Origin of the sequence: Afipia sp. OHSU_II-C1 (assembly GCF_000497575.1) — a bacterium.
Lineage (GTDB): Bacteria > Pseudomonadota > Alphaproteobacteria > Rhizobiales > Xanthobacteraceae > Afipia.
In genome coordinates this window covers 114,973-171,336 of the sequence record NZ_APJI01000004.1, presented here as the reverse complement: position 1 = coordinate 171,336, position 56,364 = coordinate 114,973, and the positions used below count along the sequence as shown (strand labels likewise).

Annotated in this window: 54 protein-coding genes (1 of these 54 only partly in view); 19 read left to right on the top strand and 35 right to left on the bottom strand. The window is 61.3% G+C overall.

The window, feature by feature from the left end; translation table 11 throughout:
- The first annotated feature begins 47 nt into the window (after window positions 1-47).
- Together I554_RS0102860 and I554_RS0102855 are read left to right on the top strand one after the other, a co-directional pair.
- On the top strand, window positions 48-302 hold the full coding sequence (locus I554_RS0102860) for a hypothetical protein (RefSeq protein ID WP_024578031.1): 255 nt from the start codon (window positions 48-50) through the stop codon (window positions 300-302).
- A gap of 214 nt (window positions 303-516) precedes the next feature.
- Window positions 517-2,370 carry a KUP/HAK/KT family potassium transporter gene (locus I554_RS0102855; protein ID WP_152527611.1) on the top strand — a complete coding sequence of 618 codons (1,854 nt, stop codon included), beginning with the start codon at window positions 517-519 and terminating at the stop codon, window positions 2,368-2,370.
- A gap of 35 nt (window positions 2,371-2,405) precedes the next feature.
- On the opposite strand, the gene gyrA is transcribed toward I554_RS0102855, so the two are convergent.
- From gyrA to I554_RS0102840, 3 genes are all read right to left on the bottom strand, one after another.
- On the bottom strand, window positions 2,406-5,120 hold the full coding sequence (gene gyrA / locus I554_RS0102850) for a DNA gyrase subunit A (RefSeq protein WP_024578033.1): 2,715 nt from the start codon (window positions 5,118-5,120) through the stop codon (window positions 2,406-2,408).
- Window positions 5,121-5,299: 179 nt separating this feature from the next.
- Window positions 5,300-5,704 carry a DUF2306 domain-containing protein gene (locus tag I554_RS0102845; RefSeq protein ID WP_024578034.1) on the bottom strand — a complete coding sequence of 135 codons (405 nt, stop codon included), beginning with the start codon at window positions 5,702-5,704 and terminating at the stop codon, window positions 5,300-5,302.
- A gap of 252 nt (window positions 5,705-5,956) precedes the next feature.
- Window positions 5,957-6,442 carry a single-stranded DNA-binding protein gene (locus I554_RS0102840; protein WP_024578035.1) on the bottom strand — a complete coding sequence of 162 codons (486 nt, stop codon included), beginning with the start codon at window positions 6,440-6,442 and terminating at the stop codon, window positions 5,957-5,959.
- Window positions 6,443-6,932: 490 nt separating this feature from the next.
- On the opposite strand from I554_RS0102840, the gene I554_RS0102830 reads away from it, so the two are divergent.
- Both I554_RS0102830 and uvrA read left to right on the top strand, forming a co-directional pair.
- Window positions 6,933-7,652 carry an outer membrane beta-barrel protein gene (locus tag I554_RS0102830; RefSeq protein ID WP_024578157.1) on the top strand — a complete coding sequence of 240 codons (720 nt, stop codon included), beginning with the start codon at window positions 6,933-6,935 and terminating at the stop codon, window positions 7,650-7,652.
- Between the two features lie 265 nt (window positions 7,653-7,917).
- Window positions 7,918-10,896, top strand: coding sequence for an excinuclease ABC subunit UvrA (uvrA, locus tag I554_RS0102825; RefSeq protein WP_024577654.1), 2,979 nt, complete (start codon window positions 7,918-7,920; stop codon window positions 10,894-10,896).
- Between the two features lie 78 nt (window positions 10,897-10,974).
- Here uvrA and I554_RS0102820 read toward each other — a convergent pair whose 3' ends face one another.
- Window positions 10,975-11,382 carry an SPW repeat protein gene (locus tag I554_RS0102820; protein ID WP_024577655.1) on the bottom strand — a complete coding sequence of 136 codons (408 nt, stop codon included), beginning with the start codon at window positions 11,380-11,382 and terminating at the stop codon, window positions 10,975-10,977.
- Between the two features lie 247 nt (window positions 11,383-11,629).
- Between I554_RS0102820 and I554_RS0102815 the strand changes: the two genes are divergently transcribed.
- Together I554_RS0102815 and I554_RS0102810 are read left to right on the top strand one after the other, a co-directional pair.
- Window positions 11,630-11,905: a GNAT family N-acetyltransferase gene (locus I554_RS0102815; protein ID WP_024577656.1), complete on the top strand. Its 276-nt coding sequence runs from the start codon at window positions 11,630-11,632 to the stop codon at window positions 11,903-11,905.
- Window positions 11,906-11,942: 37 nt separating this feature from the next.
- The gene (locus I554_RS0102810; protein ID WP_029659791.1) at window positions 11,943-12,221 is read left to right on the top strand and encodes a GNAT family N-acetyltransferase; all 279 of its coding nucleotides are present in this window, start codon (window positions 11,943-11,945) and stop codon (window positions 12,219-12,221) included.
- A gap of 84 nt (window positions 12,222-12,305) precedes the next feature.
- On the opposite strand, the gene I554_RS0102805 is transcribed toward I554_RS0102810, so the two are convergent.
- Together I554_RS0102805 and I554_RS0102800 are read right to left on the bottom strand one after the other, a co-directional pair.
- Window positions 12,306-13,097: a fumarylacetoacetate hydrolase family protein gene (locus tag I554_RS0102805; protein WP_024577658.1), complete on the bottom strand. Its 792-nt coding sequence runs from the start codon at window positions 13,095-13,097 to the stop codon at window positions 12,306-12,308.
- A gap of 199 nt (window positions 13,098-13,296) precedes the next feature.
- Entirely contained in the window at window positions 13,297-13,662 is a 366-nt protein-coding gene (locus I554_RS0102800) for a DUF3597 domain-containing protein (RefSeq protein WP_024577659.1), read from the bottom strand.
- A 406-nt stretch (window positions 13,663-14,068) separates the two neighbouring features.
- Between I554_RS0102800 and I554_RS0102795 the strand changes: the two genes are divergently transcribed.
- From I554_RS0102795 to I554_RS0102785, 3 genes are all read left to right on the top strand, one after another.
- On the top strand, window positions 14,069-14,947 hold the full coding sequence (locus I554_RS0102795; RefSeq protein WP_029659790.1) for a DUF2189 domain-containing protein: 879 nt from the start codon (window positions 14,069-14,071) through the stop codon (window positions 14,945-14,947).
- Between the two features lie 84 nt (window positions 14,948-15,031).
- A complete protein-coding gene (locus I554_RS25390) occupies window positions 15,032-15,901 on the top strand; it encodes a patatin-like phospholipase family protein (protein WP_244432703.1) in 870 nt (289 codons plus the stop codon).
- Window positions 15,902-15,954: 53 nt separating this feature from the next.
- On the top strand, window positions 15,955-16,770 hold the full coding sequence (locus I554_RS0102785; protein ID WP_024577661.1) for a lytic murein transglycosylase: 816 nt from the start codon (window positions 15,955-15,957) through the stop codon (window positions 16,768-16,770).
- Between the two features lie 45 nt (window positions 16,771-16,815).
- Here the strand turns inward: I554_RS0102785 and I554_RS0102780 are convergent, their stop codons facing one another.
- Together I554_RS0102780 and I554_RS27150 are read right to left on the bottom strand one after the other, a co-directional pair.
- On the bottom strand, window positions 16,816-17,844 hold the full coding sequence (locus I554_RS0102780; protein WP_024577662.1) for a DUF1775 domain-containing protein: 1,029 nt from the start codon (window positions 17,842-17,844) through the stop codon (window positions 16,816-16,818).
- 43 nt (window positions 17,845-17,887) lie between these two features.
- On the bottom strand, window positions 17,888-18,304 hold the full coding sequence (locus I554_RS27150) for a hypothetical protein (RefSeq protein WP_024577663.1): 417 nt from the start codon (window positions 18,302-18,304) through the stop codon (window positions 17,888-17,890).
- 426 nt (window positions 18,305-18,730) lie between these two features.
- On the opposite strand from I554_RS27150, the gene I554_RS26185 reads away from it, so the two are divergent.
- From I554_RS26185 to I554_RS26735, 3 genes are all read left to right on the top strand, one after another.
- A complete protein-coding gene (locus I554_RS26185; RefSeq protein ID WP_002711692.1) occupies window positions 18,731-18,883 on the top strand; it encodes a DUF1127 domain-containing protein in 153 nt (50 codons plus the stop codon).
- A gap of 132 nt (window positions 18,884-19,015) precedes the next feature.
- Window positions 19,016-20,452, top strand: a complete 1,437-nt coding sequence (trmFO, locus tag I554_RS0102765) for a methylenetetrahydrofolate--tRNA-(uracil(54)-C(5))-methyltransferase (FADH(2)-oxidizing) TrmFO (protein WP_024577664.1) — start codon at window positions 19,016-19,018, stop codon at window positions 20,450-20,452.
- Window positions 20,453-20,587: 135 nt separating this feature from the next.
- Entirely contained in the window at window positions 20,588-20,938 is a 351-nt protein-coding gene (locus tag I554_RS26735) for a hypothetical protein (protein ID WP_152527640.1), read from the top strand.
- Window positions 20,939-20,991: 53 nt separating this feature from the next.
- On the opposite strand, the gene I554_RS0102755 is transcribed toward I554_RS26735, so the two are convergent.
- The 5 genes from I554_RS0102755 to yajC form a co-directional block, all read right to left on the bottom strand.
- Window positions 20,992-21,855, bottom strand: coding sequence for a squalene/phytoene synthase family protein (locus I554_RS0102755; protein WP_024578156.1), 864 nt, complete (start codon window positions 21,853-21,855; stop codon window positions 20,992-20,994).
- Window positions 21,852-22,238 (bottom strand): MTH938/NDUFAF3 family protein, encoded by a 387-nt coding sequence (locus tag I554_RS0102750; RefSeq protein WP_024575392.1) that lies wholly within the window; start codon window positions 22,236-22,238, stop codon window positions 21,852-21,854. The genes I554_RS0102755 and I554_RS0102750 overlap by 4 nt, the downstream gene beginning before the upstream one ends.
- 1 nt (window position 22,239) lies before the next feature.
- Window positions 22,240-23,241, bottom strand: coding sequence for a protein translocase subunit SecF (gene secF, locus I554_RS0102745; RefSeq protein ID WP_006020662.1), 1,002 nt, complete (start codon window positions 23,239-23,241; stop codon window positions 22,240-22,242).
- A gap of 14 nt (window positions 23,242-23,255) precedes the next feature.
- Window positions 23,256-24,854 carry a protein translocase subunit SecD gene (gene secD, locus I554_RS0102740; protein ID WP_024575391.1) on the bottom strand — a complete coding sequence of 533 codons (1,599 nt, stop codon included), beginning with the start codon at window positions 24,852-24,854 and terminating at the stop codon, window positions 23,256-23,258.
- A gap of 64 nt (window positions 24,855-24,918) precedes the next feature.
- The gene (gene yajC / locus I554_RS0102735) at window positions 24,919-25,272 is read right to left on the bottom strand and encodes a preprotein translocase subunit YajC (protein WP_024575390.1); all 354 of its coding nucleotides are present in this window, start codon (window positions 25,270-25,272) and stop codon (window positions 24,919-24,921) included.
- Between the two features lie 197 nt (window positions 25,273-25,469).
- On the opposite strand from yajC, the gene I554_RS0102730 reads away from it, so the two are divergent.
- Complete coding sequence (locus I554_RS0102730; protein ID WP_024575389.1) at window positions 25,470-26,432, top strand: ATP-binding protein; 963 nt, start codon at window positions 25,470-25,472, stop codon at window positions 26,430-26,432.
- Window positions 26,433-26,482: 50 nt separating this feature from the next.
- Here I554_RS0102730 and I554_RS0102725 read toward each other — a convergent pair whose 3' ends face one another.
- A complete protein-coding gene (locus tag I554_RS0102725; protein WP_024575388.1) occupies window positions 26,483-27,379 on the bottom strand; it encodes a LysR family transcriptional regulator in 897 nt (298 codons plus the stop codon).
- Between the two features lie 123 nt (window positions 27,380-27,502).
- On the opposite strand from I554_RS0102725, the gene I554_RS0102720 reads away from it, so the two are divergent.
- Entirely contained in the window at window positions 27,503-29,059 is a 1,557-nt protein-coding gene (locus I554_RS0102720; protein WP_024575387.1) for an MFS transporter, read from the top strand.
- 66 nt (window positions 29,060-29,125) lie between these two features.
- Here I554_RS0102720 and I554_RS0102715 read toward each other — a convergent pair whose 3' ends face one another.
- Both I554_RS0102715 and I554_RS0102710 read right to left on the bottom strand, forming a co-directional pair.
- The gene (locus I554_RS0102715; RefSeq protein WP_024575386.1) at window positions 29,126-30,496 is read right to left on the bottom strand and encodes a peptidoglycan DD-metalloendopeptidase family protein; all 1,371 of its coding nucleotides are present in this window, start codon (window positions 30,494-30,496) and stop codon (window positions 29,126-29,128) included.
- 105 nt (window positions 30,497-30,601) lie between these two features.
- Complete coding sequence (locus tag I554_RS0102710) at window positions 30,602-31,255, bottom strand: protein-L-isoaspartate(D-aspartate) O-methyltransferase (RefSeq protein WP_024575385.1); 654 nt, start codon at window positions 31,253-31,255, stop codon at window positions 30,602-30,604.
- A 142-nt stretch (window positions 31,256-31,397) separates the two neighbouring features.
- On the opposite strand from I554_RS0102710, the gene I554_RS0102705 reads away from it, so the two are divergent.
- A complete protein-coding gene (locus tag I554_RS0102705; protein ID WP_024575384.1) occupies window positions 31,398-31,868 on the top strand; it encodes a PaaI family thioesterase in 471 nt (156 codons plus the stop codon).
- Between the two features lie 123 nt (window positions 31,869-31,991).
- A complete protein-coding gene (locus I554_RS0102700; RefSeq protein WP_024575383.1) occupies window positions 31,992-32,375 on the top strand; it encodes a response regulator in 384 nt (127 codons plus the stop codon).
- Window positions 32,376-32,394: 19 nt separating this feature from the next.
- On the opposite strand, the gene surE is transcribed toward I554_RS0102700, so the two are convergent.
- The 9 genes from surE to I554_RS0102655 all read right to left on the bottom strand — a co-directional run bounded on the left by surE (window position 32,395) and on the right by I554_RS0102655 (window position 39,918).
- On the bottom strand, window positions 32,395-33,162 hold the full coding sequence (gene surE, locus I554_RS0102695; protein WP_024575382.1) for a 5'/3'-nucleotidase SurE: 768 nt from the start codon (window positions 33,160-33,162) through the stop codon (window positions 32,395-32,397).
- A gap of 4 nt (window positions 33,163-33,166) precedes the next feature.
- The gene (gene serS / locus I554_RS0102690; protein WP_024575381.1) at window positions 33,167-34,474 is read right to left on the bottom strand and encodes a serine--tRNA ligase; all 1,308 of its coding nucleotides are present in this window, start codon (window positions 34,472-34,474) and stop codon (window positions 33,167-33,169) included.
- A 280-nt stretch (window positions 34,475-34,754) separates the two neighbouring features.
- The gene (tatC, locus tag I554_RS0102685; protein WP_024575380.1) at window positions 34,755-35,582 is read right to left on the bottom strand and encodes a twin-arginine translocase subunit TatC; all 828 of its coding nucleotides are present in this window, start codon (window positions 35,580-35,582) and stop codon (window positions 34,755-34,757) included.
- On the bottom strand, window positions 35,579-35,989 hold the full coding sequence (gene tatB / locus I554_RS0102680) for a Sec-independent protein translocase protein TatB (RefSeq protein ID WP_024575379.1): 411 nt from the start codon (window positions 35,987-35,989) through the stop codon (window positions 35,579-35,581). The genes tatC and tatB overlap by 4 nt, the downstream gene beginning before the upstream one ends.
- A gap of 60 nt (window positions 35,990-36,049) precedes the next feature.
- Window positions 36,050-36,286 carry a twin-arginine translocase TatA/TatE family subunit gene (locus I554_RS0102675; protein ID WP_024575378.1) on the bottom strand — a complete coding sequence of 79 codons (237 nt, stop codon included), beginning with the start codon at window positions 36,284-36,286 and terminating at the stop codon, window positions 36,050-36,052.
- 178 nt (window positions 36,287-36,464) lie between these two features.
- On the bottom strand, window positions 36,465-37,223 hold the full coding sequence (scpB, locus tag I554_RS0102670) for an SMC-Scp complex subunit ScpB (protein WP_192817762.1): 759 nt from the start codon (window positions 37,221-37,223) through the stop codon (window positions 36,465-36,467).
- Between the two features lie 33 nt (window positions 37,224-37,256).
- Window positions 37,257-38,093 carry a ScpA family protein gene (locus tag I554_RS0102665; RefSeq protein WP_024575376.1) on the bottom strand — a complete coding sequence of 279 codons (837 nt, stop codon included), beginning with the start codon at window positions 38,091-38,093 and terminating at the stop codon, window positions 37,257-37,259.
- The gene (nagZ, locus tag I554_RS0102660) at window positions 38,090-39,118 is read right to left on the bottom strand and encodes a beta-N-acetylhexosaminidase (protein ID WP_024575375.1); all 1,029 of its coding nucleotides are present in this window, start codon (window positions 39,116-39,118) and stop codon (window positions 38,090-38,092) included. The genes I554_RS0102665 and nagZ overlap by 4 nt, the downstream gene beginning before the upstream one ends.
- A 143-nt stretch (window positions 39,119-39,261) precedes the next feature.
- Entirely contained in the window at window positions 39,262-39,918 is a 657-nt protein-coding gene (locus tag I554_RS0102655; RefSeq protein WP_024575374.1) for a glutathione S-transferase, read from the bottom strand.
- A 116-nt stretch (window positions 39,919-40,034) separates the two neighbouring features.
- Here I554_RS0102655 and I554_RS0102650 point away from each other — a divergent pair, with 116 nt between their 5' ends.
- Window positions 40,035-40,598, top strand: coding sequence for a TetR/AcrR family transcriptional regulator (locus I554_RS0102650; protein WP_024575373.1), 564 nt, complete (start codon window positions 40,035-40,037; stop codon window positions 40,596-40,598).
- A 60-nt stretch (window positions 40,599-40,658) separates the two neighbouring features.
- Here the strand turns inward: I554_RS0102650 and I554_RS0102645 are convergent, their stop codons facing one another.
- From I554_RS0102645 to I554_RS0102635, 3 genes are all read right to left on the bottom strand, one after another.
- Window positions 40,659-42,149, bottom strand: a complete 1,491-nt coding sequence (locus I554_RS0102645; RefSeq protein WP_024575372.1) for an SPOR domain-containing protein — start codon at window positions 42,147-42,149, stop codon at window positions 40,659-40,661.
- A 104-nt stretch (window positions 42,150-42,253) separates the two neighbouring features.
- Entirely contained in the window at window positions 42,254-44,047 is a 1,794-nt protein-coding gene (gene argS, locus I554_RS0102640) for an arginine--tRNA ligase (protein WP_024575371.1), read from the bottom strand.
- A gap of 47 nt (window positions 44,048-44,094) precedes the next feature.
- On the bottom strand, window positions 44,095-45,303 hold the full coding sequence (locus I554_RS0102635) for a deoxyguanosinetriphosphate triphosphohydrolase (protein ID WP_024575370.1): 1,209 nt from the start codon (window positions 45,301-45,303) through the stop codon (window positions 44,095-44,097).
- Between the two features lie 95 nt (window positions 45,304-45,398).
- Between I554_RS0102635 and erpA the strand changes: the two genes are divergently transcribed.
- Entirely contained in the window at window positions 45,399-45,749 is a 351-nt protein-coding gene (gene erpA / locus I554_RS0102630) for an iron-sulfur cluster insertion protein ErpA (protein ID WP_024575369.1), read from the top strand.
- Between the two features lie 217 nt (window positions 45,750-45,966).
- On the opposite strand, the gene I554_RS0102625 is transcribed toward erpA, so the two are convergent.
- The 3 genes from I554_RS0102625 to I554_RS0102615 all read right to left on the bottom strand — a co-directional run bounded on the left by I554_RS0102625 (window position 45,967) and on the right by I554_RS0102615 (window position 51,256).
- Window positions 45,967-46,815: an amidohydrolase family protein gene (locus I554_RS0102625; protein ID WP_024575368.1), complete on the bottom strand. Its 849-nt coding sequence runs from the start codon at window positions 46,813-46,815 to the stop codon at window positions 45,967-45,969.
- Between the two features lie 8 nt (window positions 46,816-46,823).
- A complete protein-coding gene (locus tag I554_RS0102620) occupies window positions 46,824-49,952 on the bottom strand; it encodes an efflux RND transporter permease subunit (protein ID WP_024575367.1) in 3,129 nt (1,042 codons plus the stop codon).
- Between the two features lie 167 nt (window positions 49,953-50,119).
- Window positions 50,120-51,256 (bottom strand): efflux RND transporter periplasmic adaptor subunit, encoded by a 1,137-nt coding sequence (locus tag I554_RS0102615; RefSeq protein ID WP_024575366.1) that lies wholly within the window; start codon window positions 51,254-51,256, stop codon window positions 50,120-50,122.
- A 182-nt stretch (window positions 51,257-51,438) separates the two neighbouring features.
- Here I554_RS0102615 and xth point away from each other — a divergent pair, with 182 nt between their 5' ends.
- On the top strand, window positions 51,439-52,224 hold the full coding sequence (gene xth / locus I554_RS0102610) for an exodeoxyribonuclease III (protein ID WP_024575365.1): 786 nt from the start codon (window positions 51,439-51,441) through the stop codon (window positions 52,222-52,224).
- 28 nt (window positions 52,225-52,252) lie between these two features.
- Here xth and I554_RS0102605 read toward each other — a convergent pair whose 3' ends face one another.
- The 4 genes from I554_RS0102605 to I554_RS0102590 all read right to left on the bottom strand — a co-directional run.
- Window positions 52,253-53,077 (bottom strand): tetratricopeptide repeat protein, encoded by an 825-nt coding sequence (locus I554_RS0102605; protein WP_024575364.1) that lies wholly within the window; start codon window positions 53,075-53,077, stop codon window positions 52,253-52,255.
- Window positions 53,064-54,788 (bottom strand): dihydroxy-acid dehydratase, encoded by a 1,725-nt coding sequence (ilvD, locus tag I554_RS0102600; protein WP_024575363.1) that lies wholly within the window; start codon window positions 54,786-54,788, stop codon window positions 53,064-53,066. The genes I554_RS0102605 and ilvD overlap by 14 nt, the downstream gene beginning before the upstream one ends.
- A gap of 263 nt (window positions 54,789-55,051) precedes the next feature.
- A complete protein-coding gene (locus I554_RS0102595; RefSeq protein ID WP_024575362.1) occupies window positions 55,052-55,327 on the bottom strand; it encodes a GlsB/YeaQ/YmgE family stress response membrane protein in 276 nt (91 codons plus the stop codon).
- 78 nt (window positions 55,328-55,405) lie between these two features.
- On the bottom strand, window positions 55,406-56,364 hold the 3' portion of the coding sequence (locus tag I554_RS0102590; RefSeq protein WP_024575361.1) for a bifunctional serine/threonine-protein kinase/universal stress protein. It continues 472 nt past the right edge of the window; the window shows 959 of its 1,431 coding nt (coding positions 473-1,431); its start codon lies beyond the right edge, outside the window — the gene reads right to left on this strand; the stop codon is at window positions 55,406-55,408.

Below are 56,364 nucleotides of genomic sequence, written 5' to 3'. Positions count from 1 at the left end.
CATCCCTTCGAACGGCCCGCCAAGGCCGGCATCACAGGGGACGGACCATGGTCAAGGCACTCTCAGCAGTGACGATCGCGGCTTTCGTTGCAGCCGCCATGACAATCCTGCCAAGCTTCGCGCCTCCGGTGGAGGCGAGCGTGCCGCAGGCGCTCGCAAAGGCGGACCGGCTCCCGATCCGGACGGTCAGCGTGCCTTGCGCCGCACAGCACTGGCCGACCATGGACGCAGCATGCCTGCATCGCAGCAATTGGAAAAGCGGTGTCCAGCCGGTCCGGGTCGTGACAACAGACCGCAAGTAATCCCCCGCGTTATCCCCCCATTCACCTTCGCCTAGGGCGCGGCGTTGCTGCGCCCACCAACAAAATCCGCTCGGCGGCCATGGCAATTTCCCTCTCGCGGTAGCAGACTACGGACATGCGTCCGTTCGGGATGCTCACGAGGCGACGGGGGTAGCAAGTGACTGCCGTACATGCCGCAGCTTCAGTCCGCAGCCCCGGACTTCCAGTAACCGCGATGGTCGGAGCTCTCGGTGTCGTCTATGGCGATATCGGGACCAGCCCGCTTTATGCCCTGAAGGAAGCCGCGAAGGCGGCAACTCATAACGGCGGCGTCCTCACCAACGAAGCGATCCTCGGCGTGGTCTCGCTGATCTTCTGGGCACTGATCCTCATCATCTCGTTCAAATACGCCATGCTGATCATGCGGGCAGACAATCGCGGCGAAGGCGGCATCGTCGCGCTTCTGGCGCTTCTTCATGCCCGCAACGCGCAATCCGGAACATGGCGTGCGAATTTGCTCATCATCGGATTGATCGGCGCGGCGCTGTTGTATGGAGACGGCGCCATTACGCCCGCAATCTCGGTTCTTAGCGCGGTGGAGGGATTGAAGGTCGACGCACCATCGCTCGCCCACGCCGTGGTGCCGATCACCGTCGCGATCCTGATCGGTGTTTTCCTGATGCAGCGCAAGGGCACGGGATTCATCGGCGGGATATTCGGGCCGTTCATGCTGATCTGGTTCATCGTCCTTGCATTGCTCGGCATTCACGGCATCGCCAAAAATCCCGACGTCCTGGCAGCCCTGAGTCCGACATACGCGGTGACGTTTCTGCTCAGTCAGAATTTCCACATCTCGTTTGCGATCCTTGGCGCGGCGTTTCTCGCCGTGACAGGCGGCGAGGCCATGTATGCCGATATGGGTCACTTCGGCCGCTCGCCGATCCGGTTCGCGTGGTTCACGATTGCGCTGCCGGCGCTGGTCCTCAACTACTTCGGCCAGGCGGCGCTGCTCATCACCGATCGCGGGGCACTTGAAAACCCGTTCTACCAGCTCGCCCCCGACTGGGCGCATTATCCGCTTGTGGCGTTCGCCACCCTCGCCACGGTGATTGCATCTCAGGCGATCATCACAGGTGTATTCTCCCTGACCCAGCAAGCCATTCAACTGGGATTCCTGCCCCGTATGCATATCCAGCATACGGCGAGCGATGAAAAAGGCCAGATCTACGTTCCGCTGATCAACTGGCTTCTCGCCGCAGGAACGCTCGGAGCCGTCATCGGCTTCGGCACGTCGGATGCTCTCGCGGGCGCCTACGGCGTCGCCGTGTCGCTTCTGATGGCGATTACAACGCTGCTGGCAGCGCTTGTCGCCCTTCAATGGGGTTATCCGCCGGTGGTTGTCATCGCGGTCAACGGATTCTTCCTCGTGATCGACTGCATCTTCTTCGCCGCGAACTTTGCCAAACTTTTAGACGGCGGCTGGTTCCCGCTGCTGATAGCGGCCGTCATCGCGTTCCTGATGCTGACATGGCGTAGTGGCGTGAAGCTCGTCGAGGCCGCACGAGGCGCGCTGCGCCAGCCCGAAGAGGACCTGATCGAAACCGCGGTGAGCAAATGCCACGCGCGGCTTCCGGGAACCGCGGTGTTTCTAGCCTCAGCCCCGAAAGGTGTCCCGCTCGCGCTGACGCAGTTCGTGAAACACAATCACGTGCTGCATCAACGCGTCCTCCTCGTGACCGTCCTGATTGCGGAAGCGCCGCGCATCCCTGACGACGACAGGGTCGAAGTGATCGAGATCATCGAAGGCATCACGCGGGTGATTCTGCATTTCGGATTCATGCAGTACCCGGTCATCCTGGAGGGACTTCAGCTCGCCTGTGCCCAGGGCAAGCTTCCAGGTATCGATCTCAACAACATCACCTATTATATCGGCCGCGAGACCATCATCCCCAGCGAGAAAATTGCAGGCATGTGGGTGTGGCGGGAGACGGTGTTCGCATTTCTCCAGCGGAATGCGGAACGCACGGCGGCGTTCTTCGGCGTTCCCACCAAGCAGGTCGTCGAGTTCGGAACCGAGATCGAGATTTAGGTCACAATCCCGGCCCGATGGGCCGGGATCAGACTCTAACCGCCGTTCTCGGACTCGTCCTCGGTGATGTGCTCAACCGACACCACGTGTTCGTCCTCGGCGGTATCGAACACGATCACACCCTGCGTCGAACGTCCGGCGACGCGGATCCCCTCGACCGGGCAGCGGATAAGCTGTCCGGCGTCTGTCACCAGCATGATCTGGTCGCTGTCCTCGACCGGGAAGGACGCCACAAGCTTGCCATTGCGGTTGTTGACGGACATCGCGACGATGCCCTTTCCACCGCGGCCCGTGGTCCGATACTCGAACGACGAACTGCGCTTGCCGTAGCCGTTCTCGCTGATGGTCAGGACGAACTGTTCGGCAGCGGACATCTGCGCATATCGATCCTGGCTGAGCTGCACCGCCGCCGATGTTTCTTCGGTATCGGTCTCGCCATTTTCTTCGGCCGCCGTTTCGCCCGCGACAGCCCGACGCATCTTCAGGTATGCGGCCCGCTCGTCGGCGTTAACGTCCATATGACGCAAGATCGTGAGAGAGATCAGCTTGTCGCCGTCGCCAAGGGCGATGCCGCGCACACCCATCGAAGTGCGGCCGCTGAACACGCGCACATCCGTCACCGGGAAGCGGATGCACTGCCCGCCGGCCGCCGTCAGCAGCACGTCATCGTTTTCGGTCGCAATCTGAACGTCGACGATGGCCTCGCCCTCGTCGAGCTTCATGGCGATGATGCCCGAGCGGCGCACATCGACGAAGTCGGACAGCTTGTTGCGCCGGACATTGCCGCCGGTGGTGGCGAACATCACGTCGAGGTTGCCCCACGACGACTCATCTTCCGGCAGCGGCATGATGGTCGTGATGCGTTCGCCCTGCTCCAGCGGCAGGATGTTGATCAGCGCCTTGCCGCGCGAATTCGGCGCGGCCATCGGCAGACGCCAGACCTTCTCCTTGTAGACCTGCCCACGGGACGAGAAGAACAGCACCGGCGTATGCGTCGAGGCAATGAACAGCCGGCTGACGAAATCCTCGTCGCGCGTCTGCATTCCCGAGCGGCCCTTGCCGCCGCGCTTTTGCGCGCGATAGGTCGACAGCGGCACGCGCTTGACGTAGCCCGCGTGCGAGACGGTCACGACCATATCCTCGCGCTGGATCAGGTCCTCGTCCTCGACTTCGCCTTCCTGATCGATGATCTTCGTCCGGCGCGGGGTGGCGAACTCATCCTTCACCGCGGTGAGTTCGTCCTTGATGATAGATTGAATCCGCGCGCGAGAGCGCAGGATGTCGAGATAGTCGGCAATCTCTGTCGCGAGTTTGTTCAGCTCTTCGGAGATTTCCTCGCGGCCAAGTGCCGTCAGACGCTGCAGACGCAGATCGAGGATCGCTTTTGCCTGTTCCAGCGACAGGCGCGCAGTGCCGTCTTCAGACACGCGATGGCGCGGATCGTCGATCAGCGTGATCATCGTCGCCATATCCTTGGCCGGCCAGTCGCGCGACATCAGGGTTTCGCGCGCCGTATTCGGATCGGGAGACGTGCGGATGACGCGGATGACTTCGTCGATATTGGCAACAGCGATGGCCAAGCCGACCAGGATGTGAGCGCGGTCGCGTGCCTTGCCAAGCAGGAATTTGGTACGCCGTGAAACCACGCTCTCGCGGAACGCGATGAAAACAGTCAACAGGTCCTTCAGGTTCATCACCTGCGGACGTCCGCCATCCAGAGCCACCATGTTGGCTCCGAAGTTGGTCTGCAACGGTGTGAACTTGTAGAGCTGGTTTAGCACCACCTCCGGCACCGCATCGCGCTTCAGCTCGACGACCACGCGGTAACCGTCGCGGTCGGATTCGTCACGCAGATCGGCGATGCCTTCAATCTTCTTTTCGCGCACCAGTTCGGCGATACGCTCGACCATGCCCGCCTTGTTCACCTGATACGGGATTTCCGAAACGACAATCGCCTGACGGTCCTTGCGGACATCTTCGATTTCGACCTTGCCGCGCATCACGATGGAGCCGCGTCCGAGATGGTACGCGGCGCGAATGCCCTGGCGGCCAAGAATAATGCCGCCGGTCGGGAAATCCGGTCCGGGAACGATATTGATCAAATCGTCGATACCGAGTGCGGGATCGTTGATCAGCGCGATACACGCATCGATCACTTCGCCGAGATTGTGCGGTGGAATGTTGGTCGCCATGCCGACCGCGATGCCGCCGGCGCCGTTGACGAGCAGATTTGGAAATTTGGCCGGCAGAACACGCGGCTCGCGCTCGGAGCTGTCGTAGTTCGGCTGAAAATCGACAGTATCCTTGTCGATATCATCGAGCAGCGAATGCGCAACCTTCTGCAGACGCGCTTCGGTGTAACGCATCGCGGCCGCCATATCGCCGTCGACCGAGCCGAAGTTGCCCTGTCCGTCTATCAGCGGCACGCGCATGGAAAAGTCCTGCGCCATGCGCACCATTGCGTCGTAGACCGACTGGTCGCCGTGCGGGTGGTACTTACCGATCACGTCACCGACGGTTCGCGCCGATTTGCGGTACGGCTTATTCCACTCGAAACCATTCTCGTACATCGCGTAGAGAATGCGCCGGTGCACCGGCTTCAGACCGTCACGCGCATCCGGCAGCGCACGCGCTACGATCACGCTCATCGCGTAATCGAGGTAAGAGCGCTTCATTTCATCCGTGATCGAAACGGGACGGATATCGGCCGTCTCGGGTGGGCCGGACGGCGGATCTTCTTGGTCAGCCAACGTGCGAATCCTGAGTGTGAAATACTCGTTTTATATAGGCGAATTCGCACCGCAACGCCAACCGCATTCGCCGTTAAAAATGACGCCAAAACAGTTGGAATTACAATGCCTTACAGTCGCCCAAAAACTCGTGTGAATTCCCGATTCTCAGCGCCTGAGATTGGACGTTTCGGCAGCCGCTACTGACCGAATGCGACCGCGTGCATGATACGTCCGGGGACGAATGTGAACAGCCCGGCGATAACGAGTCCGCCGGTGAAAATCGAGATCATGGTGATCCGGTGCCCCCTCACACGGTGCCTGTGAGCGAACCAGATTCCGAGCGGAAGCATGATCAGGCTGAAGATTGACAGCAGATGAATTGGGCTCCACGGCTCGCCCAGCTTGATCTGTTTGCCATGTATCCAGAACGAACTGATCGCAACAGTCACCATCAATGCGACCCAGATCCATCCCATCGTACGATGAGGCTGGGTGCCTTTCGGAAGCGAGAACTGAACGAGGCCCAGCACAAGCGCGCCGATCGCGGCGAACGCATGCAATTGAATGACCAGAGGCGCATTGAGTAACGGCGCGAAGCCCATCCTTGCCCCCACGACACGAGTTGATCCGACCGAATGGGTTTCGCGGCCACTCGACCAAATGTTAATACCATTAACATAAGTCCGAGACAATGTCATGCGCGGCCGTCGGCGCGAGGGATCGCCGGCTATTTCTTACATCGATTGCTTGACGACGCCGCCGCGCTCCTGCACGGCGTTGATCCAGCGCGGATTCACACAATCGCGGAGACGGTGATTTGAGCACCGGCTCCGCGAGCTTGGCAGCGTTTCGGCTCAGAACGGAATGTCGTCGTTCATGTCGTCGTTGCGGCCACCGCCGGCAGCCACGCGGCGCGGAGGAGAAGAAGAACGCGAAGGTCCCGACGATCCGAAATCGCCCTCGTCGGCTCCAAACGAACCGCCGCTGCTCTTGCCGTCGAGCATCGTCAGCGTCGAGTTGAAGTTCTGAAGCACGACCTCCGTCGAGTAACGATCCTTGCCGTCCTTGTCCTGCCATTTACGGGTCTGGAGCTGGCCCTCAATGTAAACCTTCGAGCCCTTCTTCAGATACTGCTCGGCAATCTTGCAGAGACCTTCACTGAAGATCACGACTCGATGCCACTCGGTCTTTTCCTTCCGCTCGCCGGAGTTTTTGTCGCGCCAGGTATCGGAGGTCGCGACGCTGAGATTGGCGATCGGGCGACCGTCCTGTGTGCGCTTGATTTCAGGGTCGGCGCCGAGATTTCCAACCAGAATGACTTTATTGACGCTTCCCGCCATTACCGTTCTCCACTTTAGCGCACCGATAGGGCGCGCCGAATCTGTCAGGATTTATGTACGCGGGACGACAATCCCCACCCTTGGGAAAGCCCGCTCTGCAAATGACCCTATACTCTCCCGCTCCCGGGATGCGGCCACCACGCCGGTTATCCACACGCAACCGGTATTGTCGCATAGACATAATACGTACTCTTTTTGTTCTTATGCAAGTGGTCCCGCAAAAGCAACCCTTTGTAGGACAAAACATTCTGGCCTTGGGTTCCGCACAATGTGACGAAAACGTGATCAAATCGTGGAACCTGGAGGCCGAATATCCCAAACAATTCCTTACGTTAGAAGCTTTCACTTCCCGTCCGACTGTTGCATTTCGGAGACGGCTTTTTTGGGAGAAGCCGGTATATTCCGTCCACGAAATCGAAATCCCATTGCGTTCGCGCCTTGGAAAACTGCTTCGAAAAATCGAGGCGGACTTAAAACTGGAGAAGATGAGATGAAGAAGTTCTTGCTCGGCACCGTGGCACTCGTTGCCCTCGGTACTGCTTCGGCGGTTGCCGCTGACCTGCCGGCCCGCACCTACACCAAGGCACCGGTTTACGCCGCGCCGATCTACAACTGGACCGGCATCTACGTCGGTGCGCACATCGGCGCCGCTTTCGGTGGTGACGACGGGTTCGCAACCAACATCGTCGGCCTGACTGGTTCGAGCCGCGACGCTGCGTTCCTCGGCGGTGGCCAGATCGGCGCTGACTACCAGTTCGCTCCGAACTGGGTTGTCGGTATCGAAGGCCAGATCTCGGGCCTGTCGAACAGCGACCGCAACTTCACCGTCGGCGCTGATTCGATCCGTGATCGTTCCGACTGGCTCGCTTCGGTTACCGGCCGCCTCGGCTACACCTGGGGTCCGGGCCTGATCTACGCCAAGGGCGGTGTCGCGTTCCGTGACGACAGCGGCCTGGCTGCAACCGCTGGCTTCCTGCCGGCTGTGACCGATCGCAACTCGACCGGCTACACCGTTGGTGGCGGTCTCGAATACATGTTCGCCCCGGCCTGGTCGGCGAAGGTTGAGTACCAGTACTACAACTTCGACACCACCAACGTTGTCACCAACGCTGGCCTCGGCGCGCTGTCCTACAAGGACGACCTCCACACTGTGAAGGTTGGCGTCAACTACCACTTCAACTGGGGTGGCCCGGTCGTCGCGAAGTACTAAGCTTCGCTTCACCTGAGTCTCTCGGGAATACGGAAAGGCCGGCTTTTGAGCCGGCCTTTTTGTTTGCCAATCACGCCCCATATCTCTGAAGTCCCAAGCAGACATCAAACAGTTGATGGATCGCGAACAGGGCTGGAAATCCAGCCGCGTTCTCACTATGTTCTGCGGGCAGGAATCTAATCGAGAATGAGAAACCGGCGAACGGTCATCGCGTTTTCCGGAGACAGCGCTCTAGCTGCGCACCACGCGCACCGGAATTCCCCCTATGGATGAAGTCATCAAGGCAAACCGCAAATCGACCGGATCGAACTCGCGGGCCATCACGATTCGCGGCGCACGCGAGCACAATCTCAAGAACATTGACCTCGCGATTCCGCGCGACAAGCTGGTCGTCTTCACCGGCCTGTCAGGGTCCGGGAAATCGTCCCTCGCCTTCGACACCATCTATGCCGAAGGTCAGCGCCGCTACGTCGAATCGCTGTCGGCCTATGCCCGCCAATTTCTGGAAATGATGCAGAAGCCGGACGTCGATCAGATCGACGGTCTGTCGCCAGCCATTTCAATTGAACAGAAAACCACCTCCAAGAATCCGCGATCGACCGTGGGTACGGTTACGGAGATCTACGACTACATGCGCCTGCTGTGGGCGCGTGTCGGCGTTCCTTATTCGCCAGCGACGGGACTTCCGATCGAAAGCCAGACCGTGTCGCAGATGGTGGATCGCGTACTCGCGCTGCCCGAAGGCACCCGGCTCTACCTGCTGGCGCCGGTCGTTCAGGGCCGCAAGGGCGAGTATCGCAAGGAATTTGCCGAATATCTCAAGAAGGGATTTCAGCGGATCAAGGTCGACGGCAAGTTTTATGAGTTGGCGGACGCGCCGACGCTCGACAAGAAGTTTCCCCACGACATCGACGTTGTGGTCGACCGCATTGTCGTGCGGCCCGACATAGCACAGCGGCTCGCCGAATCGTTCGAGACCGCGCTGAAACTCGCCGAAGGCCTTGCCGTCGTCGAGTTCGCCGATGCGCCTGCAGGCGAGCCAGCGTCCGAAAAGAAGGCGGAAAAGAAGACCGCAAAGATTCACGACAAGAGCGGGCCGGAGCGGATTCTGTTCTCGGAGAAGTTCGCCTGCCCCGTCTCCGGATTCACGATCCCTGAAATCGAGCCTCGGCTGTTCTCATTCAACAATCCTTACGGTGCCTGCCCGAAATGTGGCGGCCTTGGTGTCGAACAGCATATCGACGCCGAACTGGTGATCCCGGACAAGGAACTGACGCTGCGCAAGGGTGCGATCGCACCATGGGCGAAGTCCTCGTCACCTTATTATGTCCAGACACTGCAAGCCCTGGGCAAGTTCTACAAGTTCACACTCGACACCAAGTGGAAGGACCTGCCGAAGAAGACGAAAGATGCGATTCTGTTCGGCTCCGGCGATGACGAGATCAAGTTCTCGTATGAAGATGGCGTTCGGTCCTACGACACCAAAAAGCCGTTCGAGGGCGTGGTCACCAATATCGAGCGCCGCTTCCGCGAAACCGAAAGCGAGTGGGCGCGCGAGGAACTCGGAAAATACTTCAGCGACGTTCCGTGCGAAGCTTGCCACGGTCATCGCCTGAAGCCGGAAGCGCTTTGCGTCAAGATCGGCGGCAAGCATATCGGCGAAGTCGCCGAGCTTTCGGTTCTGCGCGCCGGGGAATGGTTCGAGAACGTTCCCAAGCAGTTGAACAAGCAGCAGAACGAGATCGCGACGCGCGTGCTCAAGGAAATCCGCGAGCGGCTATCGTTCCTGCTCGACGTCGGCCTGAACTACCTTACACTGTCGCGATCATCCGGGACCCTGTCGGGCGGCGAAAGCCAGCGTATCCGCCTCGCCTCGCAGATCGGCTCCGGCCTGACCGGCGTGCTCTACGTGCTGGACGAGCCATCGATCGGGCTGCACCAGCGCGATAACGCGCGCTTGCTCGACACGTTGCGTCGGCTGCGCGATCTCGGCAACACGGTCATTGTCGTTGAGCACGATGAGGATGCCATCGAAACCGCGGACTATGTGGTGGACGTCGGCCCCGGCGCCGGCATGCATGGCGGCAACATCGTCGCCCAGGGCACGCCGCAGCAGGTGAAGAGCAATCCGAAATCGATGACCGGAAAGTATCTCACCGGCGAAATGTACGTGCCGATACCCGAGCGCCGGCCGCCCAATCACCGCCGGACCATCAAGGTCATTAACGCACGCGGCAACAATCTGAAGAACGTGTCGGCGGAAATTCCGCTCGGGCTGTTCACCTGCGTCACCGGTGTCTCGGGCGGCGGCAAATCCACTCTGCTGATCGACACACTTTACAAGTCCATCGCCCGCAAGCTCAACAATGCCTCGGAAGGTCCTGCTCCGCATGACCGCATCGAAGGTCTCGAACATATCGACAAGATCATCGATATCGACCAGTCACCGATCGGGCGGACGCCGCGTTCAAATCCGGCGACCTACACCGGCGCCTTCACACCGATCCGCGAATGGTTCGCCGGATTGCCGGAATCAAAGGCACGCGGCTACGAGCCGGGTCGCTTCTCATTCAACGTGAAAGGCGGCCGTTGCGAGGCCTGTCAGGGCGACGGCGTCATCAAGATCGAGATGCACTTCCTGCCGGATGTCTACGTCACTTGCGATACCTGCAAGGGCAAGCGCTACAACCGCGAAACCCTTGAAGTCCTGTTCAAGGGTAAGTCGATCGCCGACGTGCTGGATATGACGGTGGAAGAAGCCGCCGAGTTCTTCAAGGCGGTACCACGGGTGCGCGAGACGTTCAAAACCCTGCATCGCGTCGGTCTGGATTACATCCATGTCGGCCAGCAAGCGACCACGCTTTCAGGCGGCGAGGCGCAACGCGTCAAACTCGCCAAGGAGCTCAGCAAGCGCGCGACTGGGCGGACGCTCTATATCCTCGACGAGCCGACGACCGGACTGCATTTCCATGACGTCGCAAAGCTGCTGGAAGTGCTTCACGAACTGGTCGCTCAAGGCAATACGGTGGTCGTCATCGAGCACAATCTCGAGGTCATCAAGACCGCGGACTGGGTGATCGATCTTGGCCCGGAGGGCGGTGACGGCGGCGGAGAAATCGTCGCTTGGGGACCGCCGGAGGACATCGTCAAGGCACCGCGCAGTTACACCGGGAAATTCCTCGCGCCAGTTTTAAAAAAGGGCCGCGCCGGAAAGATTCACGATACCGGTGAGGCGGCGGAGTAAGCGGCGCACGGATCACTCCGCGCGCCGTTCAGTCAGCGAATGGGCCGCGTTATCCTGACACGAACGCGTCAGGCAGCATCATTGCCCGTGCCTGGCGAGTTCCTGGTCCGTCAGATCCCAATCCTGCCAGAGCTTCAGAGCCGCCAGCAGGAACACAACGGCGCCAATACCGGTGTGCCAGAACCTGAGCACGCCGTCGCTCGAATAGCCGAGCAGATACGGTGCCGCGATCAGCCAGAGACCGAGCACCATCTCACCCGCTTCCTCCCAGCGCTGGAGCGCGATGTACTCCATCTGGGCCAGGCCAAACACGAGAACGCCGGCCAGCACCGTGCACAGGATTGCGAATCCGGGCTCCGACAACGTCCCAAACCCGTAGTTTGCCTGTCCCGTGAGCCAGGGCGACAGCACGATCAGCAGGCCCAACAGCATGCCGAACCAATCTTCCCATTTGCGATGAGTGTTGAAAAACCGAAAGCCAGACATGTAGACCTCCATTAAAAGAGGCATACGTCGGCGGCCTGGCGTCGTCACATTCCGACTCGAAGACGACCATTCGGCCGCATCGGAGTATGTCCAATTCTAAACGTATGAAACCCGCCGGTCCTTGCAAGGTCCCGGCGACGGATTTTGTTACCCGCTGGTGACGACTGTGCGATGCGGCGGACGGCTCGCCTTGGCATGAAATGTTGATAGACTCTCCGACGCTGACACCTGAAACGGAAACAGACAAATGACCGATGCCGTGCGGAATAACCCCGCCAAAAAGCGCTATGAACTCGATGTCGAAGGACATATCGCGGCGACCTACTACGAACTGTCCAATGGCGTAATCACCTTCGTCCATACCGAAGTACCGGAGGCGCTTGGCGGCCGAGGCATCGGATCGCAGCTCATCAAAGGTGCGCTCGATCAGGTACGCGCCGACGGGCTGAAAGTCGTCGCCCAATGCCCCTTCGTGAAGGCCTACATCGGCAAGCATCAGGAATATGCCGACCTCCTGAAGTAAATTCCCGCGACACACTCAACAACAGAACGCAGGCTCCATGGACCAAGGCATCGTCCGCAACAACACTGCCCTCAGCCGCTACGAACTCGACGCAGATGGCGCCACAGCATTTGCCGACTACCGGCTTGCACCGGGGAAAGTGATCATCACCCACACCGAAACACCTCGGACTTTGCGCGGTCGTGGCATTGCGTCGAAGCTCGTGCAGGGCGCGCTGGAACAGATTCGCGCCGATGGCTTAAAGGCCGTCGCAGGCTGCAGTTTCGTAGTGGATTATCTGGAGAAGCATCCCGAGTTCGCGGACGTTGTGGCTTAACCCACTCCTACGCTCCCAGCAAAAGCCCGCCAGCCGGCGGGCTTTTGCTGCGCTCAACGGACAACCGCGCCAGTCAGGCGAACGTCAGACAATCTTGATCGACATATCCGGCAAGCCCTCCAGCTTGCAGAGGATGACGTCGCCCTTCACCACCGGTCCGACATTCTCCGGCGTGCCGGAATAGACGATGTCGCCTGCTTTCAGCTCGCAGGCTTCCGACAGCTTCGATATCTGCTCCGCGACGCTCCAGATCATGTTGCTGAGATCGGAGCTTTGCTTCACCGTTCCGTTCACCGCGAGCGAGATCGCGCCCTTGGTGAAATGACCGGTCTTGGTCACCGGATGGATCGGCCCAAGCACGGCGGAATTATCGAAGCTCTTGCCGATCTCCCACGGTTTTTTCTGGTCACCCATCGCGCGCTGCAGATCGCGGCGCGTCATGTCGAGGCCCAGGGCATAACCGTAAACGCAGTCGAGCGCCTTCTCCGGCGAGATGTTGGACCCGCCCGACTTCAATGCAGCCACCAGTTCGACTTCATAGTGATAGTTCTTGGTCAGCGGCGGATACGGATGGTCTCCAACCGCTCCGATCGCGACGTTCTGGATCGCGTCTGTCGGCTTCTGGAAAAAGAACGGCGGCTCACGAGTCGGATCCGATCCCATCTCGCGCGCATGCGCCGCGTAATTGCGGCCGATGCAATAGATGCGGCGGACCGGGAAAACTTCCTTCAGGCCGACGATGGGAATTGTCGCCTGTGCGACAGGGAACACTGCCTTCAGGCCAATCTCGGCATTTGCGGTCTCGCCAAGTGCTGCCGTCCCGGCAATGGCGGCAGCTCCGCCAGCCAGGATGTTTCTGCGGTTGAATTCGGTCATGGTCGTTTCCTGCTTTTCGTTGTTGGCATTGGCGCAGCCGCCATCCGTTCGTTCAGGCTTGCGGACAACGACTTGAGCGCTGGTATTTTGTATGCCGACGACATCTATTTGAACAGAGCCCACGCATCTGACGTCTGTGTGCGTCGGAACGAAAAAGGCCCGCCAAAGGCGGGCCTTTCAGATCCGGCTCAAGGCCGAATTAGTGCTTCAGATCGTCCGGCAGCTTGCCGCCGTTCGCAGCAAGCTTGGTCATGACCTGCTTGTGCAGCCAGATGTTCATCTTGGCCGAGTCGCTGGTGTCGCCGTCGTACTTCAATTCCTTGGCGAGTTCCTTGCGGGCGGTAAGGCTTGAATCGATATCGAGAGCCTTCATCAGGTCGACGATCGACGTGCGCCACTCGAGCTTTTCGCCCTTGGCAGCAACGGCTTTGTCGAGAATCGGCGCGACATCGACCATCGGCACGCTGGCACCGCCGCCCGCAGCCGATCCCGCACCGCCGGCAGGCTCCGCCGCTTCGGCCTTGGTGCCGAAAATAGCGCCCATGATCTTTCCAAAAATGCTCATCTGTAAACTCCCGATAACCCGTCGATTGACTGGTGGATCTGATTGGCGCTTCCCCTCTCCGGCAGCACCGCACCGGTATCACGCAAGAGTGTAGACGCCCGGTCACGGCTTGCCAATGCAGCACCTCAACATTGCGTTGCGGCGAATTGAGTCAAAAACGTCAAAAAGACGCCACAATGACTGTGGTGTGACGACACCAATCGTTTGGAGGCAAAATCCATCTCGTTCATTTGCAGAACCTTGCTGCATCCGCGCGTTTATACATTGCAAGCAATCGTGATGCTTTCGCGGATGCCCTTTGAAGCGATCATGATAGGCTTGAGGTTCGCACGGTGCCCCCTATGAGCAATCACAGCATTCAGCGCTGTGTGACAAGGAGACAGCCACCATGAGCGTTTCCACCAACATGAAAGCATTTCCGGCTGCGACAGAGCCGGCGAAATACGCGATCCAGACAATCACGACGGCTGATCTCAAGGACGCGCTTCGCCTGGGATGGGAGGACTTCAAGGCCGTTCCCACTCATGCGTTCCTCCTGGCGTTGATCTATCCCGTGCTCGGACTGATGCTCGCACGCACTGTCCTTGGCTATTCAATCCTGCCCCTGCTGTTTCCACTGGCTGCCGGCTTCGCGTTGCTCGGGCCGTTCGCAGCGCTTGGATTTTACGATCTCAGCCGCCGGCGTGAACAGGGCGAAACGCCAACAGCCTCTCATGCCTTGGGGGTGCTGCGCTCGCCGTCCATCGGAGCCATGCTGTTTTTCGGTGTCGCCCTCCTTGTGCTGTTCCTGGTGTGGCTCGCAGCCGCGCAGTCCATCTACACGGCGACATTCGGCTATGCACCGGCTTCAAGCTTTCCGGACTTCTTCCAGCGGGTGCTGACAACCTCAGAAGGGCACAGGCTGATCGTGCTGGGCTGCGGCATCGGGTTTCTGTTTGCACTCGTTGCACTCTGCGTCAGCGTTGTCTCCTTCCCGTTGATGCTCGACCGTCATGCGGGCGCCATGGATGCGATGCTGACGTCGGTACGTGCGGTCGTACAAAATCCTGTTCCGATGGCTGCGTGGGGTCTGATTGTTGCGGTCCTGCTGGTGGCCGGAACCATCCCGTTCTTCCTCGGACTCACCGTCGTGATCCCTGTGCTTGGTCATGCGACCTGGCACCTCTATCGAAAGGTGATCAAACCCGCTGCAACATCATATGAACCGCCGCCACAACAGAAGGCGCGGCGCTACGCGGCGGATTTCCCCGCCAGTCTGTTTTCATGGGGGCGTAGGGACCGCTAGCCGGACGTCAGCACTGTACCGTTGCCTGTCGCACTGCGGTTTGGCATGGATGCACACCTGATGGTGTGCATCCGAAGATAGTTCATGTTCGACGCAGTGGTTTTCGCAGGCGGTGGCAACCGCTGTTACTGGCAGGGCGGTTTCTATGAAGCCGCCGCAACGCGTCTTGGTCTGTCGCCCAAGCTGGTGGTCGGCGCCAGCGCGGGCGCGTTTGCGGCAGCGTATTCGCTGCTCAAGGCCGGACCGACGACCCGGGCTCGCGTGATCGCCGCCTGCGATCCCAAACTGAGGAATTTTGATTTCGCCGCTTGGCGTGCGGGTAAACCGCTCTGCCCCGTCGGCCCTATGTTCTGCGAACTGCTTGACCAGACCATCGACGCGGACGCCTTCAGGCGGCTGCAGGACATGACCGATTTTCAGATCGCCGTCTCGCGATTGCCGCGCGGACTGTCCCCGCGGATTGGCGCAGCGATCGGCATCGGCGCATATCAACTGGAGAAGAAACTCTTTCATCCGGTGCATCCGCGTTTCGGGCGCGCGCTGGGTTTCCGGTCCGAATTCGTCGCAGTCGGCTCCCTGAACGATCCGCAGCAGTTTCGCGAGGCATTGATGGCCAGCAGCGGTGTTCCGCCATTCATGCCGGTCACCGAAATCGCGGGACGGCCAGCCTTCGATGGCGGGCTCGTTGACAACGTTCCGGTTGAGCCGCTGGTACCGATTGAAGCTGCCGGCGGCCGTTCGCTTGTGCTGCTGACCCGCCTCTACAAAACAATCCCGCAGGTGAAGGGGCGCACCTACGTACAGCCCTCCCGGGAAGATCGGCGTCGGGCAATTCGATATCCGAAACCCGGATGGCATCCGGGACGCTTACGAACTCGGCCTCGAGGACGGCGACGCATTTGCTGCTTCGCTCAATCGATGAGCACTCTGACCGTCAAGGGCGACACGTTTTAGCCGCGGTTCCACGCGAGATTCTCGATGGGCTCATGTTCGCAGCAGGCATTCAGATGACCGTTGCTTTGCTCTCACGCGCAACTTCCGCCGCCTTTATTTTCCTTGTGGCTGCTTCGCAGGCATCCGCTGCGACGTGCGGCACCGGCAGCTTCGAGAGCTGGCTAGACAATTTCAGGAAGGAAGCTGCGGCGGAGGGTATCTCCCAACAGGCGATCTCGCAGGGGCTGAACGGCATCACACTCGACAGTTCTGTCCTTTCACGCGACCGGTCGCAGCATGTCTTCCGTCAGAGTTTCGAGGAGTTTTCCGGCCGGATGGTGCCGCCGCGGTTGGCAGCGGGTGCCAACAAGATGAAACAGTTCGGGTCGGTCTTGTCCCGCATCGAGCAGCGTTATGGCGTCCCCGGCGCTGTTCTTGTCGCGATCTGGGGGCTTGAAACAGACTACGGCGTCAATATCGGAAAATTCCCGACCATCCGCTCGGTCGCAACGCTGGCTTACGACTGCCGGCGCTCCGAAATGTTTCGTGCGGAGTTGAAAGATGCCCTGCGCATTGTGGATCAGGGCGATCTGTCGCCCGCAGACATGCGCGGCGCCTGGGCCGGTGAAATTGGGCAAACACAGTTCATGCCGTCGTCGTACATCAAATTCGCCGTCGACTTCGACGGCAACGGGCGGCGCGACCTGTTGCGAAGCGCACCCGACGTGCTGGCATCGACCGCGAACTTCCTCGCCAGTCATGGCTGGAAGCGTGGACAACCATGGGACCCCGGCAGCGAGAACTTTGCGGTGATCCAGCAATGGAACAAAAGCGAAGTCTATTCGAAGACGATTGCCTATTTTGCCAGCCAGCTCGATCGCGCGCCTTGAGCGATGATGCGGCCGCGCTCGGCCGCATCATCTCATCAATCGATTTTAGTGCTTATGCGCAGGCTCGCTGGTTGCTCCCATCGCATTGACGTCGAAAGTGACATCGAGCTTGCCCGCCTTTTCGAACGTCAGCGTGGCCTTCAGCTTGTCGCCCTGCTTCAGCGGCTGCTTGATGTCCATGAACATTATGTGGAAGCCGCCTGGCTTCAGTTCGACGGTCTCGCCGGGCTTGATGGTCAAGCCGTCAGTCAGCGGCCGCATCTTCATCACCCCGTCGGTCATCGACATCTCGTGAATTTCCACGCGGTCGGCACCAGCCGAGGTCGCGCTGAGAAGACGGTCGGCAGACTTGCCGTTGTTGGTGATCTTGAGATAGCCGCCGGCAATCTTGGCGCCGCCCGGCGTTGCGCGAGTCCACGGCGCGGCGACGATCAAATCACCGGCCTTCAAGGTGTCACTGCCTGACTTGGGCGCGGCCATCTTCCCGTGGTCCATCTGGCTGTGATCCATTTGCGCCTGCGCAACCGTGGTGGTGTCGGCAACGATCCGCAGCACCGGAGCCGGCGACTTCAGGCTGTGCGGATTCTGCCCCTCCGATGCGATCTGATCCCAGCGAACCTCGCCCTTGGCGCACTGCTGAACTGTCGGAAAGGAAATCGCCTGCCCCGAAGGAAAATCAGTGACGAAACTGGAGAAGACGAATTCATCATAGTTGTCGTCGGCCAACGATCCGCCCGACCACACGATTTCCTTGGGTCCCTCGGTCACGGTCTTGCCGTGGCTCTGGTACGACTTGGCGTAAGCGCCACGCGTGATGCTAAGGGTCCATCCCGCCTTAGGCATCGGCTTTACGCCGATGACACCTTCCGGAATCTGGATGCGGACGGCTTGGGTCGCCGCGCCATCGCAGCCGTGGGGCACCTGGAACACGGCCTTGTAATAGGTATTGGCGCGGGCCTCTCCGGCCGCAAGCGTCACGTGGGCGAATACAGGCGAATGCAAAGCAATGACAGCCGCCGCCGTCAGGCCAGTGCCTGCCAGCAGCCGCTGAAGGCTGCAGAAGTTGATGATCATGTTGTCCTCGAATGATGCTGAAAGAGAATTTCGAAAGAGGGTCTCAGGTCAGCCGCCGCGGTGGAGCCCTCGCGGAAAAGGCCAGTTGCCGGTAAATTTCCGGCAACGCCATCTGCCGGGAAGCCGACATCCGTGCATAGGCAGTGGCATACGGCAGGAGCATCATACGATCGGGCGGTGCCGCCACTTGCGCGGCAACGCAGGCATTGAAGCAATCGCGAGGTGTGCCGGGCTGGGCAGGTTCGGTTCCGCCAGCGGCCCCACCCGGAAGTATCGTGCCCGAGCAGATGGGAGCGCTGATACCGCTCAGTGCCCCGGCCGCAGCCTGTGTGCTGCTCCAGGCCACCAGGAGAGCCTGAATCACCATTGCCTGCGACAGCACAATTATCAGGAGCAGCCGGCGGACTGAATGGCGATCTGGCATCCAGCGGCTATGCCACGCCTCGGCCTGAACGTCCACGATTTGGCACCAAGCTCCTGCACCCAACTTGATCGGCGGGCATAGAGTGAACTATTGTTCGCTATTAGTTGATGATTGGCACTATACGTGGGGTAGCGGTACGGAACCTCGGGGCCACTCCACGAGGACATGGCTTAGCGTGACCGCGCATTCCATTACCGTTGATACGGGCAGCGTGGAATTTGTGTCCCCTTTGCGTCAACCTGATGAAATATTAGCCTAAATCGTGCATCAGATGCGAAAATCCGGCCTGTCCTTATGGGAAATCTTAGCTGAAAGATTAATCACTTCTTACGTAAGATATGCGTATTTTGCTTAGCTGCATCGCAACATTCGCGGTGTTGCAGCGCAGAATCGTCCCCTATATTCAGTTCCAACGATGACGCTACTCCAAGAGCTGAATCGGGATTACGAAGGAGACTACCAATGCTGCTCTCATTTATCCGCGCTATCCAGGCGTTCCGTGACTATCAGCGCAATGTCGCTGAGCTGTCCCAGTTGAGCGATCGGGAACTGGCCGATATCGGGCTTGACCGCTCCGACATCCAGCGGGTCGCAGCCGGTGCTTACAACGGCTAACCGTTGCGATAGCTGACTGACGAACGATTGCGCCCGCCCTGTGCGGGCGTTGTCGTATCTGGCGCACGACACAGGCATTCGCACCCGGCATCAAGCGTTGCGTCCGGGTCTTGCGAGCTTTAGTTGTGAGCCATGACAACGCACAAAGATCAGCAAGCAGATTCTGTTCACGTCATCGGCGGCGGACTGGCCGGTTCGGAAGCCGCGTGGCAGATCGCCAATGCCGGCGTCAACGTCGTGCTGCACGAGATGCGTCCGGTCAGAACGACGGATGCCCACCGCACCGACAGCCTCGCCGAACTCGTCTGCTCCAATTCGTTCCGCTCCGATGACGCGGCCAATAACGCCGTCGGTCTGCTGCACGCGGAACTGCGCAAGCTCAACTCCCTCATCATGCGCAGCGCCGACGCCAATCAGGTGCCGGCCGGCGGCGCGCTTGCGGTGGACCGCGACGGCTTTTCGGCAGCCGTCAGCGCAGCGCTCACCGCTCATCCGAAAATCGAAATTCGCCGCGAGGAAATCGCGGGACTGCCGCCGGCGGACTGGAAGAACGTCATCGTCGCGACCGGACCGCTGACATCGCCTGCGCTCGCCGATGCAATCCGGGGGCTATCCGGCGAAGATGCCCTCGCCTTCTTCGATGCCATCGCGCCCATCGTTCATCGCGACAGCATCAACATGGACGTTGCGTGGTTTCAGTCCCGCTACGACAAGGTGGGCCCCGGCGGCAATGGCGCCGACTATCTCAACTGTCCGATGACCCGTGAGCAGTACGACGCCTTTGTCGATGCGCTTATCGCGGGGGAAAAAACCGATTTCAAGGAGTGGGAAACCAACACGCCTTACTTCGACGGCTGCCTGCCGATCGAGGTAATGGCTGCGCGCGGCCGCGAAACGCTGCGCCACGGGCCGATGAAGCCGGTTGGACTGACCAATCCACGCGATCCCACGGTCAAGCCCTATGCGATTGTGCAACTTCGCCAGGACAACAAGCTCGGCACGCTCTACAACATGGTTGGCTTTCAGACCAAGCTGAAGCATGGCGCACAGACGCATGTGCTCCGCTCCATTCCGGGCCTTGAGAACGCGGAGTTCGCGCGCCTCGGCGGCCTGCACCGCAACACCTTCCTGAATTCTCCCAAGCTGCTCGACCCGCAATTGCGCCTGCACGCGCAGCCGCGCCTGCGATTTGCCGGACAGATGACCGGGTGCGAGGGTTACGTCGAATCCGCCGGCGTCGGTTTGCTCGCCGGCCTGTTCGCTGCGGCCGATGCGCGCCGCCACGCGATCATGCCGCCCCCGCCAACAACCGCGCTCGGCGCGCTGCTTGGGCACATCACCGGCGGACATATCGAAACCATCGATGCCGGGCCGCGCTCGTTCCAGCCGATGAACATCAACTTCGGACTGTTTCCACCGCTGGCTTCGCCGCCGACCAGGAAGCCGGACGGCACGCGGCTGCGCGGCAATGAAAAGACGATCGCGAAGAAGCAGGCGATCAGCGCGCGGGCGCTGTCGGATCTTGATCGCTGGATCGCAGATACGCTGCATGTGGCTGACGCAGCGTAACGGCAAAACAGCGGCAAACTTCTCCGCAAAAGGCGAAGTGGTGACTGAATGATGTCGCTCAGACGGATCGGGATTCAGTGCACGCAAAGGAGCGGAATTAACTTGACTGCCCCCGCCTGAACGCAGCTTCACGCCTTGAATGACCTCGCACTTACCGCGCGCGGCCATGTAAGCGTTGCACATCTCCGTAGCCGCTTAGTCAATCGACTTCAAATTCTCGAATATGCGGCTTCTATCAGGTTTCGATGGTGCGGCATTTTCAACGCGAACAGCCAGCGCAAGCATTCCGAGAGTCATGAATATGATCAGTGCTATCGCCGTCCAATGAAGCTTACCAACCGGCTCGACCTGCTCGTCCTTGTTCAATTCCGCCATGTCATCACCTCGAAATTCGATGTCTCGAATTTGCGAAGAATCGTGACAGACGCCGCCACCGCTCACCATGTGGAAGTTACGTTGGCAGCCTTCGGTAAAGCCGAAGGCTGACCGCGGAGAATCCGCCGCCCGCGTGAGGCGCGGCAACTATGCCGGCTTTGTGCTTATCCTCTGAACGGCTCCGCACCGCTCGCGTGCCACGTCGTCCAGAGAATGCCAAGCCGCGACGGCAACGGCGGCGCGAACGGATCGGACGTCTCCAGCCGAGACAGTATCTTTCCGATCACCGCAAGCGGCAGAAACGACGGGCGCGCGGCGGATGGGGCACTCTCAAGCATTAGCAGCGCCTGCTTCATCTGCTTATCCGCCTCGCGGCGCAGATGCGCCAGCGCGTCCTTGAGCGGCGGGCCCGCCCGCCGCAGAAAAAACTCTTCGGCAATCACACCGTGAAGATTCATGAGGTCGCCCGGCAGGTAAAGCTGCCGCCGCGCAGCATGACGCGGCAACGCCAGCATAACGTCTGTCAGTCCCTCCGCGATGCCGGCATGCTCTGCGATACGCGCGACATCGGGTGAAGTCACCCCGAGCACCTTTGCACGCAAGGCATAGAGCGCTGCGGCCGTATCCCGGCAATGGGCTTCCAGCGCTGCCATGTCCGGCATGGGGTCGTCATAGACATCGAACACATGCGCATCGATCAGGCGGACAAGCGCCTCAATGGGAAGATCGTGCCAGGCGATCGCACGCAGCAATTCCGCCGCGACCGGATTGGCCTCGGCTTCGCCGCGAGAGCCCTGCCCCTCGCCGGTCAGAACATCCCGCCACCATTGCAGCCGGATTTCACCCGGCAGCGGCTGGCTGACATGATCGCGAACGTGAGCAACCTCGGCGTTGAACGCCGCCAGCGCAAGCCACGCCCGCCGCGCTTCCGGCGATACGAACAGGCTTGCGGCATAGGTTCTGAAATCCCGTGCGCGCACCAGGTCGGAGCAGAACGCCGCGGCGTCATTGCTAGCTGCGCCGCTCATGGAACAGCGATCAGCGCTGCCGCAACGCGCCGCCGCTCGCCCATCATGACGTTGTAGGTCCGGATCGCCGGTCCCGTCTGCATGGTGTCAAGCACCACATGGACCTGGCGGAGAGCATTGCGCAGCGGCGCAGGTGCGATCCAGACACCACTACCCGTGCCGATCAGCAGCGTATCGATCTCATTGGCGTGCTCGAACACGCGTTCCAGCGAATAACGGTCGATGTCCTTGGGGTCGTTGACCGGCCACGCCCAGATCGCATCCGGCAGGCAGAGCAGCGAGCCGCGATGCGACATATCTGCGAACCGGAAGCCGCCGTTGCCGTAGGCATCGATCGGCGCGGACCGTGGAAGGTGCAATCCTTCGGGCAGTGCGCCCGCCATGTTACGGCTTCGACGGCTTGTCCTCGCCGCCCCGGTTTTCGCCCACGCCGAGATAGATCAGGATCGGCGCCGCGATAAAGATCGACGTGTAGGTGCCGACCAGCACGACGCCGAAGGTCATCGTCGCCGCGAAGGAATGGATCGCCTTGCCGCCGAACAGCAGCAGCGCGAGCAGTGCCAGCGTCACCGTGACGTGGGTGATGATCGAGCGCGACAGCGTCGAGTTGATCGACGTGTTGAGCAGTTCCGGCATCGGCATTTTCTTGTACCGCCGCAGCATTTCACGAATGCGGTCATAGATGACGACCGTGTCATTCAGCGAGTAGCCGAGAATGGTGAGCAGCGCGGCGATGCTGGTCAGGTCGAATTCGATCTGGGTGATCGACATGAATCCCAGCGTCAGCACGATATCGTGGACGTTGGCGATCATCGCGCCGAGCGAGAACTGCCATTCGAACCGGAACCAGAGATAGATGAAGATGCCCGCGATCGCGAGCATCAATCCGACCGTGCCATAGGCGAGCAGTTCGCTCGACACGCGCGGACCAACGACTTCGACACGACGATACTCGACGCTGTCGCCGAACAGCTGGCGAACCTTCTGCACCGCAGCCTGCTGTGCCTGATCGCCGCCGGGTTGTTCTGCGATGCGGATCAGAACGTCGGAGGGACCACCGAACTGCTGGAGCTGGACGTCGCCGAAATTCAACGTCGTAAGCTGCGCGCGCAACGCCGCGATGTCGGCGGGGCCGGACTTGGTCTGGATTTCAAGCAGCGTGCCACCCTTGAAGTCGATGCCGAAATTCAGTCCGTGGACGAAATAGAGACCGATGGCGAGCAGCGACAACAGCGCCGAGATCGGAAAGCTGATGCGGCGGAAGCGCATGAAGTCGAACTTCGTATCGTCCGGGACGATGCGAAGCGCGGGGATCACGCCATAGATACTGAGGCCTGTCAGAACGACGATGAAGATGGCGAGTGCGACGATGATGGTATGAGTCACGGCTTATACAATCCTCAAATCGGCACGGTCTTGGGCCGCTTCCACGCCACCCACATCGCAACAATCAGCCGCGTCACGGTGAACGCCGTGAAGACGGTGGTCAGAATGCCGATGCCGAGGGTCACGGCGAAGCCGCGCACCGGTCCGGTGCCGATGTAGAACAGCACTGCCGCCGCGATGAAGGTGGTGATGTTGGAGTCCAGAATGGTCGCGAGAGCGCGGGTAAATCCTGCGTCGATCGCCGAAATCGCGGTGCGCCCGGCGCGCAATTCCTCGCGGATACGCTCATAGATCAGCACGTTCGAGTCGACCGCGATGCCTACGGTCAGCACAATGCCGGCGATGCCGGGCAGCGTCAGCGTCGCATTGAGCAGCGAGAGGACGCCGAAGATCATGGCGACGTTGATCGCGACCGCGACGTTGGCGAAGAAGCCGAACAGCCGGTAGGTCAGCAGCATGAACACAATGACCAGCACCGAGCCGACATAGGACGCCAGTTCGCCGGCGGCGATGGAGTCCTGACCGAGGCCCGGTCCGACCGTGCGCTCTTCGATGATGGTCAACGGCGCAGGCAATGCGCCCGCGCGCAGCAGGATCGCCAGATCGTTGGCGCCCTGCACGGTGAAGCTGCCGGAAATCTGGCCGGAGCCGCCGGTGATCGGTTCGCGGATCACAGGAGCGGAAATCACTTCGTTGTCGAGCACGATGGCGAACGGCTGGCCGACGTTCTCAAGTGTCGCCGTCGCGAACTTGCGCGCGCCCGACGTATTGAAACGGAAGCTGACGATCGGCTCACCAGAACGCTGGTCGAAGCCGGGCTGCGCGTCGGTCAGGTCGCCGCCCGAGACCAGCACCTGCTTCTTGATGACATAAGGCACCTTCGGCGAGGACGCGCTCATGAGGACTTCGGAGTCCGGCGGCACCCGCCCCTGCTGCGCCTGATCGGCGGGGACGGTGGTATCCACCATGCGGAAATCGAGCTTCGCGGTCTTGCCGAGCAGTTCCTTGAGGCGGGTCGGATCCTGCAGACCCGGCACCTGCACCAGAATGCGGTCGATGCCCTGACGCTGGATCAGCGGCTCCACGGTGCCGAGTTCGTTGATGCGGCGTTCGACGATCTGGATCGACTGTTCGACCGACTGGCGAACGCGCTCCGTGATCGCGGCCGGAGGTACGGTCAGGCGGATCAACCCGCCGCCGGCGTCGCTGACTTCGACACTGCGCTGGCCGCTCGAACCGAGCAATCCGCCGAGCGGCTGCGAGAGTTCGCGCAGCTTGGCGAGCGCGGCCGTCAGGTCGGTATCCTTGACGCGGACTTCGACGCTCTCGCCGCGAACCGCCAGACCGGTGTAGCCGATCTTGGCGTCACGCAGCGTGCGGCGAACGTCATCGCGAACCTGATCGAGTTTGTCCTTCTTGACCGAGTTTGAATCGACCTCGAGCAGGATGTGCGAGCCGCCCTGCAAATCGAGGCCGAGCACGACATGACGCTGGGCCCACTTCGGCCAGGTCTTGACCACGTGATCCGGGAAGAAGTTCGGAACCGCGCAAAGGCAAACGATCAAGGCGGTCATGATGACCGCCAGCGCCTTCCACCGCGTGAAATACAACATCGAGATAACCCGTCAGACGGTTGAGATCGGCAAAGCCAGTATCAGGCAGAGCCGTTGCGCTGCGTTAGCTCGCGGCTGTTTCTTCCTTGGTATCCTTGGCAGGCTCACCCTTGGTGCGAACGCCGGAAATCATCTGGCGCATCTGACGAATGCGCACGCCGTCGGCGATTTCGACTTCGATCTGGTCGTCATCGACCACCTTGGTGACCTTGCCGACAAGGCCGCCATTGGTGACGACGGTATCGCCGCGGCGGATGTTCTTCACCAGTTCCTGATGGTCCTTCAGCTTCTTCTGCTGCGGCTTGAGGATCAGGAAGTACATGATGACGAAGATCAGCGCGAACGGCAGCAGCGACATCAGCATGCTGTTGGTGTCGGCAGCGCCGGCGGCCTGAGCGAAGGCAGGGGTAATGAACATACGAAAAGTCCTCGGGAAGGCGCCCGCCACCGGGCGAAACGCATAGCGTTGTGGCCGTTTTGGCCGAATTTGCGCGGACTATAACGGCCAGCGTCCCAATTGCAACGGGACCAGCCATCCCGATTTTGCCATGCATTTGTGGCGCTTGCGGGCATTCACGGGCCTCGCTATGGGTGCCTCGCAAGGGGGCTGAATTCATGTCCAAAAAACCCAATAAAAAGGCCTCCAGGGCCACCGCGAAGGCACGTCCTGCCAGGGCGATCAAATCCGCGACAAAACGCCCTGCCACAGCGGCGGATACCGAGACCGGGCGCATCGCACAGGCTCTGGAGAGCATTGCGGCGAGCCTGAATGCATCCGCGGCCAAACCGTCCAGCGCTGATTCTCTCAAAAGCGCCGATGCGTTCGTCTGGCAGCCCAATGGCCGTCTGGTGCCGGTTCCGAAGGTGAACCGCGTGGACCTCGGCCTGCTCCGGGGCATCGACCGGATGCGCGACATCCTGATCGAGAACACCGAGCGCTTCGCCAAGGGTCTTCCCGCCAACAACGCCCTGCTCTGGGGCGCGCGCGGCATGGGCAAGTCGTCGCTGGTCAAGGCGGCACATGCCAGCGTGAACGCCATGGTGCATGGCCGGCTGAAGCTGATTGAAATTCACCGCGAGGACATCGAGAGCCTGCCGCTGCTGATGTCGCTGCTGCGCGAGTCGGATTTCCATTTCATCGTGTTCTGCGACGACCTGTCGTTCGACGGCAACGACGCGTCCTACAAGTCGCTCAAGGCGGTGTTAGAGGGCGGCATCGAGGGCCGGCCCGAGAACGTCATTCTCTATGCGACCTCGAACCGCCGCCATCTGCTGGCGCGCGACATGATCGAGAACGAGCGCTCGACGGCGATCAACCCCGGCGAAGCTGTCGAGGAAAAGGTTTCGCTGTCGGACCGTTTCGGCCTGTGGCTCGGCTTCCACAAGTGCAGCCAGGACGAATATCTCGATATGGTGCGCGGCTACTGCAAGCACTTCGGCGTCAAGATGCCCGACGATCAGCTTGAGCGCGAGGCGCTCGAATGGTCCACCACACGCGGATCGCGCTCGGGCCGCGTGGCGTGGCAGTTCACGCAGGAAATCGCGGGACGGATGGGCGTGAAACTCGCGACGGCCTAGAAGGCAACACGTCTTCTAAAACTGTGCAGCGGCCCGGTTGGGTGCGGCGACTACGCCGACCTCAAGCGGGCCCGCTCCGAACCTCCCGATGCGCTCGGCCACAAGCTCGCCTCGTCCACAATCAACCGGCCAAGCTCGGCAGTACATGGCATCTGCTCGCCCTGTTTGCCGATCAGGACATACTTTGCCTCCGGCAAGGGCGGCAGGCCGTCGCTTTCATCGAGAACGACCATCCACGGCTCGATTTCTTCCTTCGCGAAGATCGACACCGCCAGTCCCGCCTTCACGGCCGCCTTCAAACCATGCTGGTTCGCCGACGTGAATCCGACGTGCCAGTCAATGCCAGAGGCCGCCAAAGCGTCCACAGCTATCGCACGCAAGGCGCAGGGCGGCGGCGAGAACGCGAATGGCAACGATGAATTCTGCGGCCGTTTGAACGTGTCGGCGACCGCCCAGACGAATTGCGTCTGACGGAGAACTATTCCATCCACGTCGCCCGATCCCGTAATCGCCACTGCAAGGTCAAGATCGCCGGCATCGACTTTGGCCCTCAGGTCGAGACAGACACTGACCGAAACCTCGAGCCGGACCGCAGGATATTGGCGGGCGAACCGGCCAAGCAGCTGCGGGAGCCGATCACCGATGAAATTTTCCGGAACACCCAGACGGATGGAGCCTGAAGCCGTAGAAGACTGAAAGCGGCGTGTCAGCGCTTCCTGGCTTTGCAAAATCTGCTCCGCGTGGCGCAGGAAATCCTCACCATCTTCGGTGAGGGTCAGCTTCCGTGTAGTCCTGTATAGAAGCGGCCTGCCAACCTGCTCTTCCAGACGCCGGATCTGATGACTGACCGCGGATTGGGTCAGATGAAGCCGCTCAGCCGCGCGGGTAAAGCCGCCGGTCTCGCAGACGGCAACGAAGGCGCGGAGCAATGTGGGTTCAAAGTCCATGAACCAAATATATGACAGAAAACACTGAAAGCAATAAAATTAATTCATTTCCATCATGAAATGATAGCGCCCATATCCGTCAGCCCGTGCCGCGACGCCCGCGCCGGGTTGAAAGGAATTCGCATGAGCGTCTCGCCTACCACCAGAAACACCGCCGCACTGATCGGCGTCTGCCTCGCATCACTGATGTTCGGCCTCGAAATATCCAGCGTCCCCGTCATCCTGCCAAGTCTGGAGACGGCGCTGCCTGCGAACTTCAAAGACCTGCAGTGGATCATGAACGCCTACACCATCGCCTGCACCACGGTGCTGATGGCGACCGGCACCTTCGCTGACCGGTACGGCCGCAAGCGCGTTTTCATCACGTGCACAGTCGCCTTCGGCATCACGTCGCTGATGTGCGGGCTGGCGCAGAGCGCATCGGTGCTGATCGTCGCCCGTTTTCTACAGGGCCTCGCCGGCGGCGCCATGCTCACCTGCTCCATCGCCATCATCTCGCATCAGTATCAGGACGAAAAACAACGCGGCCGGGCGTTTACCGCCTGGGGCATCATCAGCGGCATCGGCCTCGGCTTCGGCCCGATTATCGGCAGCACGATCACCGCAGTCTCGAGCTGGCATTGGGTGTTCCTGGTCCATGTCCCGCTGACGGTGATCGCCCTCGTTCCGGCTCTGATGGGAATTCGCGAATCCCGCGATCCGCATGCCAAGCGACTGGACGGCTGGGGCATCGTGACACTGACGATTGCCGTGTTCGGCCTGACCTACGTCATCACGCAGGGCGCAGACCTTGGCAGAACCACTGCGATCGGGCTCGCGGCCATCGCCATCGCAAGCTTCGCCGCGTTCGTGCTCGTGGAACGCAACACCGCGCAGCCGATGTTCGACTTCTCGGTATTCCGAATCCGGAAGTTCAGCGGCGCGATCATCGGCTGTATCGGCATGAACTTCTGCTACTGGCCGTTCATGATCTATCTGCCGATCTACTTCGAGGGCGGCCTGACCCTCGACAGCAGGACAGCGAGCCTGTTGCTCCTCGCCTATACAATTCCGTTTCTGGTGATGCCTCCCATTGCCGACCACCTGCTCCGGCGTCACGGCGCACGCATCGTGATCCCCTTGGGCATGGCCATCATGGGGAGCGGCTTTCTCGCCATGCGTTTCGGTGGCGGTATCGAACAGGCGAGCTGGCTCAGCGTATTCCCCGGCGCACTGCTGGCCGGGATCGGACTGGGTCTGACAAATACATCCGTGACCAACACGACAACCGGCTCGGTGCCCAGTAACCGTGCGGGCATGGCGTCCGGCATCGATATCAGCGCACGGCTGATCTCGCTGGCCATCAACATCGCGGTGATGGGGCTGATCCTGCTGGAAGCGATCCAGCGGTCCCTTCCGGACACGCTTGCCGCCGCACTCGGCGACCAGCAGATGCGAGCGTTGGCCTCGACCGTTGCCACCGGAAATCTCGCGTCACTGCATCAGGCGTATCCGGTGTTATCCGTGCAGGACCCGACCGGCGCCATTGTTCACGCAGCGCTGGTCAAAGGCTTCGGCTGGGTGATGCTGTACGGCGGCATCGGCGCCTGGATTCTCGCCGCGAGCAGCTTCCTGACCTTCGGCTTCAAAGGGGCCCCTGCGAAATCCGATCTGGGCTGCGTCGCCGACGCAGCCGAGTGAATTGCCCACAAAGAAAATCCCCCGGCTTTGAGGCCGGGGGATAGAGGTGCATCTGAACGTATCGGCTTACGCGCCGTTCAGGAATTGAAGCGGGTCGACGGCTGAAGATCCCTTGCGAATCTCGAAGTGAAGCTGCGGCGACCCCACCTCCCCCGTCTGACCCGATTTGGCAATGATCTGGCCGCGCTTGATCGTATCCCCGCGCTTCACCATCAGTTCACTCGCGTGGGCATACGCGGTGACGTAACCGTTGGAGTGCCGCACCAGGATCAGATTGCCATATCCCTTGAGTTCGTTGCCCGAGTAAGCAACCACGCCATCCTCAGCGGCTTTCACCGGCGTGCCTTCAGGAACGGCGACATTAATACCGTCGTTCTGTTTGCCATTGGTCTTCGCACCGTAAGCCGTGATGACCCGTCCGCGCACCGGCCAGCGGAACGTCGGCAATGCGTTGGTGGCATCGGCCGCTTTCACGGGCGACTGTGCTTCGGGCAGGTCGGCGGCTGGAGCCTCGGCCGCAACGCGTGCTTTCTGCTGAGGCTCAACCGACGCGACGGTCACAGGCTTTGCGGCGGGTGCAGGCGCGGCAACCGCAGGTTTCGGTGCTTCCGCGACAACCTGCGGCGCCGGTGCTGCCGAGACGGCCTTGCCGCCCGGAATGTTGATCTTGCTGCCGATCTTGAGCTGCGTCGTGACCGGAATATTGTTGGCAGCGGCCAGCTGAGCCGGCGCGATGTTGTGACGGCGAGACAGATTCATCAGCGTGTCGCCGGACTTGACGACATGAACGCTTGCCGGAAGTGCTGCAGCGACCTTCGTTCCCGGCGCAGTCGACAGCGCCGGTGGAGCTGCCTGAGCCGTGCGGCGCGGAATAACAAGCTGCTGGCCCGGCTGAAGAACGCGCGGTCCGCCGTAGCCGTTCGCCTTCAGGATTTCAGACGACGGAACGTTGTAACGCTTCGAGATGATATCGAGCGTATCCGCGGTGCCGACGATGATCGTGGTGCCGCCGTCCCGGCTGTAGCCGGAGTTCGCAGCGACCGAGCGCGGCGCAACGGATGCCGTGGTCTCGATCGGCGAAGATGACGGAGGCGCATAGGACGCCATGCCTCTGCCGCCGCCCGATGTGGCGACAGGCGCGGACAGCGGCGCGGAGATAACCGGAGGATTGTGCGGACGCGCATACTGCGGAAGTTCGCGAGGCTGCTGCTGATAGGATTGCTGCTGCGGCTGCTGCTGATAAGGCGCGCCGCGATAATTGCTCGGCACCGAGCCGGTCGCGTCTGCGCTGCGCGACGCAAACGGATTGGAAAACGACGTATCGGAGAACCGTGTCGAGGTATCGGCGCTACATCCGCCAAATCCGACCGAGACGAGCGCCAGAACCACGAAATGCGGCGCGTGACGCGAGCTTATCAACTCGACAAAGCGGGACATGGTTACTCACTCGTACGCAACTAACACAAATTTGAGTAAACACAGTCCGAGTAAATAACTCTTTAAGGCTCCAAATCCGCCGCAATTCCTAATGCGTTACGGCGTTCACAGCTCGCGCGCGATGCCAGGCAGCGCCGGCACGAAACGCACCGCGACAAGCTCTTCCCGATCGAAGCCGGTGGCGGTCCGAACCACGCGGACCAGCATCTGCCTGTCGTCCACTGGCCCAACGGGAGCGATCAGGATGCCGCCCGGCTCCAGCCGACCGAGCAGCGCGTCGGGAATTTCCTCCATCGCCGCGGTCACGATGATCCGGTCGAACGTGCCGAGCGTTTCCGGCAGGTCAAATCCGTCGCCGAGTTTCACCTCGACGTTGCGGCAACCGAGTTCCGTCAGGACCAGCTTCGCGCGATCCGCCAGCGTGCGAAACCGCTCCAGCGTCACGACGTCCCGGCACAGCTTCGAGAGGATCGCGGCCTGATAGCCTGAACCCGTCCCGATCTCCAGCACACGGTTTTCAGGCTTCAGATCGAGCTGCTCGGTCATGTAGGCCACGACGAACGGCTGGCTGATGGTCTGGCCGCAGGCGATGCCGAGAGCGGTGTCGCGGTAGGCATAGGCGCGGTCCAGCGTCGTCACGAACAATTCGCGCGGCACATCCTCCATCGCCTTCAGCACGGCCTGATTGCTGATTCCGCGCTGCCGCAGGTTCAGCTGAAACATCATCTTGTCGTGCGGCGTGGGCTGGGCTGACGGCATACCTGATCAACGTTGAAAGCGGGAAGGCTTCTATCCTTTGCGTACTTTGACAAGCAACGCGGGATGCACCACCCTTTTGTGTGAGCTGTCCGAATATGTTCTGCGCAATCACCGCTTACAGTTCAAGCGTGCCGAGATTCTCATGACGTTACCTCTTCCCGAACCATTTCGCGCCTCCTTTGACGGGTTGGAGGAGCAGATTCTCTCCGGCGGGCCGGACAACAGCTTTCATCAATGCTTCGGCTGCGGTCCGTCTCATCCCACCGGCCTGCATGTGCGCACCTTCAAGACAGAGGAAGGCGTCGCCTCGCCGATCCTCATTGCACGGCACTACGAAGGACCGCCGGGCGCGGCACATGGCGGCATCGTGGCCGCCTATCTCGACGAGGTGTTGGCCGCCACGGTGCTCCGGGTCACGGGGCGGCTGGGCGTGACCGGCGAACTGACCATCCGCTACATGAAGCCGGTGCCGACCGAGATGCCGATCGTCGGGCGCGGTTCGCTGGTGACCGACCATGGCCGCTATGTGGATGTGGAAGGCCGGCTGGAGGACTTGAGCACCGGCAGCGTGCTGGCGACCGGACGGGGCCGGTTCTTTCCCATCCCTGCCTGAGCGGCTGTTTCCGTCGCCCAAAAGTTCCGGTTCACGGAACTTTTTGGATGAGCTGTCAGTTTGCGCGCTGTATAATTGTGTTATTCCTTTGTCAGCCAGTCCAGATTTGTCGTTGGGGAACGAATGCCGGGCAATTTCAAAGCAGGGTCGCATACATCGATTTTGCTGGTCGAAGACGAAGTCATGATCCGCATGATGGTCGCCGACATGCTGGAGGAGCTTGGCTACAAGATTGCCGGTGAAGCCGGCGACATCGACGAAGGCGTCAGGCTGGTGCAGTCCGTCGATTTCGACATCGCCATTCTCGACGTCAACGTCAACGGCAAGGTCATCACGCCGGTCGCCGAGGCCGTTCAGTTGCGTGGACGTCCGTTCGTGTTTGCGACAGGCTATGGCGCGCAGGGTCTTCCGGAAAAATTCCGCGACCGCGCCACGATTCAAAAGCCCTTCCAGATCGAAACGCTTGCGCGCACGATCGAGACCGTTCTGAAGGGGATTGCGGCCTGAGCCGCAAAAGCCCTCGCGATTACTTCAGAATGCCTTTCAGCTTTTCCGAGAACGCCTCATCGGTGCGATCGAGCCGCAGAGGCGTGACTGAGACGAGTTTCGCAGCAAGAGCCGCAAGATCGGTCCCCTCCGCCGGCGTTTCCAGCATCGCCGCCCTCTCGAACCCGATCCAGTAATACGGATTGCCGCGCCCGTCCTGGCGGCTGTCGATCTTGAGAAAGCCCAGATTACGCTTGCCCTGCCGCGTGACCGCGATGCCCTTGACCTCGTCCGGCATGCAGGACGGAAAGTTGACGTTGATGACGGTGTTGCGCGGGACCCCGAGCTTCATCACGTTGCGGATCACATCGGGGCCGAACTTCAGCGCGGTGTCCCACAGCGGCTTGGTGCGCGTCTCCATAGAGAATTCCTGCGACAGCGCGAACGACGGCAGACCGAGGATGGTGCCTTCGAGTGCGCCGGCGATGGTGCCCGAATAGACAACATCTTCGGCGACGTTGCGGCCCTTGTTGACGCCGGACAGCACGATGTCCGGCTGCTTGTCCTTGAGGATGTGCCGCGCGCCCATGATGATGCAGTCGGTCGGCGTGCCGCGCACCGAGAAGTGACGCTCATCGACTTCGCGGAGACGCAACGGATCGTTCAGCGACAGCGAATGCGAGACGCCGGACTGGTCGAGTTCGGGCGCAACCACCCAGACGTCATCGGAAATCTGCTTGGCGATTTCCTCGATAACTTTCAGTCCCGGCGCGTGAATGCCGTCGTCGTTGGTGCAGAGAATGCGCATTTTCTTATTGTTCCTTCGCGATCACTTTGAGGCCGCCCATGTACGGCTGCAATACATCGGGAACGGCAATCGAGCCGTCGTCCTGCTGATAGGTTTCCATCACGGCGATCAGCGCGCGGCCCACCGCCGTGCCCGAGCCGTTGAGCGTGTGCACGAAGCGCGGCTTGCCGTCGGGGCTTCTTGAGCGCGCATCCATGCGCCGCGCCTGGAAATCGCCGCACACCGAGCAGGACGAAATCTCGCGGTACATGCCGCCCTCGCCCTGTCCCGGCATCCAGACCTCGATGTCGTAGGTTTTCTGCGAGGCGAAGCCCATGTCGCCGGTACACAGCGTCATCACGCGGTAATGCAGATCGAGTTTCTTCAGAACCTCTTCGGCGCAGGACAGCATGCGCTCGTGTTCGTTTCTCGATTCTTCCGGCGTCGTGATCGAGACCAGTTCGACCTTGGTGAACTGATGCTGGCGGATCATGCCGCGCGTGTCGCGTCCCGCAGCGCCCGCTTCCGCGCGGAAGCACGGCGTCAGCGCGGTGAGGCGCATCGGAAGTTCTTTTTCGTCGAGAATGGATTCGCGAACGAGATTGGTCAGCGGCACTTCTGCGGTGGGAATGAGCCAGTAGCCTTGCCCTTCGGCATCGAGCGACCCGGCTGCGAACTGATCGTCGCGAAACTTCGGCAACTGCGCCGTGCCGAACATCGCATCGTCGCGCACCAGCAGCGGCGGATTGACTTCGGTGTAGCCGTGCTCGCCGGTGTGCAGATCGAGCATGAACTGGCCGATGGCGCGCTCAAGACGCGCGAGGCCTTTCTTTAGAACAACGAAGCGCGCGCCGGACAGTTTGGCGGCGGTCTCGAAGTCCATGAACTTCAAACCTTCGCCGAGTTCGACATGCTCCTTCGGCTTGAACGCGTAAGTGCGTTTCGCGCCGAAGTGATGATGCTCGACATTGCCGTGCTCGTCGGCGCCGTCCGGCACTTCATCGAGCGGCAGGTTCGGAATTTGCGCGAGTTCTTTCTTCAGTTCCTCTTCGACCTGCCTCACCGTTGCTTCGAGCTCGGGCAGCCTTGTCTTGAGTTCGCCGACTTCGGCCATCAGCGCGTCGGCGCGCGCATTGTCCTTGTTCTTCTTGGCGTCGCCGATTTCCTTGGAGGCCGCGTTGCGGCGCGCCTGCGCCTGCTCCGACGCGAGGATCGCGGTACGGCGCTTTTCATCGAGCGCGATCAGCGGCTTCGACAATGGCTCGAGCCCGCGCCGTTTCAGCGCAGCGTCGAAGGCGTCCGGGTTGTCGCGAATGGCTTTGATATCGTGCATGGCAAATTCCGGTCATGGCCGCTTTCGCGGCCATCTGCGTCAATTCTGGGTGGGTTAGAACAAGCCGCGGATGCCCGGGTCAAGCCCGGAAACCGCGAATCGAAGGGCATTGCAGCAATGATAGCTGAACAACTGGCACAGGCGGTCATCCCGCATACCAGACCAAAACGACCAAAAGACCGTCATTGAGAGCGAAGCGAAGCAATCCACTCTTAAGAAAACTGGATTGCTTCGTCGCTTCGCTCCTCGCAATGACGAAGGAAGCCTAGCTGTCTCCGTCTTACTCCGCAGGCGTCGTCGCCGGAGGTGTCGGGGGGGCATCCGCTGGCGGGGTCGTGCCTGTGGCCTGTTTGGCGGCCTTTTTCTCCACCATCGCCACCGCGATGATCGAGCCCTCATAGAGGATCAGCAGCGGGACCGCGAGCGACATCTGACTGATGACATCCGGCGGGGTCAGCACTGCGGCGATGATGAATGCCACCACGATGAAGTAGCGCCGCTTTTCCTTGAGCTGCTTCGAGGTCAGGATTCCGATCCGCCCCAGCAGCGTCAGGATCACCGGCAACTGGAAGGCGATGCCGAACGCGAAGATCAGCGACATCATCAGGGAGAGATATTCGCCGACCTTGGGGAGCAGCGCGATCTGCGCGGTCTCTGCGCCGCCGACCTGCTGCATACCGAGCGAAAAGCGGATCAGCATCGGCAGCACGAGGAAATAAACCAGCAGTGAGCCGAGAGCGAAGAAGATCGGCGTCGCGATTAGATATGGCAGGAACGCGCCGCGCTCGTGCTTGTAGAGGCCGGGCGCAACGAACATGTAGATCTGCGCCGCGATCACGGGGAACGAAATAAATCCCGCGCCGAACATCGCAAGCTTGAGCTGCGTCAGGAAGTACTCGAGCAGCGCGGTGTAGATGAACTTGGAGTTCTCAGGTCCCGCGACCCAGACGAACGGCCACACCAGCACGTTGTAAATCTGCTTGGCGAAGAAGAAGCAGAAGATGAAAGCCACGGCGAACGCCAGCAGCGCCTTGATCAGCCGCGAACGCAGCTCGATCAGGTGATCCATCAACGGCGCCTTGGTGGCTTCGATGTCCTCGTGGCTCATGACGCTTTGGCGTCCGGTACGGCAGGCTTCGGGGTCTCAACCGCCGATGCATGGGCTTCGGCCTCAGCGAACGTCTCTGCGGTCGGAGGCTCAGGCGTCGTCGGCGTCATCACCGGCTGGTCGATCTTCATGGCATCCTCGACGTCCTTGTTGAGGGACGTCAGCAGATTGGTCGGCGACAGATCCTTGGCAGCAGCGGAGGCATCATCGAACGTCTTCTCGATGTCTGCCATTTCGGCTTCGCGCATCGCTTCGTTGAACTGGCCCTGGAATTCAGCGGCCATGCGGCGCGCCTTGCCCATCCACTGCCCGACCATGCGCAGCACGCCGGGCAATTCTTTCGGGCCGATGGCGATCAGCGCCACGACGCCGATGACGACCAGTTCACTCCACCCGATGTCGAACATGGAAGATTCCGCTGACGGGGCTTCCGCCCCGCACTCTCTCAGAAAAACCGCAGCCTGAAATCAGACAGCCTTGCTGCCGACGTCGGTCCGCTGCGATGTCGATGCAGAAGGCGCGCTGTCGATGGTCTTGACCGGCTCGGGCTTCTCGGCCGGCTTGTCATCATCGGCCATGCCCTTCTTGAAGGCCTTGATGCCCTGCGCGACGTCGCCCATCAGGTCCGAAATCTTGCCGCGGCCGAACAGCAGCAGGACAACGGCGATCACGACGATCCAGTGCCAGATACTCAACGAACCCATACTGCCATCCTCCAAAACACGGGGCCGGGATTTCCGGCCAAATCTGACCGGAAAGTAGGCCCCGGAGGTGTCAAAAACAAGGATTAACCCCGCGCCAGGATTGCGCAAAGCGGCGCATTGACACGAGAGTTAATGTTGGCTCCTGGCGGGCGCGATCGATCCGCGTCCCCGCCGGAAATCAGCTTTCGCCGGGCTTTTCCGGCTCCACGGCGGGTGCCAGCGCCAGTTCGAGATCGCCGGGCTCCAGCGGATCTTCGTCCTCGCGCAGCGCCGGGTCGTCGGATGGCGACGGAACAGCGAAGCCGCCCGGCAACCGGGTGTCCAGAAGACCCGCGCCCTTGAGTTCATCGAGGCCGGGCAGATCACCCAGCGCTTCCAGACTGAACTGCGAGAGGAAAGCTTCCGTGGTTCCAAATGTGAGCGGCCGGCCCGGCGTCTTGCGGCGTCCGCGCGGGCGGATCCAGCCGGTTTCCAGCAGCACGTCGAGGGTGCCCTTCGAGGTGACAACACCACGGATTTCCTCGATCTCGGCACGCGTCACCGGCTGGTGATAGGCGATGATCGCCAGCATCTCGATCGCGGCGCGCGACAGACGGCGCGTCTCGACGCTTTCACGCGTCATCAGCCAAGCGAGATCACCCGCGGTGCGGAAGGTCCATTTATTGGCAACCTTCACCAGATTGACGCCACGCATGGCGTAGTCGGCCTGCAACTGAGCGAGCGCGATCTTGATGTCCACGCCGTCGGGCATGCGCTTGGCAAGCGACGCTTCGTCGAGCGGCTCGGTCGATGCAAACAGCAAGGCTTCGAGCAAACGGAGTTCCTCAGGACGCGCGACGGTATCGTTTGACGTCTCCTGCGAAGACTCCAGCACGGACTCCTGCTCTACCGGAGCGATGTGCTGTGCCGCCGCAGTCGTTCTCGCCGGACTTGCCATGGCCCTGTCTCCTTCTTCCACTTACTCGACGTCTTATTCGGCCTGCACTTCCGGCGCTGCTTGAGCGTCGGGAGGCAAATGCGCCACGTGCTTACGAAAATACAAAGGTGCGAACGCCTCTTTCTGATGCAGATCCAGAGTGCCTTCGCGCACCAATTCCAGCGCGGCGGCGAAGCTCGACGCAAACACCGTCGCCTTCTGCGAAGGATCGACCACGTAACGCATCAGATAATCGTCGAGGTTCGCCCAGTCCTCGGACTCGGCAGAACCCACCAGCCGTTCCAGCGACGCGCGTGCCTCAGACAGCGACCACACGGTCCGCTTGGTCATGTGCACGGTCGCAAGCACGCGCTGCTGACGCTGCGTCGCGTAGGCGGTCAGCAGGTCGTACAGCGTCGCTGTCCAGCGGGCGTGCTTGACCTGCGCTATCTGTTCCGGCTGGCCGCGCGGGAAAATATCGCGCCGCAGTTGCGGCCGCGTCATCAGGCGGTTCGATGCCTCACGGATCTGTTCGAGCCTGCGCAGCCTGTTGGCCAGCGCGGTCGCGAGATCCTCGGCGCTCGGGCCTTCGGCTTCGGGAGGCTCCGGCAGCAGCAGGCGTGACTTCAGGTACGCCAGCCACGCCGCCATCACGAGATAGTCGGCAGCCAGTTCCAGCCGCAACTTGCGCGCCGCTTCGATGAACACGAGGTACTGATCGGCCAGCGCCAGAATGGAAATCTTGGCGAGATCGACTTTCTGCTGACGCGCAAGCGCAAGCAGCAGGTCGAGCGGACCTTCATAGCCCTCGACGTCGACGACGAGCGACGGTTCGTCCTCGGCGTGCTCTGCCGGCAAACCCGTCTCGAAGGAAAGAATTTCCGCGCTCATGATGTCAGACCTCCGGCGCGATCGATCAGGCGGTCAAGTTCGGCACGCGCCGCGCCACGGTCGAACGGCTGCGGTGTTCGCCGCGACGCCAAGGCACGGTCCGCACGCGCCAGAGCCGCGCCGGTGAGTTCAGGCGCTTCACCCGCAACCTGGCTCATTTCGTCGAGCTTGCCATTGCAATGCAGAACGACATCGCAGCCCGCCTTGAAGCTGGCGCGCGTCCGTTCCGCAATCGATCCCTGCAAGGCATTCATGGACACGTCATCACTCATTAACAGACCCTGGAATCCGATCGTTCCGCGAATCACCTGTTCGATGATTGTCGCAGATGTCGTCGCAGGTTGGGCGGGGTCGAGGGCGCTAAACACAACATGTGCCGTCATGGCCATCGGCAGATCGGCAAGCGGCTTGAACGCCGCGAAGTCGGTTTTGGCGAGTTCCGCCGCCGGCGTATCGACCGTCGGCAGCCGAAAGTGGCTGTCCGCTGTGGCCCTTCCATGGCCGGGAATGTGTTTCAGAACGGGCAACACGCCGCCCTGCGCCAGCCCGTCGGTCACGGCGCGGGCAATCGCTGCCACCTTCTCCGGGGTCGTGCCATAGGCACGATCGCCGATCACCGAGTCCGCGCCAGGGACCGGTACGTCAGCCAGCGGCAGGCAGTCGACCGTAATGCCGAGGTCGGCCAGATCGGCCGCAATCAGCCGCGACGACAGGCGCGCAGCCTCAAGTCCGGTCGCCCGGTCAACCTCGTAGAGCGCGCTGAAGACCGCTCCGGGCGGATAGGCCGGCCACTGCGGCGGCTGCAGCCGCTGAACCCGCCCGCCTTCCTGGTCGATCAGGACCGGCGCTCCGGGCTGGCCAATTGCCGAGCGCATTTCCTCAACCAACCGAATGACTTGGTCAGGGGTCTCGATATTGTGCTTGAAAAGGATAAAGCCCCACGGCCGCTGGTCGCGCAAAAACGCGCGCTCATCGTCGGTCAGAGCGGTTCCGGAAACGCCGGTAATGAATGCGCGCACGGCCATAGATCGGCGATTAGCCCGCGCTTGGCTCCAGGGTCAAGGAAACCGGGCAAAATCACCCGTGATTGTGGGCGTCATCCACAATCGCAAACGCAATCGTTCCAATGATTTGGCGAAAGCTCCGAACAGCTTTCGCGATGCTGGTGTCACGCGGACACCGGTGCGGGCTCCGACATGGTGATCCGGTTCCTGACGCTGGAACGCTCCTGCATCCGCGCGTACCAGGCTTGGAGAGCCGTGCACTCTGCTGGTATCTCCACTTCGACGAGCTCCGCAAAGATCAGACCGCCGATCAACGTGATATCGGCCATCGAGAAGACCTCGCCCGCCACGAACGGCTGCCTTTTCAGAACGGCGTCGAAATAGTGCATCCCTCTCACCGCCTTGTCGCGCTGGCGAAGCCCCCATTCGGCGTTCTGGTAAATCTCGACATCCGGGCCGAGCCCCGGCGTGGCGTGATGGAAATAAACGCTGATGGCGTCGAGCAATTCCAGCTCGGCTCGCTTGCTCATCATGTGGATCACACCCTTTTGGCGAGCAGTCCTGCCGGTGAGCGTCGGAGCGCCGTCAAGGTTGTCGAGGTATTCGGTGATGGCCGTGCACTCGGCAATGAAAGTTCCGTCTTCGAGTTCGAGCACCGGGAGCGTGCCCGAGTAGTTTTTGGCGAGAAACTCGGGCTTCTTATGCTCGCCTTTCCACAGATTGACTGACACGAACTGGACCCGCGATTGCAGGTTCTTTTCCGCCAACGCGATACGGACGCGCGCCGGGTACGGGCCGGTATGCCAATCGTAAATCTTCATCGCGACTTCCTTTACTATGAATCTACCTATCACTTGGTAGGCTAAAACTACCATTTATATCCGCGCCGTCAATGTCTATCTACCACTTGGTAGATATTCTGAGGGTAGGGCGTCAGATGAGTTCAAATTCCAGGGAAGCCATTCTGGCAGCGGCCAAACAGACCGCACAGGCGCATGGATATGGCGGCCTGAATTTCCGCGAGCTCGCGGACGAAGTCGGCATCAAGGCGGCGAGCATCTACCACCACTTCCCGAGCAAGGCAGATCTCGCTGCGGCGGTAGCGAAGCGTTACTGGCAAGACTCGGCGGCGGCTCTCGAAGCGTTGCTGGCGGAGTCGCCAGATCCTCTCAGTTGCCTGCGCCAGTACCCCGATACATTCCGCAAAGCCCTCGAAAACAACAATCGCATGTGCCTCTGCAGCTTCATGGCCGCCGAGTACGATGATCTGCCGGAAGCGGTACGGAAAGAAATTCAGACCTTTACTGATGTGAATGTGGCGTGGCTAAACAGGGTCCTGTCTGCCGCGGGCGTGGCCCGCGCCAACGAGAGCGAACAGAGGGCGCGCGCTATCTTTGCAGCCATCGCTGGCGCTCAACTGATTGCAAGAAGCTGCTCGGAGATTTCGGTCTATGACGCGTTGATCGACAGCTATCGCGCGGCTGGGCTTTTACCGGGATAGATGTTGCGATCTTCGACGGCCGGAACGGCAAAGCAACTCCGCCGCTCAAGCCGTCGAAAACTAGTTCCTCTGGACCACGCACTGTCCGCCGGCCGATTTCAGACTGGTACAAAACTGCACAGCCTCATCGCCAGTCCCGAATGGGCCTACCATGGCACGATAGAAGGTACCCTTCCCGGCAATCTCGGCCTTGTGGATCGAAGCCGTCCGCGATCCGAGAAGCCCGGAATACTTGCCCTGCAAGGCTCTGAAAGAAGCCCGAGCGTCAGCCTCCGACTTCTGCGACGAGACCTGCACATAGGCGCCACTGCCGGTAACCTGAGCGGGACTGATCGCGGCCATCTTGGCCCGAGGCTCCGGTGCCTGCGGCGAGAGCGAAACCGGTGCGTTTGCGGACGGCGCGCCCGTCGAGGCGGTGCTGGCCGGCGCAGTGGTCGAAGCCCGTTGCGCGGGAGGTTGCGCACGTGCTGGTGCCGCCGGTGCCGCAGCCGCTGGATCCGGCTCACCCGGCCGGATGCTGAGGGTGCGGATCTTGCGCGGCTCCTCGCCGCCGGTCAGCGTGCCATTGCCCACGCCTGCTCCGGTCGGCCGCGCATTCGGTGAAGCGCTGGCGACGGTCGGCGGGTTCGCATTCTGGGTCAACGGCGGGAACACCACGCGCGGACCGGTCCGGGCGTTGACGTCGACAGGCTGCTCCTCGCGCGACACCATGCGCTCGGCCGACTTGTCGCCGACGCGGTCGGTGATCTGCTTGCTTGAGCCGTCGCCCGCGCCCGGCGGGATAACCTTGTTCGGGCCTGCATCGGCCTTGATCACCGGCGGCTCGCCGCTGCGCGGTGAACCGACGAACGTCCTGTAGGCGAAAGCCGCACCGGTGCCGACAACAGCAAGCAGCAGAACGACGACAACCGTCATTGTGCCGCCGCGCCGGGCCTTCGGGGCCTCCTGCTCGAAATCCTCGCCATAGGGCTGCCGGTCGTAGGCGCCGTTGCCGTAATGGTCGTCCTGCGCGCCATACTGGTCATGAGCCGGATCGTGATCCGGGCGGCCATAGAGCACGTCATCGTAGCGATCGCCGCCGGCGGCCTGATGTCCATGCGACTGTCCGGAGAGCACCGGATCGTAGCCGGAGTGATCGAACTGCGGCGCGTGCCTGCCGTAAGCCGGGTCATTCTGAGGGTCCGCATAGTGGGGATCGTAATGATCCTGCTGCGGAGCGTACGGCTCCTCATCGCGATAAGCCGGTTCTTGCCGATAGGGTGTCTCCTGCGGCGCAGGCCGCGATGCAGCCAGGTTCTGCATCCAGGAAGGCCGGGGCGGCGGAAGCTCTTCCTCAACCGCAGGCTCAGGCGCGTCGTATTGATCGTGATGCTGCTGGTGCCGCTGCTGTTGTCCATCGCGGCCGAAATTCGAAAGCGGATCGGCCTGCCCGATCAACCGCGCCAGTTCCGCCAGCGGATCGCTCTCGACTTTGTGCGAGGCCATGCTGGATTGATCCCGGCTGTAATCGTCGTCCGCCGGAAACGGTCTGTCGCGATACTGGTTCGCCATTGCGATGTTGCATCCCCTTCGGGAAAGCGCCTCGCCCGTCATTCAAACGAACGCCGCTATTCACACGGCCGCCACCCATTCCCCGTGGCGGTCAAATCCCCCAACTATCGCATCTCGTCTGGAGCATGGACGCCGAGCACGGCGAGGCCGGAAGCCAGAACCGAGACGACGCCCTGAACCAGGGCAAGTCGCGCGATTGTTACTTCTGCATCATTCTGGATAATGAAGCGTAAATGAGGCATATCGCGCCCCTTGGTCCAAAGCGCGTGAAATTCACTCGCCAGATCATACAGGTAAAACGCGATTCGGTGCGGTTCATGTGCGACCGCCGCCGCCTCGACGATCCGCGGATAAATCGCAATCTGCCGGATCAGGCTGAGTTCGACCGGATCGCTCAGACGCTCAATCTTTGCGCCGCGCAGGAATGTGACACGCTCCGCCGCAGTCTCGGGCAATGACGGAACCGTCTCGCGCGCATTCTTGAAAATCGAATGCCCGCGCGCGTGCCCGTACTGAACATAGAACACTGCGTTGTCCTTCGACTGCTCGATCACCTTGGCAAGATCGAAGTCAAGCACCGCATCGTTCTTGCGGAACAACATCATGAAGCGAACGGCGTCGGAACCGACTTCGTCCACGACCTCGCGCAGCGTGACGAAATCGCCGGAGCGCTTCGACATCTTTACCGGCTCGCCATTGCGCAGCAGCTTCACGAGCTGCACGATCTTCACATCGAGCGTCGCCTTGTTCGCGGTGACGGCCTTGATCGCCGCCTGCACACGCTTGATATAGCCGCCGTGGTCGGCACCCCACACATCGACCATGTTGAGGAAGCCGCGATCGAACTTCGTCTTGTGATAGGCGATGTCGGACGCGAAATACGTGTAGGAACCGTCCGACTTCTTCAGCGGACGATCGACGTCGTCGCCGAACGCGGTGGCGCGGAACAGCGTCTGCTCGCGATCTTCATAATCCTCGACCGGTGCGCCCTTCGGCGGCGGCAGACGCCCCTCATAAACGTCGCCCTTTGCGCGCAACTCCGCGATGGTAGCGCCGACCTGATCGGTGCCGCCCGCAATCAACGAGCGCTCCGAGAAAAATACATCGTGCCTGATGTTGAGCGCGGCGAGATCACCCTTGATCATCTCCATCATCATGGAAATGGCTTTTGCACGCACAACAGGAAGCCACTCAGCCTCCGACTGCTTGGTCAGCTTGTCGCCGTATTCGCTGGCAAGCGCCTTGCCGACCGGCACAAGATAGTCACCGGGATAAAGCCCTTCGGGAATCTCGCCGATGGTTTCGCCAAGCGCTTCGCGATAACGCAGGAAGGCAGAGCGCGCGAGCACGTCCACCTGCGCTCCGGCGTCGTTGATGTAATATTCCTTGGTGACGTCGTAGCCCGCGAACGACAGCAGGCTCGCCAGAGCGTCGCCGAACACCGCACCCCGGCAATGACCGACATGCATCGGCCCTGTCGGATTGGCCGAGACGTATTCGACGTTGACCTTCTCCGCCGCGCCGATTGCGCTGCGGCCGTAGCCGTTGCCCTGCTCCAGCACGGACCGCAATGCGCCGAACCAGGCGGACGTCTTCAGGGTCAGATTGATGAAGCCGGGTCCAGCCACGTCGACGCTTTCAACAATCGGATCGGCCCGAAGTTTGTCGGCGATCTTGTCGGCAAGCTCGCGCGGCTTCGTCTTGGCCTCCTTGGCCAGCACCATCGCCGCGTTGGTCGCCATGTCGCCATGCGCCGCATCTTTCGGCGGCTCCACCACCACACGCGAGAGGTCCATGCCTGCAGGCAGGACGCCTTCACTGCCGAGCGCGCCGCATACGGCATGCACGCGCGAAAGCACGTCGGCGAACAGATGTTGGGGGTGGCTGGGCGAAGTCATGAGACGTCCTGTAGTCCACGGAGAATGGGCCTTTTTCAGGCCGCCGCCTAACGTAAATCCGGGGTCGAGTCAAAAAGCCGCCGGTGCTCTATGATGGCGTATCGGTCGGTCATTCCGGCAATGAAATCGCCGATCCGGCGGGCCCGGCCAGCCTCACCGTCCTCGCCCTCATCCGGCAGCCATTCGGGGGGCAAATCACCCGGTTCGGCCTGATAGCGCGCGAACAGATCGCGGACCACGGCCTCCGCGTCCCGCATGACGCTCATCACCCGGTCGTGGCGATACATCCGCGTCTTGAGGAAGCGCTTGATCGCCGCCTCCGTTTTCTCCGCCTCCGCAGAGAACCCGACGAGCGTGGCATCGTGATTGCGCACATCGATCACACTCTCGAGACGTAGCGCCGTGAGCCGCTTGCACGTCTCGGAGAACACATCCTCGATCAGATAGGAGATCAGTTCGCGAACCAGTTCGGCGCCGCGGCGCGTCTCGTCGAGAACCGGATAGCGTGCCGTAATCACCGCGTTGATGTCGGCGATCAGCGGAATGGCACCGAGATCGTCGACGGTGAACAGCCCTGCCCGCAATCCGTCGTCGATATCGTGGGCGTCATACGCAATGTCATCGGCCACGGCGGCAACCTGCGCCTCCAGCGAGGCGTGACTCCACAACTCAAGATCGTGATACGCGACGTATTCAGAGATTCCGACTGGAACGCCATGGTCGCGGTAACGGCCAACGGGCTCGCCGTTGCTGTCGATCAAGGGACCGTTGTGCTTGACGATACCTTCGAGCGACTCCCACGTCAGATTGAGACCGTCGAACTGCGGATAGCGCCGCTCGAGCAAGGTGACCACGCGCAGGCTCTGCGCGTTGTGATCGAAACCGCCGTGCGCCTTGAGGCACTCGTCGAGCGCCCGCTCGCCCGCATGACCGAACGGCGGATGGCCGAGGTCATGGGCCAGCGCCAGCGTCTCGGTGAGATCCTCATCGAGCCCGAGCTGCCGCGCCAGCGCCCGGGCGATCTGCGCGACCTCCAGCGTATGGGTCAGGCGGGTGCGATAGTGATCGCCTTCGTGGAACACGAAAACCTGCGTCTTGTGTTTCAGACGCCGGAAGGCGTTGGAATGAATGACGCGGTCGCAGTCGCGCCGGAACGCGCTGCGCCGCAGGCTCGGCGGCTCGTTGAAGCGTCTCCCGCGGCTTTGACCGGGGTCGCAGCCATAGACCACACGGGGGGCAGCCATTCCGACCGACATCGAATTATTCTACTTTCGGTGTTTGATTCTGGCGTTGAGCGCACTTAACTATGCCACACGGGATGTTCAAATAGCCCCGTTTCCGGAGACTTATTATGACCGCCACCGACTTAGCACCGGCCGCCAACGTCACAATTTCGGAGCGGGCCGCGAAGCGAATCGGCGTGATCCTCAAATCCGAGGGCGAAGGCGCGATGCTGCGCATCAGCGTCGAGGGCGGCGGCTGCTCGGGCTTCCAGTACAAGTTCGATGTCGAACGCGCCAAGGCAGACGACGATCTTGTGATCGAACGTGACGATGCCGTGGTTCTGGTGGACCCCTCGTCCGTGCCGTTCCTGGCCGGATCGGAAGTCGACTTTGTCGATGACCTGATCGGCGCGTCGTTCCGCGTGGTCAATCCGAACGCCACCGCCTCCTGCGGCTGCGGCACCAGTTTTTCGATTTAGTTTCTTGAATTAGACACCTGCTCCGACGCGAGCGCAGTCCAACTCCCTCTCCCGTGGGGAGAGGGTTGGGGTGAGGGCGTAGAATCTATCGAGAGAGCGTACCCCCTCACCCGGCGCTACGCGCCGACCTCTCCCCATGGGAGAGGTAAAGCAAACTCTCATCCTTTGAGTCTCGCCGGAAACGGCTCGCACCTCAGGATGACGGCTGAAGATGCCGCTACTTCTCCGCAAACAGCCGCTTCGCGTTGCCATGCGCGATTTGCTTCGCCACGGGCAGCGGCAACTGCTTCAGCCAGCTGCGATACTCCGCCATGATCGAACCGTAACTCGACCAGCGCTCGCTGATCCAGGTATCCGAGCCCAGCAGGAAACGATCCGGATACTTCTCGAACATCGCCCGCCATTCCGGCGTCAACTCACCTCCGGCACCGGTGATGCCGCCGCGATACGACAGTTCGCCCCAAAGCTGCGGATAAGTCGCCAGCATCGCAGCGACACGGCTCGGCGCGAGGCTGAAGCCGGTATGCGCCCAGATGATCTTGGCGCGGCCGTTGTGGCGCATCAGAATCTCGACTGCCTCGTCGTCGGCATGAGCATGCAGGTAGAGATCGTTAGCGACCGCGAAGTCGACAGCCTTCTTCACCCACTCGGTGGCTGCGGCCTTCCCCGACAGATGAAACTCGCCGACACCGCGATAGTAGCCACGCTTGAACTCGTCCTGCACCAGATCGAAGATCGTCGGATCGTTGAACCAGGTCTGAATGTCGGGACGAACGCGATAGGGCCGGATGAACGGGACGATCCACAAGCCGTCGGCCTTTGCGTCCATCAGTGCATGGGTGCCGGTGTTGGGACGGCTGGTCGCCAGAATGCCGGTGACGCGGTGCTTCTTGAACAACGCGAGCACTTCATCGACCTGATAGTAGGGCTTCGGCTCCCAGTTGTAATGCAGATGGGCGTCGAAAATCTCGATCGGCTCTTCACTCGCGCGAACGGGCCCGGCCGCGAGCAGAGCAACGGCGGCGATGAGAACGCGCCACCCTGCCCGTGCGGATATGATCGGCATCTGTGATCCTACTCAGCCGCCGCAGCGCGCGGCGGTTCGACGTCCGGCGCCTCGATCAGCGTCGGATCGAGGCGGCGCTTCAGACGGCGATCGATCCGGTCGAGATAAATGTAGATCACCGGCGTGATGAACAGCGTCAGCAGTTGCGACACCAGAAGCCCGCCCACCACCGCCACGCCGAGCGGCTGACGCAACTCGGCGCCGGCGCCCGCGCCCAGCGCGATCGGGAGCGTGCCGAAGATCGCGGCGAAGGTCGTCATCATGATCGGCCGGAAGCGCATCAGCGCCGCCTCGCGAATAGCATGCTCCGCGCTCAGGCCCACGGAGCGGCGCTCGATGGCGAAGTCGACCATCATGATGGCGTTCTTCTTCACGATGCCGACCAGCATGACGATGCCGATCATGGCGATCACCGACAACTCCATCTTAAACAGCATCAGCGTCAGGATCGCGCCGATGCCCGCGGACGGCAGGCCCGAGATGATGGTGATCGGATGGATGAAGCTCTCGTAGAGAATGCCGAGAATGACGAAGGCGGCGAACACGGCGGCGAGAATGAGCACGCCTTGCCCGCGCAGCGAATCCTGGAACACCTGCGCAGTGCCTGAGAAGCCGGTCGCAATGGTCGCCGGCAAATTCGAATCCTGCTCGATCTTGGTGATCTGATCGACCGCATAGCCGAGCGACGTGCCGGGCCGCAGGTTGAACGAGATCGTCACCGCCGGCTGCTGGCCCTGGTGATTGATCTGCAACGGCCCGACAGTCGGCACCATTTTGGCCACCGCATCGAGCGGAATGGTCTGATTGTTCGTGGTCTTCACATACAGCTTGGACAGGTCGGTCGGATCGACGCGGAACTTCGGCTGCACTTCCAGAATGATCTGGTAGTCATTCGAGGGCATGTAGATCGTGCCCACCTGCCGCGCGCCGTAGGCGTTGAAGAGCTGGTTGCGGATCTGGTCCGCAGTAACGCCATAGACTGCGGCCTTCTCGCGGTCGATCTCGACTGTGAGCTGCGGGTTCTTGATGTAAAGATCCGTGGTGACATCCTGCAATCCATCGACCTTCGCGATGCGATCGCGCATTTCAGGCGCCGCGCGGTAGAGCGAATCCGTATCGCCGCTCTGCAACGTGTACTGGTACTGGCTCTTGGACGGGCGTCCGCCGATATTCAGGTTCTGGATGCCCTGGAAGAACGCCTGCAGGCCCGGCACCTGCAGCGCCTTCTGCCGCAGCCGCGCCATCACCACCGGTGCCGGATCGCGCTCGTCCTTCGGCTTCAGACCGATGAACAGGCGTCCGTAGTTCGCGGTCGGATTGGGGCCGCCGGAGCCGACGGTGCTGTTGACGAATTCCACCGCCGGATCGGCCCGCAGAATGTCGGCAAGAATTTTCTGGCGGTCACTCATCGCCGCGAACGAGGTATCGGTCGCGGCTTCCGTCGTGCCGCTGAGGAAGCCGGTGTCTTCCTGCGGGAAGAAACCCTTCGGCACGATCATGTAGAGCCAGATGGTGAGGCCAAGTGTTGCGAACGTCACCAACAGCATGACCGACTTGTAGGCCAGCACGCGATCCAGCGTCCATTCATAGGCGCGCAGCCAGGACTCAAACATCGCCTCGAACCAGCGCAGCACGAAGTTGGGTTTGTGATGCGGATCGTGGGGCTTGAGCACCCGCGCGCAGAGCATGGGCGTCAGGGTCAGCGACACGAATCCGGACACAAGGATGGCTACAGAGATCGTTACGGCGAACTCACGGAACACGCGGCCGACAATGCCGCCCATCAGCAGCACCGGGATGAACACCGCGATCAGCGAGAACGTGATCGACAGGATGGTGAAGCCGATCTCGCGCGCGCCCTTCAACGCGGCCTCGTAAGGCTTCATGCCCTCCTCGATGTGGCGCATGATGTTTTCAAGCATGACGATGGCGTCGTCGACCACGAAGCCGACCGACAGCGTCAGCGCCAGCAGCGTCATGTTGTTGATCGAGTAGTCGAGCGCGTACATCACCGCGCAGGTGCCCAGCACCGAAATCGGAACCGCAAGCGCCGGAATAAGGGTGGCGGACGCCGAGCGCAGGAACAGGAAGATCACGACGATCACGAGGCCGACGGCGATCAGCAGCGTCTCCTCCACGTCGGCAACGGACTCGCGGATCGACACCGAGCGGTCGAGGGTGACGTCCATCGTGACCGACGGCGGGATCTGCGCTCGCAGCGATGGCAGCTTGGCGCGCACCGCATCGACCACCGCCACGGTGTTGGCGTCGGGCTGTTTCTGGATCGCCAGCACGATGGAACGGGTGCCGTTGAACCAGGTCGCAGCCTTGTCGTTCTCGACGCTGTCGTAGATTTTCGCGACTTCGTCGAGCTTCACCGGCGAGCCGTTGCGCCAAGCCACCACGACCTGACGATAGTCGCTCGCCTTGCTGAGCTGTCCCGAGGCCTGGATCGCGATGTCCTGCTTCGGACCGTTCAGGGTGCCGACCGGCGTTGACGAATTGGCACGCGACACGGCGGTGCGGATGTCTTCCAGCGACAAGCCGCGCGCCGCGGCGGCTTCGGGATCGGCCTGCACACGAACCGCGAACTTCTGCGGACCGTAGATCAGGACCTGCGCCACGCCCGGAATCTGCGACAGGGTCTGTCCAATGGTGATGTCGCCGTATTCGTTGACGGTCGAGAGCGGCAGGGTTTCGGAACTCAGCGACACGAACAGCACGGGGAAGTCGGCCGGGTTCACCTTGCGGAAGCTCGGCGGGACCAGCATTTCCACCGGCAGACGTCGCTGCGCGACAGTCAGCGCGGTCTGCACGTCGAGAGCCGCGCCATCGATGTTGCGGTTGAGGTCGAACTGGATGGTGATCGAGGTCGTGCCCTGCGACGAACTCGACGACATCGAGGAGATACCCGCGACGGTCGAAAGCTGGCGCTCGATCGGACCCGCAACAGACGCCGCCATGGTGTCGGCGCTGGCGCCCGGCAGGGTTGCCGTGACCTGAATGGTCGGAAAATCAACCTTGGGAAGCGCGGAAACCGGCAGCAGCCGGAAGCCGAACACACCGAACGCGATGATCGACGCCGTCATCAGCGTCGTCATCACCGGTCTGCGGATACAAAGCTCCGACAGGTTCATTCGAGTGTCCCGATCCGCCGTTCGCTTGAACCTTGCAGCGCCTTCCGCAGCGAACGTCGGATCGGAAGGACACTCGAAAACTTATATTTGCTAGTGACCCCTTGTTTCTAACATTCGCAAAAATGCCTGCTGAGAAGGGACGCGAATGTTAGAGTCGGATCACTAGATTATGCTCCGGCCTTGCGGTTGCGCGGCTCCACCGGCGAACCGTTGGACAGAAGGAGCTGCCCATCGACAACGATATCCTCCCCGCCTCCGAGGCCGGTCTCAACCACGGACAGTCCCTGAAACGTGCGGCTGACCGTCACCGGTTGCATCTGCGCCTTCCCGTCACGGACGACGAAGACGAAGTTGCCGGTCTGGCTTCGCTGGATGCCGACCGAGGGCACGACGACTGCGGTTTCATTACGAACCGTAAGGGTCGCGTTGACGAGGATACCGGGCCACAAGACCTCGCTCTCGTTGCCCATGATGCCGCGCACGGTCACCATGCCGGTGGTGGCATCGACGGTGTTCTCGACCATCGCAACAGTGCCGGTTTCGGATTTGTTGTTGCCGGGAATGGTCGCCGTCACCGACGACTGATTTTCCTTCATGGCATCGCGCAAATCGCTCAGCACACGCTGCGGGATTGCGAACGTCACATAGACCGGCGCCATCTGGTTGATGGTCGCGAGCGGCGACGTATCCGCAGGACGGACGAAATTCCCGACCTTGACCGACGCTGCGCTGATGCGGCCGCTGATCGGCGCGACAATCCTGGTGTAGCTCTTCTGGACCTTCAGATTGTCCAGAATGGCCTGATCGGCCTGAATGGTCGCGGTCGCAGTGTCGGCGGCGGTCTTCGCATTGTCGACGTTGACCTGTGTGGTTGCCCCCTTGCCGATCAACTCGTTGAAACGCCTCATGTCGCGCTCCGCCGCGACGAGTGTCGATTGAGACCGCGCGAGATTGCCTTCAGCCTGCGCGATCTGCGCGTCGATCTGGCGCGAGTCCAGTGTGAACAGCAGATCGCCTTCCTTGACGCGAGCGCCGTCCTCGAAGTGAACTCCGACGATGGTGGTCTCGACCCGGGATTTCAGCGCCACGCTCGAGATCGGCGTCACCATTCCGATGGAATCCACATCGACCGGAACCCGCTTCTTCTCGGCTTTCGCGATCTCCACGGAAATGGCGCGAGGCCGAGGCGGAGCCTGCGCGGTGGTCGCGCCGCCCATCCACGTCGATCGCGTTGCATAGAGCGCGACAGCCGCAACAACGATGGCCGCGAGCAAAATACGCCGTTTGAAAAAATTTCCAGTCATGCCGTTTCTCGGGTTCAGGATTCAGGCTGTGCAAAAACGCCTAACAGCCGCCGTTTCCCCAACCCCATGGTGCTGGTTTTCCAGCGTTAATTTGTATTCGGCTTATCACAGCCGCTCCGCCCGTGGTACGGCTTACAGGTGGATTCTTCGTAATATTGCCCACGTCACTAACGGAAATGGCCATGCGGATCGCCACCTGGAACGTTAACTCTGTCCGACAGCGGCTCGATCATCTGCTGACGTGGCTCAAGGAGCGGTCCCCGGACATCGTCTGCCTGCAGGAGATCAAGTGCGTGGACGAGGCGTTTCCGCGCGAGCCGATCGAGGCGCTCGGCTACAACGTGGTGACCCACGGCCAGAAGACCTTCAACGGTGTGGCGCTGCTCTCCAAGTACCGGTTCGACGAAACCACGCCGCGTCTGGACGGCGACGCCGAAGATCTCCACGCTCGCTTTCTCGAAGGAGTCGTGTCTCACGCAAACGGCACCCTGCGGATCGCGTGCCTTTACCTGCCCAACGGCAACCCGCCGGAAACGGATAAATATCCTTACAAAATCAAGTGGATGGACAGGCTTATTCAGTATTCGAAAGAGCGCCTGAAGGGTGAGCAGCCGCTGGTGCTGGCGGGCGACTTCAACGTCATCCCCGCCAATGGCGACGTCTACAATCCTGCCGCCTGGGCGAACGACGCTCTGTTCCTGCCAAAGACGCGCGAGCGCTTCCGCACCCTGCTCAATCTCGGGCTGACCGACGCGATCCGCGCGGTTTCGGACCAGCCCGGCCAATATACGTTCTGGGATTATCAGGCCGGCGCATGGCCGAAGAACAACGGCATCCGGATCGACCACCTGCTGCTGTCGCCGCAGGCCAGCGATCGGTTGCTCGATGCCGGCATCGATCGGTACGTGCGGGGATGGGAAAAGGCGTCAGATCACGTTCCGGTGTGGATCGATCTGGATCTGAACTAAGCGGCGCCCGGTTCGCGAAGCGAACAGGTTAGTCCCGGCGGCCCTGAACCCAGCGCTCGAGCATCTGCAACGCCATGGCCCGATCATCCTCAGACGCCTTGGCCATCGCCGTCTTGTAGCTGTCCTTGATCCAGATCTCGTCGGGCCCCGCGCTGTCCTGCGCCAAGGTCAGCCACATCAGACCGCGGGCCGCCTGACGCTGAGAGCCGGTACCGTTGAACAGCATCTGGCCGAGCAGCGCTTGCGCTTGATGCTGGCCCTTGCGCGCTGCCAGCCCGAGCCAGCGAATGCCGTACCTGGTATCGCGCGGCATGCCGACGCCGTCGAGATACATCCTTGCGAGATTGTACTGCGCTTCGGCGTTGCCGAAATACGATGCGGCGTAGGAGAACATTTCCCGCGCCCGCTCCGGATCGGCCTTCACCTTGGAGTTCGGGATGCCGGACACGTAGTAGCGGCCGAGCGCTACGAACGCGTTCGCGACGATCGTGGCCTGCGGCGCCGACGGGCTGTCTTCGGCGTGGGCGTTGGCGATCTTGCTGAAATAGTCATAGGCGCGCAGATCGTCCTGGGCGACGCCGTCGCCCTTGGCGTACATGCGCCCGAGCTTCCACTGTGCCACAGGGTGACCGCCCTCGGCGGCATACTGCAGGGCCGTCAACGCCGCCGGCTGCGGAATGTCCGCCGGCGGAACCGGCTTCTTCAGCACCGGAACGCCGCTCGGCGCGGCAACCATCGGCAACGCAGCTTCCTGACCGCCCGGCGATGTTCCCTCGAACGCAAAGGCCGGACCTGCCGCGAAAAACACGACAACCAGAGCACCAACGATACCGATGCGCTCAGATGTCCGCATAACACACCTTCTCGGCTGCCCCGCCGGGATGGGTCACCGCGCCCTTGATTGCCGGTCCCACCTGCTGGGCATATTTCCAAAGCACGCCGGAACCGACCGAGGTTTCACGCGGCTTCCACGCCTTCCTGCGTTCGGCCAACTCTTCGTCTGTCAACTTAACTTGGAGTGTGCCGTTGACCGCATCAAGTTCGATGATATCGCCGTCGCGGATCAGCCCGATCGGGCCGCCGACGGCGGCCTCCGGTCCGACGTGACCGACGCAGAAGCCTCGGGTGGCGCCGGAGAAGCGGCCATCCGTAATGAGGGCCACCTTGCCGCCCATACCCTGGCCGGTGAGAGCCGCGGTTGTCTGGAGCATTTCCCGCATGCCGGGACCACCCTTGGGGCCCTCATAGCGGATCACGATGACGTCGCCTTCCCTGTAGGTCTTCTTATTCACGCACTCGAACGCGTCTTCTTCGCAATCGAAGCAACGCGCGGGCCCTGTGAACTTCAACACCGACATTCCAGCGACTTTCACGATCGCGCCGTCCGGCGCGAGATTGCCCTTCATGCCGACAACGCCACCGGTTACGGTGATCGGCTTATCGGCAGGATGCACCACGTCCTGGTGCGGATTCCATTTCACGCTCTTGAGGTTGTCGGCGATGGTCCGTCCGGTGACCGTCATGCAGTCGCCGTGCAAGTAACCGTTGTCCAAGAGGGTCTTCATCAAAAGCGGTATTCCGCCAGCCTCGAACATGTCTTTGGCGACATAACGGCCACCCGGCTTCAAATCCGCGATATACGGTGTCTTTTTGAAGATTTCGGCGACATCGAAAAGATCAAACTCAATTCCGCATTCGTGCGCCATCGCCGGTAAATGCAGCGCAGCATTGGTCGAACCGCCGGACGCCGCGACCACGGCGGCTGCGTTTTCCAATGCCTTACGGGTCACGATGTCGCGCGGACGGATGTTCTGCGCGATCAATTCCATGATCTTTTCACCCGCCGCCATGCAGAAGCTGTCGCGGATTTCGTATGGCGCCGGCGCTCCGGCCGAGTACGGCAGGGCCAGACCAATGGCTTCGGAAACGGTCGCCATGGTGTTGGCGGTAAACTGGGCACCGCAGGCGCCTGCCGAAGGGCACGCCACCCGCTCGATTTCGTCCAGATCCTCGTCGGACATTTCGCCGACCGAGTGCTTGCCGACCGCCTCGAACATGTCCTGGACGGTGACCTGCTGGCCCCGGAAGTTGCCGGGCAGGATCGAGCCGCCGTAGATGAAGATCGACGGCACGTTGAGGCGCAGCATCGCCATCATCATACCCGGCAAGGACTTGTCGCAGCCCGCCAGCCCGATCAGGGCGTCATAGGCATGACCGCGGACGGTCAATTCAACGGAATCGGCAATGGTTTCCCGTGACGGGAGCGACGAGCGCATCCCCTCGTGGCCCATGGCGATGCCGTCGGTGACGGTAATGGTGCAGAACTCGCGCGGGGTGCCGCCGGCGGAGGCGACGCCCTTTTTCGCGGCCTGCGCCTGACGCATCAGGGAAATATTGCAGGGAGCGGCCTCGTTCCAGCAGGAGGCTACGCCAACGAACGGCTGGTGAATCTGCTCGGTGGTGAGGCCCATGGCATAGAGGTAGGAGCGATGGGGCGCGCGCGCGGGACCTTCCGTGACGTAACGGCTTGGAAGTCGCGCCTTGATGTTGCTCTTCGCGTCCATCGTGAACCTTGTCCCGCAGCCGCCCCGAGAGCCAGAAAACCCCCTAAAAATGGGAGGTTCTTCCGATGCCATCGCGAATGCCGTGGCGTTTCGCCTACGGAATAATGATCTCATGGAGGCGTGTGGCTAAATAGCGGCGCGCGCAAGTGCTTGCTGGGGCCACGGTTAAATGTTCACGAAGTGTTGTAGGCACGCAACATTCGTTGCGCCGCGGCAACGATACCGCGGCGGCCAGTCCAGCGATTGAGAAAGGGAGCGACCCGTTAACGCTGACGGATCATGCGCCAGGCAAACAGCAGGAGAACTGCGCCGATGGACGCGGAAATCAGCGTCCGCCAGAAGCCAAAGACCGGCACCTGTGCGATTTCCGCGAGCTTGGCGCCGACAAACGAACCGGCAATGCCGACCAGAATGTTAGTGAAGATGCCATGGTTGGACTCCGTCACCCGTTCGGCAATCCAGCCGGCAATCGCGCCGATCAGGAGCATGGTGAAAAAGCCCACCCCGGGCTGGCTGAAAAATGCCTGTGCTTCGTTCATCGACGAATCCCCTCAGTGGAATGTCATCATAACCCGATCTTACAGGAACTATATGACCGTGCGTCTATACCGGCGGGGCTACGGCCGCCCTTCCCCATCCTGACCGGCCCGCCTGCGAGTGGGACGAACGACGGTCACACTGCAGGGTGCTTCCGCCGCGACCTTCGCCGATACGCTGCCGAGAACCGTCTTTCGAAACGAGTTCTCGCGCGCGCCGATCAGGACATGATCGACCAGATTTGAGCTGGCGAACTCGAGGATGGCGTTTGCCGGATCGAAGGCTTCGATCACATGGACCGTAAAACTCTCATCGCCAAGTCCAAGCGTCCGCGCCCAGTTCTTCAACTCGGCAAGCCGCCCGACATGTTTGTTGTGCCCTTCCTCGTTCAGCGCATGATCGACGGTAAGACGCGCGAGCTTGAGGACGTTGACGCATGCGAGCCGCGCACCGGGAACGGCCTTCGCAATGCGCGCGGCCTCCGTGCGAAGGGCTTCGTTAAGGGCCTCGTTGGCGTCGTCGAGATTGATCGCCACAGCGATGATCGGGACCTGTGCGAGGTGTGAGGCAATATCCGGGCGCGACCGCGAAGCCATGAGTTCGTTGTTGAAGCGCCGGCGCAGAACGGTGGCAAGTCCGTCACGCTTCAGCCTCTCGGCGCGTGCGGTCATTTTGACCTGATCGGGATTGCCAAGATCGAAGGCAAGCTGCCGCGCGGACGGATAACGCCACGCCGGCTGCACCTCGAGACAGTGGAGGACGATTTCCTGAAGCCACGGCGGATAGTCCGGACGCAGACGGCGCGGCGGAACCGGGTCTTTCCAAAGACGCCGCCGCATCCCGCTCAAGGTTTCAGATTCACCGAACGGCCGCTCGCCCGTGGTGAAGAAATAAAGCAGCACACCGAGCGCAAACAGATCGCTGCGGGGATCATTACGGGTGCCGAGCAGTTGTTCGGGCGCCATGTATGGCGCGGTCCCGAACGGCACGCGAAACTCCTCCTGCATCAGGTCCGGCAGATGATCGTGATGCGACAGGC

Bases quoted from the DNA above. Each gene is read 5' to 3' on its own strand.
- I554_RS0102615 (WP_024575366.1), bottom strand. From the start codon at position 51,256: ATGACTGGAAATTTTTTCAAACGGCGTATTTTGCTCGCGGCCATCGTT.
- I554_RS0102625 (WP_024575368.1), bottom strand. From the start codon at position 46,815: ATGCCGATCATATCCGCACGGGCAGGGTGGCGCGTTCTCATCGCCGCC.
- trmFO (WP_024577664.1), top strand. From the start codon at position 19,016: ATGACAACGCACAAAGATCAGCAAGCAGATTCTGTTCACGTCATCGGC.
- I554_RS0102785 (WP_024577661.1), top strand. From the start codon at position 15,955: ATGACCGTTGCTTTGCTCTCACGCGCAACTTCCGCCGCCTTTATTTTC.
- I554_RS0102780 (WP_024577662.1), bottom strand. From the start codon at position 17,844: ATGATCATCAACTTCTGCAGCCTTCAGCGGCTGCTGGCAGGCACTGGC.
- I554_RS0102720 (WP_024575387.1), top strand. From the start codon at position 27,503: ATGAGCGTCTCGCCTACCACCAGAAACACCGCCGCACTGATCGGCGTC.
- I554_RS0102650 (WP_024575373.1), top strand. From the start codon at position 40,035: ATGAGTTCAAATTCCAGGGAAGCCATTCTGGCAGCGGCCAAACAGACC.
- I554_RS0102750 (WP_024575392.1), bottom strand. From the start codon at position 22,238: ATGGCGGGCGCACTGCCCGAAGGATTGCACCTTCCACGGTCCGCGCCG.
- I554_RS0102810 (WP_029659791.1), top strand. From the start codon at position 11,943: ATGGACCAAGGCATCGTCCGCAACAACACTGCCCTCAGCCGCTACGAA.
- I554_RS0102840 (WP_024578035.1), bottom strand. From the start codon at position 6,442: ATGGCGGGAAGCGTCAATAAAGTCATTCTGGTTGGAAATCTCGGCGCC.
- uvrA (WP_024577654.1), top strand. From the start codon at position 7,918: ATGGATGAAGTCATCAAGGCAAACCGCAAATCGACCGGATCGAACTCG.
- I554_RS0102855 (WP_152527611.1), top strand. From the start codon at position 517: ATGGTCGGAGCTCTCGGTGTCGTCTATGGCGATATCGGGACCAGCCCG.
- I554_RS0102725 (WP_024575388.1), bottom strand. From the start codon at position 27,379: ATGGACTTTGAACCCACATTGCTCCGCGCCTTCGTTGCCGTCTGCGAG.
- I554_RS0102805 (WP_024577658.1), bottom strand. From the start codon at position 13,097: ATGACCGAATTCAACCGCAGAAACATCCTGGCTGGCGGAGCTGCCGCC.
- serS (WP_024575381.1), bottom strand. From the start codon at position 34,474: ATGCACGATATCAAAGCCATTCGCGACAACCCGGACGCCTTCGACGCT.
- I554_RS0102830 (WP_024578157.1), top strand. From the start codon at position 6,933: ATGAAGAAGTTCTTGCTCGGCACCGTGGCACTCGTTGCCCTCGGTACT.
- surE (WP_024575382.1), bottom strand. From the start codon at position 33,162: ATGCGCATTCTCTGCACCAACGACGACGGCATTCACGCGCCGGGACTG.
- scpB (WP_192817762.1), bottom strand. From the start codon at position 37,223: ATGGCAAGTCCGGCGAGAACGACTGCGGCGGCACAGCACATCGCTCCG.
- erpA (WP_024575369.1), top strand. From the start codon at position 45,399: ATGACCGCCACCGACTTAGCACCGGCCGCCAACGTCACAATTTCGGAG.
- I554_RS0102595 (WP_024575362.1), bottom strand. From the start codon at position 55,327: ATGAACGAAGCACAGGCATTTTTCAGCCAGCCCGGGGTGGGCTTTTTC.
- ilvD (WP_024575363.1), bottom strand. From the start codon at position 54,788: ATGGACGCGAAGAGCAACATCAAGGCGCGACTTCCAAGCCGTTACGTC.
- I554_RS0102620 (WP_024575367.1), bottom strand. From the start codon at position 49,952: ATGAACCTGTCGGAGCTTTGTATCCGCAGACCGGTGATGACGACGCTG.
- I554_RS0102715 (WP_024575386.1), bottom strand. From the start codon at position 30,496: ATGTCCCGCTTTGTCGAGTTGATAAGCTCGCGTCACGCGCCGCATTTC.
- I554_RS0102665 (WP_024575376.1), bottom strand. From the start codon at position 38,093: ATGAGCGCGGAAATTCTTTCCTTCGAGACGGGTTTGCCGGCAGAGCAC.
- I554_RS25390 (WP_244432703.1), top strand. From the start codon at position 15,032: ATGTTCGACGCAGTGGTTTTCGCAGGCGGTGGCAACCGCTGTTACTGG.
- xth (WP_024575365.1), top strand. From the start codon at position 51,439: ATGCGGATCGCCACCTGGAACGTTAACTCTGTCCGACAGCGGCTCGAT.
- I554_RS0102815 (WP_024577656.1), top strand. From the start codon at position 11,630: ATGACCGATGCCGTGCGGAATAACCCCGCCAAAAAGCGCTATGAACTC.
- I554_RS0102845 (WP_024578034.1), bottom strand. From the start codon at position 5,704: ATGGGCTTCGCGCCGTTACTCAATGCGCCTCTGGTCATTCAATTGCAT.
- I554_RS0102635 (WP_024575370.1), bottom strand. From the start codon at position 45,303: ATGTCGGTCGGAATGGCTGCCCCCCGTGTGGTCTATGGCTGCGACCCC.
- I554_RS0102705 (WP_024575384.1), top strand. From the start codon at position 31,398: ATGACGTTACCTCTTCCCGAACCATTTCGCGCCTCCTTTGACGGGTTG.
- I554_RS0102860 (WP_024578031.1), top strand. From the start codon at position 48: ATGGTCAAGGCACTCTCAGCAGTGACGATCGCGGCTTTCGTTGCAGCC.
- argS (WP_024575371.1), bottom strand. From the start codon at position 44,047: ATGACTTCGCCCAGCCACCCCCAACATCTGTTCGCCGACGTGCTTTCG.
- tatC (WP_024575380.1), bottom strand. From the start codon at position 35,582: ATGAGCCACGAGGACATCGAAGCCACCAAGGCGCCGTTGATGGATCAC.
- tatB (WP_024575379.1), bottom strand. From the start codon at position 35,989: ATGTTCGACATCGGGTGGAGTGAACTGGTCGTCATCGGCGTCGTGGCG.
- I554_RS0102800 (WP_024577659.1), bottom strand. From the start codon at position 13,662: ATGAGCATTTTTGGAAAGATCATGGGCGCTATTTTCGGCACCAAGGCC.
- I554_RS0102755 (WP_024578156.1), bottom strand. From the start codon at position 21,855: ATGAGCGGCGCAGCTAGCAATGACGCCGCGGCGTTCTGCTCCGACCTG.
- nagZ (WP_024575375.1), bottom strand. From the start codon at position 39,118: ATGGCCGTGCGCGCATTCATTACCGGCGTTTCCGGAACCGCTCTGACC.
- I554_RS0102700 (WP_024575383.1), top strand. From the start codon at position 31,992: ATGCCGGGCAATTTCAAAGCAGGGTCGCATACATCGATTTTGCTGGTC.
- I554_RS0102675 (WP_024575378.1), bottom strand. From the start codon at position 36,286: ATGGGTTCGTTGAGTATCTGGCACTGGATCGTCGTGATCGCCGTTGTC.
- I554_RS0102645 (WP_024575372.1), bottom strand. From the start codon at position 42,149: ATGGCGAACCAGTATCGCGACAGACCGTTTCCGGCGGACGACGATTAC.
- I554_RS26185 (WP_002711692.1), top strand. From the start codon at position 18,731: ATGCTGCTCTCATTTATCCGCGCTATCCAGGCGTTCCGTGACTATCAG.
- I554_RS0102820 (WP_024577655.1), bottom strand. From the start codon at position 11,382: ATGTCTGGCTTTCGGTTTTTCAACACTCATCGCAAATGGGAAGATTGG.
- secD (WP_024575391.1), bottom strand. From the start codon at position 24,854: ATGTTGTATTTCACGCGGTGGAAGGCGCTGGCGGTCATCATGACCGCC.
- I554_RS0102795 (WP_029659790.1), top strand. From the start codon at position 14,069: ATGAAAGCATTTCCGGCTGCGACAGAGCCGGCGAAATACGCGATCCAG.
- I554_RS0102710 (WP_024575385.1), bottom strand. From the start codon at position 31,255: ATGCCGTCAGCCCAGCCCACGCCGCACGACAAGATGATGTTTCAGCTG.
- I554_RS0102730 (WP_024575389.1), top strand. From the start codon at position 25,470: ATGTCCAAAAAACCCAATAAAAAGGCCTCCAGGGCCACCGCGAAGGCA.
- I554_RS0102605 (WP_024575364.1), bottom strand. From the start codon at position 53,077: ATGCGGACATCTGAGCGCATCGGTATCGTTGGTGCTCTGGTTGTCGTG.
- I554_RS0102655 (WP_024575374.1), bottom strand. From the start codon at position 39,918: ATGAAGATTTACGATTGGCATACCGGCCCGTACCCGGCGCGCGTCCGT.
- yajC (WP_024575390.1), bottom strand. From the start codon at position 25,272: ATGTTCATTACCCCTGCCTTCGCTCAGGCCGCCGGCGCTGCCGACACC.